Here is a 57,671-nt window from a genome sequence, read left to right on the forward strand (position 1 = left end):
GCTGGCTAAGAAACCGACTTCGCTACTGCATTTGGCACCATTGGAAGAAACCCGAGCGAAAGAGAAAAAATCTTATACGATTGGGTGTCGACCAAGACCATGCCTACGCATGGAGCAGAACTCGAAATGCTCTGCATTCACGAACACCAAAAAAACAATAATAAAGCGTGAGTAAAAGGGGGTTGGGCAATTGCACAAAGTCCTATTCTAGGCACAACCATTACTTTGCAACGCTTGAAGAAAAGAGGTTATGTTTCCTTAACCGAATTACACATCCAACTCAACCCATCTCTTTGCGAACCGCCGTATACGAGACCCGTACGTACGGTGGTGTGAGAGGCGCACTCCGTCAGTTTCTGGCGGAGCCGTCTACTCGATTAGCAGTAGTAACTTTTATTATTCCGGATTATATTCATCGTTGACACCATCTTTTTTATACATTCTTTCGATATTTAAAATTTTATCAAAACCTCCACTATAAAAATTATATGTACCTTTTTTGTCTTTATTGTAAATGCCAATTAAAGTGACATATCCCTGTGATGGCGGAAGATTATATCTTTTCATATCTTCGTTTGATATGTATATAAATATGGCATTTTTGTATATCATATTTTGAAAATCACTTTTAGAAAAATAAATTGCAGTTCCTTTTGTTTCATTTGTGAAATAACCTTGAACCTGAATATGTTTTTTATGAAATCTTTTAGGATTTGCAATTACTTCTATCATTGATACATCTTGAAGTCTTTGCTCTTCTGCTGATTTACACCCTAAAATTATAAAGCTAATAATAATTATTATATTTCCTTTCATAAGTAGATGTGTCTGGTTATTACTGCTAACTTGTATATACCCGCTACAAAGTAGCGCATATACACCCAAAACAGGGTGGATAGGCGCTATTGAATAGCGTATTTGTTTCAAAAATAGAAATAAAAGTTGTATCACAAATCATCAAAAGGGCTTTTAAATTGATAAATATTTTTCGTACTAACATGAGTATAAATTTCAGTTGTTTTACTACTACTATGACCTAGCAACTCTGAAATATACCTTAAATCTGTACCCCTCTCAAGTAAACACCTCTAACCACCATCCACTCACTACCGTCAAAGGCGCACTCCGTCAGTTTCTGGCGGAGCCGTCTACTCGATTAGCAAACGTATTATTTGATTAGTTGCTTATTTTTTCAAGTTGTCCAATTTTTTTCCAATTTGGGTCAATTTCAAGAGCAACTGCAACATATACTTCTCCTTTTTTATAATTAAAAGCTGTTCCTTTATTCATTTCTGCATTAATTTCTTTCGGTGTTAGATTGTACATAGCACCAGTAATTGGGTCAATTATAATTCCTATTAAACCACCAATTAAAATATTTCCAACAAACCAACCATTAAATTTTTTTGTTAGAGTGGTTTGGTAAGTTTGGTAGCCTTCTAATTTAATCATAACTTCGTGTTCACTTTTTCTTGCAAGTTTCATTTCAAAAGGTGTTTTTCCAACTTCAACTTCATCTATATAAATAGTTGCAGAACTTGGATTACTAGCAAATTTTACATTTTGTTTTGAACCTGACATTATTGTTGCACAACTTGATAATAATGTTAATGCTAATAAGCAAGAAATAATTGTTTTTCTCATTTTAAAAAGAATTTAGTTTAGGTAATAATTTAATTAATTTGTAATTGATATTGTTCTAATTTGGTTACATCTCCAGAATAATAATAAAATTCAACCGTAATTCTGTAGCAAGTACTCCACAAATCGGGTGTCGATTTTTTTATTACTTTGACTATATTTGCTCCATTTGCACGAGCAAGTTTTCTTGCACTAATTAAATTAGTGTTGAAATCACAATCTATTGAAAAACCACTATCTCCAAATCTTGCATTGCCAATTTTTTTTGAATTTTCTGGTACTTGATGTTTTAAGTCAAGAAAGGCTACTTTATCCTCAATTGTTAATGGTTTTAATTGTTCGCTAAAACTGGATTTAACGTGTGCTCCGCAACTTACTAATAATAAGGTAATTGCAATAATCAAAGTTTTCTTCATAGTTTTAAATTAAGCTTTTTGTTTCTGTTCGTTGTTCAAATATGTTTGCTAACGTCAGACTGTGAAAAAACCTCCACAATCTCTTTTTCAAATATACTAAAATACCTGTAAGAAAAGTAAAAAACCTATTTTTTAACCTCACTTAAAGTCATAACACTTCCCAATAAACAAGCTCAATTTTTAAAATTATTTTAATCCCGAAACTTCGGGATAGTTTTTTGGAGGGTGGTGCAACAGTTACCGCTGTTATCAGTGGTTTTTAAATTACAAATTTATACTTGAGCAACTTTTTCTCATAGCCAATATTTTTATCACCTTCTAAAGCTTCAAATGTCATAAAAATATATCTTAATTTTTCATTTTCTATTTCAATTACATATAAAGCTCTACCTCTAATTTGTAAAGTATATTTGTTATCCAATTTAGTCCATTCATCCCACAGAAACAATCTTGTGTTTTCATTTTTGACAGTTGTAAAAAAAAATTCCATCTTCTGTTGCAGTTATACTTTTCATTAAAACATTTCGAGGTTGTAATTCCCAATATGTTTCATTATACAAGTACGTTTCGCTAATAGGTAATTCTTGTTGACCAACACAAGAAATTCCAATGAGTAGAAATAATAAATATAGTTTTTTCATAAGTATTTTAATTCTTAGCAGTCTTTAATAAATTGCACACAACGTCAAACTGTGAAAAAACCTCCACAATCTCTTTTTCAAATATACTAAAATACTTGTAAGAAAAACAGCCTGTAAGCTTGCATAATTTTTATTTTTTTATTTAAAACCATGTAAAGAGATTAGCGCGGAAGCGGGGACATATAACCCTTATTCAAAGTTGTTAATAACTTTATGATGCTTTACATAGGAACCGCTGTTGGCAGATGCCTTTATATTTTTTCACTTATTCTTTTATGAATTTTTTATATACTTTTTGGTTTTCTGAATTAATTTCTATTAAGTATATTCCTTTGGAAAGATTTTCTACATTAATTTCATTATTATTTTCAGTTTGTGTTAAAACTTCTTTTCCTAAATAATCAAATATTTTTATTTTTTTTATTTCGGTGATATTTTTTATGTTTATAATATTTTTTGTTGGGTTAGGGAAAATTTGCAAATTATCAGTGTCAGAATTTGGGATAAAATTTTCATTAGATAAAGTTAAAAACCAATTATAAGCTGTTATTGAACAACCTGAAGTACTTGCACCAGTCCAATTACTAACATCTGTTGATGAACAAACTGAACGAACAAAAAACGCATAGCATACGAATGATGGTGGAATTCCAGTAATTGTAAACGGATTACTTGAAGCCACAATCCATCCGTTGGTTGGTATTGTCGAACCAACGTTAAAATCAGGAACTATTGCAATTTCCCAACTTGTTGCATTTCCGTTTTCAGTCCAACTCAATTCTGCGGTATTTGAAAATATAATATTATTAATTAGATTAACATTCGAAGGAGCTAAACATTGTGAGTTACCTACAAAATTGATTAGTAAGACAGTAAAGGTTATTAAATTTTTCATATTGTTTCTCATTCAGTTTTTCTAAGGTTTCTGCCAACTTGCATATAGTCGCTATGAAGTAGCGACTATACACTCATATTAGGGTAGATTGTCGCTACTAAATAGCGTATTTACTTCAAAAATATAATTTCTTTTTATTATAAATCATCAAAAAGACTTTTTATTTGTTGAATACTTTTCGTACTAACATGAGTATAAATTTCAGTTGTTTTACTACTACTATGACCTAGCAACTCTAAAATGTACCTCAAATCTGTACCCCTCTCAAGTAAACACCTCTAACCACCTTCCGCTCAGTACCCTCAGACGCGCACTCCGTCAGTTTCTGGCGGAGCCGTCTACTCGATTAGCTGCTGTCCTTCTATCTGTCGTTTTCATTCCTTTGTTTTCTAAAGTTAAAGATTGTCGGACTAATGAGTTTTAAAATTATGTAGTCCATTAATAAAGCTGTTAGCAAATATAACCACTTATAGTCTTTATCAATTATTGCGTCTGAAACAGGATTAAAGTTTTCAGTTATTGTCAAGAGAGGAAAAATTCCTTTTTCGTATAAAAACATATACATCCAAGCGAAACTTCCTTGTCCTGCAACATTTGGGTCGGGCTTGTCAAGCAAAAGAATAAGTATCGTGAAGTATGCTATTTCAACTATTAGTAATGTTAGCAGAGATTTTCTTGTCTGTCTCAGACCTAAAAAATTATTTTCTGGGTGTTTGAACCCAAAAACAATCCAAGGAATTAAAAGAAGAGTTGAAACAAACATTGTCAGCTACATTTTGTCAAGAAGTTAATAAAGCCCCAACTATAGAAAAGTAAAATTGCCCCACTAAAAATCAAGAGTGTTATTTTAAGTTTCTGTCTTGTTGTTGTAATGGTGATACGAGCAAGAATAAGTTGAACAATTCCTAAAACAAGTCCAAGCAAAATGAGAACAGGTCCGCAAACCCAATTTGATTTATGTTGGTCAAGAATTGCTGTCGTAATCACCAGTCCGATGAGTAAAATTGTCAATAAGATTGTTACGATTTTGTAGTTCATTTCTTGTCGTCAGTTTCGAGTTTATTGTGTCGTCTTAGGGTTGCCGCTAACTTCTATACACCCGCCACAAAGTAGCAACTATACACCCATATTCGGGTAGATTGTCGCTACGCAGTAGCGTATATACTCCAAATATATAATTATTTCCTACAAATCATCAAACATACTTCTTATTTATTGAATACTTTTTGTACTAACAGGTGTATAAATTTCGGTAGTTTTGCTACTAGTATGTCCAAGCAATTCTTGTATAAACCTCAAACCCGCTGGCGCAGCTTTGCAACCTCTCAGTACCATCAAAAGCGCACTCCGTCAGTTTCTGGCGAAGCCGTCTACTCGATTGTGCGTTCTTTTTTTTATTTATTTACACATTGTATTAAAGTAAAAACTTAAACTTTGTCCACTTTTTTTCCAACTATCCATTGATTTTTCTCTGAAAAAGCTTGTTTCTGTCGCTGACATTGCCGTTGATATTCCAAAATATTTGCTTTTTTCGTTTGCTTTTTTGCTTTCAACCCATTGAATTGTAATTGCAATATCTTCTGTTTCCTTATCCAAATAAATATCATATGGTTTTAAGTCTAAATAAAACCAACCTTTAAATTCATCTTTGATTTCAAAAACAATATCTTTTTCGACAATAAGTTCTGTTGGAAATCCATTTTCTATTTTATAAAAATTCAACCTAAATTTTAGAGAACTAAATTCATTAGAAGTTATGTTGAAATTTAAATCATTTATTTTGCAATCTTTTTTTAGTTTGAATTTCATTCCGATTTCTTTACTCAATCGGTCGTCAACATCTTTTTCGTAATAAGTATAAAAATTAGTGTGCATAAGTCCAAAACCTTTTGAATTTCTTCCAAGTATTTTTGGTTTTGGTTTTACAAATTTCACTACAACTTCATTTAATTGGTTCTTTTCTGGTTCTAATTCAATTACGTTATTTAAAAGATTAAGTTTAGAAATTGCGATTGTTTTAGTTTGATAACCAACATAAGAAAATGTTACCAAATCATTTTCATTAATACTTTCATTAAGTTTTAATGAAAACTTCCCGTTAGAATTTGATACAGTTCCTGTATTTTTATTTGAAATTCCGATATTTGCATATTGTAAGTAAGTTTTGTTTTCTGCATCTTTTATTTCTCCGTTTATTGTTTTGTCTTGGGAAAAAGAATTAATTGATATTGCTAATAAAAGAATAATATATAATTTCATAATTTGTTGATTTTCTGTTTCGTTCGGCTAAAATGACGCACAACTTGCATATATCCAAAACTAATTTCGCTTTTACCATCTAAAAAGGAGTGATAGGCAAATCTTTTTGGATTTTTTTGTTCTTCAAATTTAAAAATTATTTCCTACAAATCATCAAACATACTTCTTATTTATTGAATACTTTTTGTACTAACAGGTGTATAAATTTCGGTAGTTTTGCTACTAGTATGTCCAAGCAATTCTTGTATGCACCTCAAACCCGCTGGCGCAGCTTTGCAACCGCTCAGTACCATCAAAAGCGCACTCCGTTAGTTTCTGGCGGAGCTGTCTACTCGATTAGCAGATGCCGCTTTTCCTTTCCAATTTGGCTTTTAATAAAGTTGATAATTTTTTTATTACAAATGCCAAAATTAATCCGGTAACTAAACCACTAATCAGACCGAGACTTAAACCGATTGTTATTGCTTTTGTTTCGCTCCACCAATGAAGTAATTTATTTAAAAACCAAAATGAACCAATTCCAATTATCCCAAATGCAAAAGTTGAGAAGACGGTTACGAATGTCTTAAATCCTGAAGTAAATGATTTTTTATTTATACCAACAAGTATTGAAGTAGAAATAGCGCCAACTAAAATAAAACCGAAAATAGCAAATAGGCATAATATTGCTATTAAAAGTGCAATTAGTACGCTGATACAAATAAATATAATTCCCAGAATAAGTATGGCAAACAAAAATAGATTGAATTCTTCTTCTATTGGCGCTGTGTTTTGCAAAGAAATATATAGCGAATAAAGCAAAGGATTAATTATTTAAATTTTAAAAATGTTCCATGTTTACAGGTTTTCTTGCGGTTTCTGCCAACGTCAGACCATGAAAAAACCTCCACACCCGAGCAATAGCGAACAGACTAAGTAATCTCATTTTCAAATATACTAAAATACCTGTAAGAAAACCAGCCTGTAAGTTTGCACAATTTTTATTTTTTCATTTAAAACTACCCGAAGTGATTTGGGTGGTAGCGGTTGGTACTCCGTCAGTTTCTGGCGGAGCCGTCTACTTGATTAGTGGCTGTGGTTTTCTTGTCTGCCAATGTAGTCATTTATCTTTTCTGCTTCTCTTTGGTCTGCAATAAATTCTTGTCCAAAAGTAAGTTTTTTAGATAATGTAGAATTGGGTTCTACAACTCTCCAAAAGGGTGTGATTTCTTCTAAACTTTTTCCTTGCTGTAATTTTTCAAAATTTGCTTCCGCTACTATTCGTAAAAATATACCTGTTGTTACAGGACAAGTGTAGTCAGCATTATGCTCCAAAGCAAGGTCATTTCGCATAGCTTTACTATCAATTCGTTTTCCATAACCTATGTGTTGAATATATTCATCAATCAATTTTGGTGATGGTATAAACAAGCGGCTTCCTGCTGGTATACCCGCAAATGCTTTTTCTAATTTTACGATATGCGGTTGCTTTGTCTCTTTAAGTTTATCCAACCACGTTTTTTTCTTTGCCATATTATTCGCCTAATTTTTGTTTTAAATTTTGAAGATATAAGTCCATCGTCTTATCAAAATCTACAAATAAATAAGATAGTGTCCTGAAAAATGGATTTGAAATTGTAATGACTTCTTTAAATTCAATGGCTGTTTGATTTACCTTAGTTTGTTTAAAAGTGCCTATCCAATATCCGTTGAAGTTTTTTGGTTCAATGATTACAATTTCAAAAATTTCGTTTTCTACTTTCTGCTTTACTTTAAAAGTAATAGCTGTTCCTTTTTTGGGGACTTCTGTCCAAGTATTATTGTCAATTACTATAATTTCTTTAACATCATTTCTCCAAGAGGTTTGATTTTTAAAATCAGTGACGATGTTGAATACTTTCGTTACGTCTGAATTAAGCACAGCCGTTTTTGTAAATGTTCTCTCCTTGGGCAGAAACAGCCCAAATATCAATACGATTGCAATGATTGCAACAATAGAAATAAGCAAATAAGTCATCATTTTTTTCATTTTAAAGATTATTTATTCTGCAAATTTCTATTTTATTTTCAAAAGTTGTTTGACGTTTTTTGCTATTTTATTGGAACATAAAAATCAGTTACAAAATTTTCAGGCTTATTAAACGGTGGCGATTTAATATACCATTCAAGAGCAGGCTTGTCGGCTAAATCAAACTTGTTGTCAAACAAGCAAACATTATAAATATAGTCGTAAACAGGATAAAATCCATCATATGCTCCTTTGTAAGTGAAGACCGCAAACTTACCGCCTTCAATTCTTTTATAGCCAATTTCTCCGTTTGGTTTTATTTCTTTGGAAAGCAAGACACAAGCGTCAAAACGAATGTGTTGTTCTGCTGTTAGGTCGGGATTGTCGTGAACAATGCCAATAGTTACTGGCTTTAATTTTAAAACCAAATGAGTTGCAGCCCAAAACATAAGTTTCTGAAAGGAACTGCCCACTTTGTCATATGAACCTGTGTGTCTAATATAAGCAAGATGCAAATCGGGAATTGTCTTGATAACTGGACCTTGAACATTGAGAGCATTTAAGTCAATATTTGCTTTTCCGTATTCATTTTGTTTGTTTGTCGTAAGTTCTGCTATTGAATTTCGATATTCTAATGGTGTCAGTCCAAAATAGTCTTTAAATGCTCTTGTAAATGTTTCGTGATTTTGATAGCCACAATCAAAAGCAATTTGTCCAATATCGTTTTGTGAATGTTTTAATTTTAAAGCTGCTTTTTCAAGTCGAAGCCTTGTTAAAAAGTCTTTTGTAGTGTCCCCAGTTAGCGATTTGAAAACCCGATGAAAATGATATTGCGAAAGATTTGCCTGTGTAGCAATGTCTTTGAGTTGGATGTCAGTTGTCGAATTACTTTCTATGAATGCAATTGCCTTATTTATACTTTCAAGATATGAATTTTTGGTGTCTGTTCTCATTCTGTAAAAATACCATTGTCATTTGATTGTTTTTTGATGTTTCTTGCTCGTTTCGGGGTCGTCCTACCATTGCCACTAACGTCAGACTGTGAAAAAACCTTCACATCCGAGCGATAGCTAACAGTCGAGGTAATCTCTTTTTCAAATATACTAAAAAACTTGTTAGAAAACCAGCCTGTAAGTTTGCACAATTTTTATTTTTTCATTTAAAACTACCCGAAGGGATTTGGGTGGTAGCGGGGCTGGCAGGCACGGATTGCAAATCCGCGCGAGCGGGGTGCGACGGCTATTCACTTTTATCAAGACTTTCCAAGCTTAGCCCATGCTAAAAAAATATCCGATCATATTCCGATAGCCGTTGAAATAGTGCTTAAATAATAAATGAATTTTAATTTTCTGATTGATTTGCAACCGTGCGACCCTCCAAGAAGTTCAGGGTGACAATATAGCCGTCAGTTGCGTTTTTTTATCCCGATAAGGATTTATTGTGGGAAGTATATAGGTAGCCGTTTTTTTAAGTGCGGTAGGTACGATATGGTTTTGGTAGTTGTTTTAAGTTTTTAGTTTGAAGTCCAACTCTGGGCTGTAATCTGCTGCTGGTTCCTTGATTAAAAATAGTGCCAATTCTTTCTTGGTGTTGAAGCCTTGAACTTTTTCTTGATATAATTTGGCAATGGCTGTATCTTCAATTTCTAGTTTTCTGTTTTTCAAGTAGTTTTAATTACAAATAAAAAATATCTTCTAATTTACTGAAAATGATCATATTATGTTTGTTTAATCAAAATATTGATCCAATATTTGCAACAAATAAATAGTATGAATACTTCTTTTGAACGTTGCGAGAATACCAAAGTAGAATGGTTGTCACCGCCTGAATTGGTTGCCTGTTTGGGTGAGTTTGATTTGGACCCATGCAGTCCCATCAATGCTCCGTTTGTGCATGCAAAACATAATTTTACTACTCTAGATGATGGATTGGCTAAAGAATGGTTTGGGAGAGTATATCTAAATCCGCCCTATGGCAGAGGAATGGAATTGTGGATGGAGAAATTAAAGTTTCACGGCAACGGTATTGCTTTGATTTTTGCAAGAACGGAAACGAAATGTTTTTTTGAGCATATTTGGAATGATGCTGATGCTATTCTGTTTGTTAAAGGAAGAATTCGATTTTATCATGTTTCTGGGGTTCAGGGTGGAACGCCTGGCGCTCCAAGTGTCTTTATAGCTTATGGAAAGGAGAATGCCAAAGTGCTAAAAGATTGTGGTATTGAAGGGCGATTTTTGGCATTGAAATAATCCCGTTAGGGATTTAATATGGGTAGGAATGTATTTTAATGCATCCATAAAATAATGCATGCAGCATAATAAATCCCATTAGGGATGTTATAGTTTATATTGGGTCTTTGAAAATGTATTTTTCATCATGTTCAACCTCAAACATTTTTAAAAAATGTAGATATTCTTCTCTAAATGTTTTACTAGCATGTTGTTGTTCCTGATTTTTAATATAATTTATAACTGAATCAACATGGGATTTTGAATAGGAGAATGCTCCATAACCTTCTTGCCATTCAAATTTTACTTTCAGAAATTTCTTTTCGTTGATCCATTTGGATGAACTTGCTTTAATATCCTGCATTAAATCGGAGATGGTTTGCGTGGGTCGCATTCCAATCAATAGGTGTATATGGTCAGACATGCCATTGATGGCAATTAATTTATGATTGTTGTTTTTTGTTATTCCAGTGATGTATTGGTATAATTCGTTTTTGAATGAGGAATGGATTAATCCGTCACGGTATTTGACCGCGAAAACAAATTGGATGTGGATTTGTGTGTAGGTGTTTGCCATTTTTATATCATCCCTACGGGATTTTTGAATTTTGTTATTTTTATCTAATGGGTTGAAACCCTCCGACAGGGTTGAAACCCTGCGCTACCCGTATTTAATCCCTACGGGATTTGTTTTGTTTGATTATATTTCCATGGGTCGAAACCCGTTGCAACCGATATTTAATCCCTACGGGATTATTTTATTTCATAACAAATGAATTCAGCAATATTGAATTGGGCATCAATGATCCATTCATTTTCAATTAGAAGTTTTTTTAATGCTTCATCTTGATTGATGACATCTTCAACAATACCTATAACTTGCATATTTTCAATATCATCTCCATTGGGTGAGGTTGTATTGCCTTCGGGTGTGATGAATATGTATTTTTTCATATTTCAATTTTTCTATAATTACCTCTGCCGTTAAATTCTATTAATCCTTTATCTCTTAAAAACTGTAATTGTTGCCGGATTTTATCTTTGATATGGTTATTGTTTGGATATTTTATTTTTAATTTATTTTCAAAAGCATATAATTCGTCTAATGTAAATGATTGCTTTTTAATTTCTTCAACACAATTTAAAATATCCAATATCCAACCTCTCGCTTCTAAACTTTTAGATTTTAAAAAATCAGTGCTTTTTAATTTAATATGTACTTTTTCTTGTTCAATTATTTTTGAATTTTCAACTATGAAAATCCTTCCACTTTCTGGTACTTTTGAAATATCAATATTGCAACCAATCTAACCAGCTCGTTTAGCTGTTATAGATAATGGTTTTCGTTTAATAATTATTTCTGGGATGAAAAATTGTTTTGGAATTACTAAAAAATTATCCACTTTATTATTGTCATAAGTCAAAAACAAGAAATTAGGATTTGTATCCGAAGTAATCCTCTTAATCATAGTTTCATATGCACCATCATTGATTATAGAACTTAATTTTCCGTTTTTACTTTTTAGTTCAAATTCTTCATCACAACCTAAACAATAGAAATCTGCAACAGGCATATTATTTTCAAAATCGTTTAATGGTAATTGACCACAGTTTGGACAATATGAATTTTCTTTAACCCAATTTTCAGTTAAAACTCTTGCAATCTGTGAATTGCTTTTGTATCCTCCAGCTAAATCAATATTAAAATTTAAGTTCATTCTTATTGTCTAACATAAAGTTGTTCCTCCAGCCCATTTCAAAAATGGTTTTGCTTGCATAGTTTTTTAAATCTTTTGCTAATATAACAATAGTTGTTTTAAAAGTATAGGGGTAAGAATAAATTAATGAATGGTCTACTTTAGTTAGCTAAGATGCATTCTTTGACGGTATGACAAATTAATGGACATCATTTTTACTTCCTCTGCATTAAAAAAAAAACGCCACTCCAAAGAGCAGCGTTCCAACTAAAAAATGGGAATAATTTAGTCTCGGTTATAAACCGTTAAAGCGTCTTTTAAAATAGCAACAGAACGAATTAAATCGGCTTTTTTTAATACATAAGCAATTCTAACTTCGTCCAACCCCACATTGGGTGTCGAATAAAAACCTGCTGCTGGTGCTACCATTACAGTTTCGCCGTCATTATCATAGGTTTCTAGTAGCCATTGCGCAAAGTCGTCAGCATTCTTTACAGGCAATTTGGCAATGCAGTAAAACGCTCCTTTGGGCACCGCTACTTGTACGCCTTCAATTTTTTGTAACTCGCTTACCAGTGTGTCGCGGCGTTCTTTATACTCGGCAATCACGTCGTCAAAATAGCTTTGTGGCGTTTCTAGTGCGGCTTCACTAGCGATTTGAGCATAAGTAGGCGGACTTAATCGCGCTTGTGCAAACTTCATCGCGGTAGCCATTACTGCTTTGTTTTTAGAGACAAGACAGCCAATACGCGCACCACACATGCTGTAGCGTTTAGACACCGAGTCAATCATGATAGCATGTTCTTCTAATCCGGGAACATTCATCACTGAATGGTGTTTGTCGTTTTCATCATAAATAAACTCTCGGTAAACTTCGTCGGCTATTAAAAACAAATCGTGTTTTTTCACTAGTGCGGCCAATTGCCCAATTTCTTCCTGAGAATACAAATAACCTGTTGGGTTTCCCGGATTACAAATTAAGATGGCTTTAGTTTTTGGGGTGATTAATTTTTCAAACGCCGCGATAGGAGGCAAGGCAAACCCTTCATCAAGAGTAGAAATAACTGGAACTACAGTGACACCCGATGCGGTGGAAAACCCGTTATAATTGGCATAGAACGGTTCGGGAATGATGATTTCATCGCCCGTATCCATGGTACTTCCCATAGCAAAGAGCAAAGCTTCTGAACCACCTGTTGTAATGATAATATCGGCAGTATCAATAGGCAAACCGTGTGCTTTATAATAGGCAGATAATTTAGTTCTATAACTTTCAAAACCAGCGGAGTGACTGTATTCTAACACCTTAATATCGGCATTTTTAACCGCATTCAAAGCCACTTCTGGGGTTTTAATATCGGGTTGACCAATGTTTAAGTGATAGACTTTATGACCTTTCTTTTTGGCAATCTCAGCATAGGGCACCAATTTCCTGATGGGTGACTCGGGCATGTGTTGCCCTTTAAGTGATATCTTAGGCATAGTATTTTTTTTTAATGTGCAAATTTCGACAATTTTAGTTTGTCAACCATCGAATATTTGCTTTAAATAGTGTTAAAATATGATTTCTGATTTTTCTTTTACTTAATTTTATGCCAAATCCATGCTAATGAAATGTTTCTTGGGGTTGTGCCTGTGCTTGCTGATTTTTGTGTCGGGTCATGGCCAATCTAATTTTCAATTTAAGAAGAATAAAAAGTCGGTCTCCATTCCGTTTCAGCTTATTAATAATTTGATTTTTATTCCGGTTACGCTCAATGGCGAAACACTTACTTTTCTGCTAGATACGGGCGTGGAGCAAACGCTCCTTTTCAGTTTAGACGATAAAGAAAAGGTGAGCTTGTTTTATCTAGAAAAAATCAATATCGGTGGTTTAGGAAGTAACAAAGCTATTGAAGCTTATAAATCGTCACAAAACAAAATGGAGTGTAACGGTTATATCGATGAAAGTCACGAGCTGTATTTGGTGTTGGATCAAGATTTTAATTTCTCTTCTCAAGTGGGCATCCCTGTAAATGGAATTATTGGCTATAATTTTTTTAAAGATTATCCCGTTGAAATTAATTATGAGAAGAAAAAAGTGATTGTTCATTCTTCATTAAATAAAAAACTTAAAAAGAAATTAGAACGGAATTTTACTAAAGATACTATCGCTATTGAAGATCATAAGCCTTATTATGTTTCTAATGTTGTAACTAATGGCACCGCTGTCTATCCTTCAAAACTGTTACTTGATACGGGCAACAGCGATGCAATTTGGTTGTTTAAAAACAAGTTTAGTCCCGCGTCATTACCTCAGAAAACGATTGACGATTTTTTGGGGAGAGGATTTAGCGGTAATGTTTATGGACAACGAGGACGCATTTCGAGTTTTGTATTTGGGGCAAAGACGTTCGAGAATCCTATTGGTACTTTTCCCGACTCGACTTCAGTAAACACCGCTACATTTGTTTTTAATAGGTCGGGTTCTTTAGGTGGCGAGGTTTTTACGCGATTTACAGTTGTTTTTGACTATCCCAACGGCAAGTTATATACAAAGCCTAATGCTACTGTTACTGCTCCTTTTAATTTTAACATGAGTGGGATAGAAGTCCAACATGATGGATTGGAGTGGGTTAAAGAAACTTATGACGATACTGTCAACAAAGGCAAGACATTTTATAACGGGTATACTCCAGAGGCGCGTTTGCAAGACAATCTAAAAATAAAGTTTGTACTCAAACCCGTTTTTAGAATCTATACTATTCGAATTGGCTCACCAGCAGCACTGTCGGGATTAAAAAGTAATGATAAAATCATAGCCATTAACAGACAGAAAACTAATAATTTGTCTATCGAAAAAATTAATGAGCTGTTAAAATCGGAAGATGGTAAAACTATTGAAATAGAGGTCGAGCGAAATACCAAGGTTTTTCGGTATACATTTCAGCTGAAAAAAATTATATAAAAAAAAGTCCCAAAAAATAATTGGGACTTTCTGTTTATTGCATCATCGGACTTTTGATCTTTTTTTCCAGTAGGTTTTCTACCGGTTTCACGACTACTTCGCCTTTAATTTTTAATACTACACGACCTTGTTCTGCGTTGACTGCGTTGGTTTCCACCGTGATTGTTTTTCTAATGGGTCCAGGGTTCATATTGTATTTCACATCAATTTTTCCCGTTTGTCCTGGCGCAATAGGTTCTGTAGGTTTGGAAGGCACAGTACATCCACAAGTAGATTGCACATTGGTAATAATTAATGGTTCATCGCCTGTGTTAGTGAATTCAAAAGTGCGCACACCGTTGTCATCCTCTTTATTTACCTTACCATAATCGATGGTATTTTCTTTGTCCTTAAACTCAATTTTCGGTCCCACTTGGGCAAAAACGGCAACGTTTATAAGGACAGCCACAATAAGTACTATTTTTTTCATAGGTTACAATTTTAGTTTTGGTTTAGTAAAAATACAGTGTTTAAATTAATAGACAAATATTTACTTCTTAATTTTTTCTAAAGTCTTTATTAATTACTTTTGCCATTGAGTTTACAAAAGGTGTGCCAATGGCAAATTCAATGGCAATGACAAGTGTAATTACAATGTCAATAGCAATATCAAAATCAATATCAATCGCAATTACAATATCAAATTCAAAAATCTGATATTTAATATCAAAAATCTTATATCCAATATTATATGATTCCCGCTCAATTTAATGCTGCTGCCGTAGAGAAAAAATGGTATGACTACTGGATGAAAAACAACTATTTTCATTCTAAACCCGACCATAGAAAGCCATACACTATTACTATTCCACCACCTAATGTGACTGGAGTGTTACACATGGGACACATGCTGAACAACACTATTCAAGATGTATTGATTCGACGTGCACGATTAAAAGGGTTTAACGCGTGTTGGGTTCCAGGCACTGACCATGCGTCGATTGCTACCGAAGCTAAAGTGGTGGCAAAACTGAAGAGCGAAGGTATCAACAAAAACGATTTGACTCGTGAGGAATTCCTCAAGCACGCTTGGGATTGGACCAACAAATATGGTGGTACTATTTTAGAGCAGTTAAAGCAGCTAGGTTGTTCCTGTGATTGGGATAGAACCAAGTTCACAATGGATGCCGACATGTCAGCTTCAGTTATCAAATCGTTTGTGGATTTATATAACAAAGGACAAATCTACCGTGGCTACCGAATGGTCAATTGGGATCCAGAAGCCAAAACTACCTTGTCTGATGAAGAAGTGATTTATGAAGAACGTCAAGGGAAATTATACCATTTGAAATACCGAATTGAAGGCAGTAGTGAGTTTGTTACCATTGCCACGACACGTCCAGAAACCATCTTGGGCGATACCGCTATTTGCATTCATCCTGATGATGAACGCTACCAGCATTTGAGAGGCAAACAAGCAATTGTTCCTATCTGTAACCGACTTATCCCAATCATTTTTGATGAGTATGTGGATATGGAATTTGGTACTGGCTGTTTGAAAGTAACTCCCGCACACGATATTAATGACAAAGCATTAGGCGAAAAGCACAATCTCGAAATTATCGATATCTTTAATGATGACGCTACGCTGAATAGTTTTGGGTTGCACTATCAAGGAAAAGACCGTTTTGTGGTGAGAGAAGAAATTGCAGGTGAACTAGAAGATATAAATGCGTTAGAAAAAGTAGAAAACCACCTCAATAAAGTAGGTACTTCCGAGAGAACCAAAGCGGTGATAGAGCCACGCTTGTCTGACCAATGGTTCTTGCGCATGGAAGATTTGGTAAAACCAGCCATCAAAGCGGTATTGGAAACCAAAGAGATTAAACTGTATCCGTCTCGTTTTGACAATACCTATCGTCATTGGTTGGAAAACATCCGCGATTGGAACATTTCACGTCAATTGTGGTGGGGACAACAAATTCCGGCCTATTATTTTGGTCCCGAAGGTTCGGGAGGTAAAGAAGATTTTGTTGTAGCCGAAAACATTGAAGAAGCTGTTAAATTAGCTAGAGTCAAAACTGCCAACTTAAATCTGAACACTGAACACTTACGTCAGGACTCTGACGCTCTTGACACCTGGTTTTCCTCTTGGTTGTGGCCAATTGCTGTTTTTGGAGGAATTATGGAACCCGAAAATGAAGATTTTAAATACTATTATCCAACCAATGATTTAGTTACGGGTCCCGATATTTTATTCTTTTGGGTAGCTCGTATGATTATTGCAGGCTATGAATACACTGGCGAAAAGCCATTTAGCAATGTGTATCTGACAGGATTAGTGCGGGATAAACAGCGTCGTAAAATGTCGAAATCGTTAGGGAATTCTCCTGAACCGTTGGAACTGATTGAAAAATTTGGCGCCGATGGCGTTAGAGTAGGGTTGCTGTTGAGCGCTTCTGCGGGTAATGACATTATGTTTGATGAAGAATTGTGTAACAACGGTAAAGCCTTTGCCAATAAAATATGGAATGCCTTCCGATTAATCAAAGGATGGGAAGTAGCCGATATTCCGCAACCCGAAAGTTCCAAAGTCGCTATTGCCTGGTATGAAGCCAAGTTGCAACAAACGTTATTAGAAATTGAAGACCACTTTGAGAAATACCGTTTGTCTGATGCGCTGATGAGTATTTATAAATTGGTTTGGGATGATTTCTGTTCATGGTTCTTAGAAATCATTAAACCGGGATACCAACAGCCCATTGATAATGTTACTTTTAACAAAGCGATTGAGATGCTCGAGGCCAACTTGAAACTGTTACATCCGTTCATGCCGTTCTTAACTGAGGAAATTTGGCAACACATTGCCACGCGTACTCCAGAGCAGGCGTTGATTATTGCAACATATCCAACGATGACTTCTTTTGATATAAAACTTATTACCGATTTTGATTTTGCTGCCGAAGTAATTGCCGGAGTAAGAACCATCCGCAAAGACAAAAACATCGCCATGAAAGAGGCTATCGATTTGAAAGTGGTGAATAACGAAAAAGTTTCTTCCTATTTTGATTGTGTAATTCTGAAGCTAGGCAACATCACTTCTTTGGAATACATTACTGATAAGATTGACGGCGCGTTGACCTATAGAGTGAATGCTAATGAGTATTTTATTCCTGTTTCGGGGAACATTGATATTGCTGCCGAGATAGCGAAACTTACCGAAGAACTGAAATATACCCAAGGTTTCCTTCGCAGTGTACAAGGCAAACTAGCCAACGAGAAATTCGTGGCTGGTGCACCACCACAAGTGATAGACAACGAACGTAAAAAAGAGTCGGATGCTTTGGCGAAGATTGCTACTATTGAGCAAAGTTTAAAGAGTTTACAATAAAAATAATCCTGCTTTCTTCAAAACAGGATTTCATCTTTTATGAGTAAAAATTAAAACTTAAACCCAAAGCTGAAATAGATCGAATTAAGCTGTTCAACTTTTCGTTCTACGCCGTCTTTTTTCATTTTACTCAGGTCACCCTGGCTTTCAAATCCAATTCCGATGCTCGTTTTATCTGAAATTAAAAATTTAACCCCGGTATTAAAAACTATACCATAATTCCAACCTAAGTTTTTTGTAGTAGTACTTGCAGTAATGGTTTGAAGTTCTGATTTTAGCAATGTGCTAGCATAAAATCCAGCACCTACATTTAAAAATATTTTTGAATTTGATTGATCCATGTTAAACATAACATAATCACCTCCTATTTTTAGTGGAATTTGCAAATAGGAATTTTGTAGACTTGCCGTAGCTCCATTTTGAGTAAGGTTAGTATTTAGTTCCATAAAACTAACCCCAGAGGATAACCCCCAATTTTTACCCAATTTATAGGATAATAACAAATCGCCAGCATTAGAATTGGCATTTAAAGTCACAAAACCAGATTGATTTATTTTAGCCCATCCCAGTTTTCCGGTGGCTACGAACTCTAATTTACTTTCATTTGCTTCTTTTGTGTTTTGGGCGAAGGATACAACAGTAATTAAAAGTAACGATGTGGTAAGCAATAATTTTTTCATAAGAAATTTGTTGATTTTTAAATTAAAATAGTAATAGACGTATAATTCATACAAAATAAATAAAAAAATCCCATTGAAACAAATGATTGAGATTTGATAAAAAATGTATTAAGAGTTTGTGGAGTTGGGTTACTCGGTCATCTTTTCGAATGTTACTTTAGCATTAGCTTTTCCTTTTGAATTGGTGTCTAAATACAATTCATATCCTACAAGCAGTTTTACTTTTTTGGTTTCGCCGTTTTTAAGGGGTATAATCTCTATAATTTTTCCATTTTGTTGTGTTCTAATAGAAAATTCCCTTTTACCAATATTTTCAACTATCGCAAAGCAATTTTGTCCGTCATAAGGGTTTTTTGTTGCATCTTGTCCTGGTCCTTTTCCAGTTATAGACATACTTTGGGAAGGGTTCAATTCAAATTCAGCTTGAGCGGACAGGTCATATTGGGTGAAGAATACAGCACAGAGTAGTATAATCAGTTTTTTCATTTTATGATGTTTAGTTATTATTTATTTTTTTTTGGTTTTGATTTATTTTATTAACAAAAGACCCGCACTAATTCCTTACTGAAACTAGGAGTAATTTGCTTCTTTTTTATTGCTAATAGTCGAGAGCCATTGAGCAACTACTTAGTATCAAAGTTAAAAGATTTTATATTTGTTGGTTTTATTTTAACTTTTTGTTGGGTTGTTGCCTTAAAGTTGGGATAGTTTGTGGAGTTGGAGGATTGTTTGTAGGCACAAGTAAGATGATCGCGTTAGTGGTTAGACATGAATTTTCGCCTGCACGAGAATGGTAAAGAGTGGAAAAAAAATCCCATTCAACCTAATGAACGGGATTTGATAAAATATATAATTAACAAGTTAAACACTGCTAACTTCCGACACTTCGGGACTGAATACTGAACACTTTTTACTAAAACTGCTCTCTACCAGCAAAATGAAAAGCACTTTCGATAGCGGCATTCTCATCAGAATCAGAACCGTGAACTGCATTCTCTCCAATAGAAGTAGCATATTTTTTACGGATTGTTCCTTCTGCAGCATCAGCAGGATTGGTAGCACCAATTAAGGTTCTAAAATCTTCTACTGCATTTTCTTTTTCAAGAATAGCTGCTACAATTGGACCTCGTGTCATAAATTCAACTAACTCACCAAAGAATGGGCGCGCCGCGTGCACTGCATAAAATTTTTGAGCATCAGTGACGGTTAGTTGAGTCAATTTCATTGCTACAATTCTGAAACCGCCTTCTGTAATCATATTCAATATGCCACCGATGTGTCCGTTTTCAACTGCATCAGGCTTAATCATGGTAAAAGTTCTATTTGTTGCCATTTTTTTATTTGTTTTTTAAAATTTGGTGCAAAACTAATGCTTTTAACCGAGTATTGAAAGTAGAACGAAGGTCAATTTTTAATAATTTTTTGTATAGTAAAATTTAAACCAATCATGATTTTCATAAAATAAACTCCGCTGCTTAGTCCATTTCCATCAAGGCTATATAGGTTGCTGTTAACAGCATGGCTTTGTATTAATTTACCAAAAATATCATAGACTTCAATACTATCGATACTTGTACCACTGCTGACATTCCAACTATTGTTCGACGGATTGGGATAAATTTTGGCTTTTTCACGAGTTGAAGTTGCTGTTGCCAGCGTATTGGAAAAAATATAATTACCCGAAGTAATTTCAAATTCAATCGTGTAGGTACCAGCAGTAACTGGAATATTGGGACCGTTTTGGGTTCCTGTTCCTGCAGGAAAATCAGTGGCACCCCAATTGGTGGTCCAAAGGTTGTCTTTTCTAAATTTGACTTCACCATCCGTAAGTGTTAAATTTGAAATGGTATAAATAAAACCGTTATCGGTTGTTAAATCGGTATCGGGACTTGTAAAGCCATTTAGCGCTGTGCCTAAAATTCCGACGCTAGGATAATTGAAACTGTACTCACCTGTAATTCGGTTAAAAGTAACAAACCATTCACCACCAGGAATGAATAGCGTTGGACCATTTAAAACAGCAGTTCCAGCAGGAAAAACGGGATTACCCCAAACAAAATTAGTGGCGTTATCTTGCCGAAAATATGCATTACCTGAGCTAAAATTAAAACCAGAAAGGGTGTAAACAATTCCATCGCTAGTTGCCATATCAACATCGGGCGCGGCGAAACCTTGTTGTGAGTTTACAGCTGGTCCCCAAATTCCAATACTAGGAAAAGCGGATGTCCCGATAAAGGTATAAGTGCCATTACTTCTGTTGAATGTCACATCATAAGTTCCGGCTGTGGTTGGAATATTGGGACCATCTTGAGTGCCTTGTCCGTTGGGGAAAGTATTGCCTCCCCAATTGGTAGTCCACGAATTATCTTGTCTAAATTTTACAAAACCTGTCGTTACTGTCAAATTAGGAATTGTATAAGTAATATTATCGGTAGTAGAAAGTGTGATTTCTGGTCCATTTAAGTTAGGTGGCCAACCGTTAACGCCATCACCAACTATTGAAATTGTTTGGGCATGACTGGCAATAATTACCAAAAATAAGGTGGTCAAGGAGAGTAATTTTCTTTTCATGTATAAAGTTTTACTTTTCATTATAAATATAATGATTGTTTTTGTGTCAAGACTAAAAAAAAATACCGCAAACCTTTTCGTGTTGAAAACTTATTGATTTATAGGGTAATAATCGTGAAATTTTGCTCAAGTGGTTTTAATTGCGACTCTATTTTTTGAAGTAAAATAGGACCATATTCTTCATAAAATTCTGCAAAATTAGTATGGCGTTCTTGTAAACCTTGGTTGGGGAATAATTCGTTTTGAAGTACGATGATGCGATCGAGTTGGTTGGCATACTTTTTTCTCTCCGCTTTGAGTAGTCGTTTTTCAAGATTTTCTAAACCTTTTATTTGTTTGATTTCTTGCGCTTTAACGGCACCCGAAAAGGATTTATCGGTTTGAGTAGCTATGGTATTTAGTTTTTCGAATTGTTTTCGAATCGTTTCTTTTTGCTCCGAAAAGTCAAGTGTAAATTGTGATAGTTCTTGCGTTTTTTTATTGAATAGGGTTTGTTGGTTCTTGAACAAATCTAACCAAGTAAGTGCCAGTTTATCTGCTTTTTGGATTTGTTTTTCGGTGGCTAAGAGTACTGAATTTCGCACTAATAGTATGGGAAAAGTAATATTATTGGCTTCAAAATTTGATTTAAGTTGTAACCAATAAGCAATTTCACCACCACCACCGATGTAACACAAATTAGGGAGAATAACCTCTTCATATAAAGGTCGCAGGATGACATTGGGACTAAATTTTTCTGGATTTTGATCTAGTACTGTGAGCAGTTCTTCTTTTGTAAATGCTAAATTAGTGTTGTTTATTTTATAGCTATTGTCCTCAAAAATTATCCGTTCTCGCAACTCATCTTCAATATAAAAAAGATTGATTTCTCTGGGATTTACTTGAATACCGTAGCCATTTAGATTGGCGTTGGTTTTATTGACAGTTTCAAAGGAAGTTTTGTTTACTATTTCTTCTTTGACATAAGGAACAAAAAGTTTTTTTAAGCACACATCATCACCATCGAGAATTACTAACCCTTTTTTGCCAAAAAGTTCGTTTGCTAAATAACGGGTTGCTGCAGCCAAGTTGTCGTGTTGCAAATACGATTTTTCAAATAGGTTTTTCAAATAGGTCGCATTATCACTAATGCCTAATTCAGAACTGAAAGTATCCAATACAGTTTCTAATCCATTAGTAGCAAGTCTTCCAACTGGACCAGCACTGTTTGTGTGCCAATTGATTTTTACGTTTTTATAATTAAAATAATTAATCTCTTCAAAATCGTGGTCTTCTGTAGCCATCCAGTAAACAGGCACAAAGTTATACTCAGGATACGTTTTTTCTAACTCTTGACAAAGATTGAGGGTAGAAACAATTTTATATAAAAAATAGAGCGGACCCGTAAATAGATTTAATTGATGTCCGGTAGTTACTGTAAATGTTTTTGTATCCGCGAGTAGTTTAATGTTCTCTTTGGTTGCATTTGAAATTTCAAACCCTTGATATTGTTTTTCTAGGGCATCCACAAGAATAGTTCTGTTCGCGATGGGATAGTTTTTTTCTTTTTCGTGTATTTGATTTTTAAAATTGGTAATCGTTGGAAAGCGATTGTACAAAGTTTTTAACGCTGGTTTTTCATCTAAATAATCGACAATTAATTTTGAAAAATATCCTGAATTTTGGTAGCTTATACAATCGGTTGGCATTTGAAATTTAGATTAGGGATTGGTTATTAAGCTACCGTACAAATACTCATCGCCTAGATAAAAATCACTAAGTCCTTTTTTCAAAGTTACTTTTTTGAGAAGAATGGTATGTATAAAGCTATTTCCAGATTGTGTCGTAGTCACTTCTATTATGCCACTAACTCCAGCCACACCATTAATTGCATTCCATTCTTGGTTCACTACAGGTAGTACTGGTGTTGGCGTTGTACAGAAGTACGAAGTACTAATAGTATTAGAAAAAAGTTTGTATGTTAACTTGTTGTCGTTACTAATTAGTGCTGTTCTTGGTGTTGTGGTTGCCACATTTTCAAAAAGTGAGCCGAAGTCGTCAATATCTAAAATAAATGCCTCGCCGCCGTTAAAGTCAAAGATGCGATTATCACAAGTACTCTTTTCCAATTCTTCATCGAAACCAAAAGCCAAAGCACTTACTGGGATGGTATAGTCTCCAAAAACAAATTCGCTTTCTACTTGTAGACCACTCGGTTTTTGCCAAGTGATGTTTCTAAAAACGATATTGTGTTTATAACCTGTAATTCTGGTGGCATTAGTGGTAGTGTTGACGTTTTTTACAGCAGTGGTGGTAATTTCTATAGTTCCCGATGTGGCAGTCCATTCTTCCGTTACGATTGGAGTTGCAAGAGGTACTTCAAGACAAATGTTGTTGGAGCTAACCGTTCCGTTGTATTGTCGGTAAGTAACTTTAATAGTTTCACTTAATGGCACTAGTGTTGGTTCATCCTCTGGTGTGATATCACTTTCAAATTCTGAGGATGGTATCTCCAACAGCAGCATTTCAGTATCTTTTAATTTTAATATGATCTCTTTTTGGGGGCATTTTTGGGCATTCACTTCAGAAAAGTCTATAGTTTCTACAGTTAAATCGCCATCGTCACAAGCAGCGGTAATAAAAAACAGCAATAGCATTAAAAAAATTGGTTTCATCTGTTCATTTTTAAGCAAAAATAACTTTTTTACGCTATAAAATTTATCTTTTATCATTTAATTAGGATTGTACTTTTATATTTGCATTATGCAAAAAGTATATCTCGATAATGCCGCTACAACAGCCATTCGTCAGGAAGTTATTGACGAGATGGTTCAAATTATGCAACAAGATTATGGAAATCCCTCGTCCACACACAGCGTTGGTAGAAGTGCCAAAGCGGTTATTGAAACAGGACGAAAAACAATTGCAAAATGCTTGAATTGTAAATCGCAGGAAATACTATTCACCTGTAGCGCAACTGAGGCTACCAATTGGATATTGCGAAGTGCTGTGAAAGACTATGGTGTAAAAAGAATTATTACTTCCAAAGTAGAACATCATGCTACTTTGTATACGGTATTGGCTTTACAAGAAGAATTTGGTATTCAAGTGGACTATGTTGGTGTTTTACCAAATGGAACTCTGGATTATGCCCAATTAGACTTATTACTGGTTGCTGAGGTTATTACCTTAGTTTCGTTGATGCACGTGAATAACGAAACGGGCGTTGTAAATGACATCAACCGAATAGGAGCGATGTGTCATCAGAACAAGGCGTTGTTTCATTGCGATACAGTTCAGTCTGTTGGAAAAACAGAAATCGATTTACAAGAAATCCCTATTGACTTTATAGTGGCTAGCGCTCATAAATTTCACGGACCTAAAGGCGTTGGTTTTGCTTTTGTGCGGAAAAGTTTGGTGTTGCAACCTATGTTATTTGGAGGCGAACAAGAGAAAGGTTGGCGCGCCGGAACTGAAGCCGTCCATCAAATTGCTGGAATGGCTAAAGCTTTGGAATTGTCCTATGAAAATATAAATGAAGAAAGGGATTATATTGCTGATTTGAAAAGTTATTGTTTGCAACAGCTTCAAGCTGCTTTCCCTGAAGCCAGAGAAAACGCTTCGACTACTTTTTATAATATATTGAATGTGTTGTTGCCTTTTTCGGAGGATAAAACGACCATGATATTATTCAATCTTGATATGAAAGGCATTGCGGTTTCTAGAGGAAGTGCTTGCCAAAGCGGTAGTTTAAAACCATCACATGTGTTAGCCGAAATGCTTTCGGAAGATGATTTGAAAAAACCAAGTTTGCGTATTTCGTTTTGTCATTATAATACCAAAGCGGATATTGATTACTTGGTGGAAGTGTTGAAAGAGATTTAAAAACTATGGTTTTACCACGAATTATGTGGGTAAAACCAAATAGATTATTTTAAGAAACATTGAACACAAATTTTTAAACCATTAAGCGAATTAAGCAAATTAAGACTTAATGAAACTAAAATTACTTAATGGTTTATAATGTGAAATATAATGTTGTAGCAATCAACCCAACCGACTCGTGGTAGAACAAAAACTATTATTTCTTAGCGGCTTTCTTTTTTTCTTTTTCTTGTTTTTTGAAATATCCTCTGAACAAAAAGTTATGTTTCAATGCTTCCATGTTTTCATTTAATTTTTTACTGGCTTCCTTGATGTTGGTCATTGTTGAGTCTATTTGTTTTACCAGTTTTGGGTCATTGGACAAATAATTGATAGCGCCTTTTCCCTCTTTAACGTTTACAATCGTTGCGTTTAGATTGGTTACCATTTTGTTGATTTCTTTACTAGATTGGTCGAGATTGGCTACTACATTTTTTATTTTATTGGCGATTGCGGTGTCTTTTAAAACGCCAATAACATTGTCTTTATTATTGAGAGCGGTAATTTGATTGTTTAGATTATCGAAGGTTTGAGTTGATATTTGTGTAGTGGTTTTTAAATTGTTTATGGTCTCTTTTAAATCGTTTGCCATGGCTTCGTCTCTTAGTAAAACCCCAAAGGTTCCTTTACCCGTATTGATGTCGTTGGTTATTTTGAGTAAGTCAGCGGTGAGCTTTGCGGCGTTTTGATTTGTGATATTTAAGGTGCTCAACATGTCATCGGTTCGCACTCTTTTTGCCGCAGTAATGACATCGCCAGCTTGAACTTGTGGTTGATTTCCTTTTCCTGGCATAATATTGATAATTACACTTCCCACTAAACCATCAGAACCAATAGACGCAACAGCATCTTTTTTGATGTATGGAAAATAGGATTGGTCAATCTGCATTTCTACGTTTATGGTAGTGTCATTTATTATTTCGATACCTCGAACTGTACCCACGTTTATTCCTGAAAACCGCACATTGTTGCCCAATTGCAGTCCGCCAACGTTATTGAAAACAGCGATTAAATGTTCTGTTTTTCCAAACATTTGTTGTTTGCTTCCAATAAAATAGACCGCAATCACAAAGAATGACAATCCAATTATGACAAATAATCCCAAACGAATTTTTTCTGATGCTGTTTTTTCCATTAGTAGTATTTATTTAAAAAAGGCCTTAATTTTTGGATCTTCAGAAGTTGATAGTTCTCCGAAAGTTCCTTCGGCATAGTTAATAGTATCGATTAATAAAATCATTCTGTTTGAAATTACTCGGGCACAATCAACGTCGTGAGTAATGATGATAGAGGATGTGTTGTACTTTTTTTGCACAGACATCATGAGTAAAATAATCTCTTTGGAAGTAATTGGATCCAATCCTGTTGTGGGTTCGTCGTAGAGAATGATTTTGGGTTGCAAAATTAATGTTCTGGCCAAAGCTATTCTTCTTTTCATTCCGCCGGAGAGTTCGCTTGGCATTAAATCAATTGCGTGAGCCAAACCCACACTTTCGAGTACTTCCATCACCATTGGCGTTGTGTCTTTTATAATCCCAAACTTTTTGGTGTGACGACGTAGTGGGAATTCTAAATTTTCTCTCACCGACATTGAGTCGTATAATGCGCTTCCTTGGAAGAGAAAACCAATTTCTGTTCTCAGTTCGTCTAGTTCTTCATGTTCTAATGTGTTAATGTTTTTGCCCATCACGATTATCGTTCCGCTATCAGGTTCTTCCAATCCGATGAGACATTTTATCATGACTGATTTACCAGAACCAGATTTGCCCATAATTACCAGATTTTCTCCTTCATACAATTCCATGTTAAATCCGCCCAGTACACGATTATCGCCAAAGCTTTTTTTCAAGTCTTTGATTTCAATAATGGGATTAGATTTATTATAATTTTTACTCATACAATCATCCGTAAAAAATATTGGTAACAAAAACAGCGATAAAATCGATTATAAAAAGCAGCATTGAGGTATAAACGACGGCGGAATTAGCGGCTAAACCCACGCCTGCAGTTCCTTTTTTGCAGTTATAACCTTTGTAACAACCTACTAAACCAATAGCAAAACCAAAGAAAAATGTTTTTATAGTTGTAGGGATTAAGTCGCTAAAAACTAAGGCGTCAAAAACTTGGTTGAAATAGAGTAAAAACGAAACATTCCCTTTAATATTTTCTACTATAGCTGATCCAAATATAGCGACAGCATCACCAAAAAAAACTAAAATGGGAAGCATAAAAGTGGTGGCTAAAATTCTTGTAACTATTAAGTATTTAAAAGGATTAGTTCCTGAAACTTCCATGGCATCAATTTGCTCTGTAACTCGCATTGAACCCAATTCAGCACCTATTCCAGAGCCAATTCTACCGGCACAAATCAAGGCGGTTATTATGGGTCCCATTTCTCTGATTATAGTAATACTCACCATGGATGGCATCCAAGAAACAGCACCAAACTTAAGAAGCGTAGGTCTTGATTGTAAGGTGAAAACTAGTCCGATTATAAACCCAGTAACACTAACCAGCAATAAAGACTTATTGCCCATGTTGTAACATTGCTTCAGAAATTCTTTACCCTCAAACGGTGGTTTTACAACTTCTTTAAAAAATCGTGCGGTAAAATAGGCAATGTCTCCTGTCTCTTCTAAAAAAGTTTTGAAAGATTGTATGATCGCGGAATTGGTATACATAAGGAAATATTTAACTACTGTCCTTACCAAATATAAGTAATTTTACCGAGAAAAGCTATCTTTATTACCAAAAAAAAGCCGAAACACAAGTTTCGGCTTAAATAATTTTCTTGATAACTCTCAATCGGTGTGTATGTCGATTTTGCTCTGCATTATAAATTCCTAAATGGTCCAATCTATCAATTCTAACTTTTCCGCTGGCATGAATGATATGATTGTTTTCCATAATGATACCCACATGAATAATTTTACCTTCCTCGTTGTCAAAGAAAGCCAAATCACCTGGCTCACTTTCTTCAATGAAACTCAACGCTTCTCCTTGTGTGGATTGTTGCGAGGCATCGCGGAGCAAATGGTATCCGTTTAATTTATACACCATTTGGGTCAATCCCGAACAATCAATGCCAAAAGGTGTCTTTCCACCCCAAAGATAGGGTGCGTTTAAATACATGAAAGCGGTGGAAATCAAACTGGATTTTGGTTTGACACCACTGGTTTTCATCCCTTCAAATTCAAAATTATCGACATTAACTTCACTGTGATTTAAAAAGGATAGTGATGCGCCTAGTGTAATTGGGATTAGGATATTATCAGAATTCGTTATATGTTCTACTAAATCATTATTTAAAATTATGGCGTCTTTAGATAACTCAGTAAAGTTTTTTTCAGAGATAATTTGATACTGTTTTGAATCTACCCAACCTTCATAATCGTCGTATTGTAATTTGATTTTTGACCATTGCTTCTGTGTTTCTAAAATTTCAAAGTGTTCGCCAAACAATACTTGCGAAACGATTTCGCTTCGGTCCGTTGGCTCTGCTCGCAAAGGAATTATGGCTAGATTACAAATGGCAAACATTCAATATTAGATTTCAAATATTAGATTTCAGATAATAGATTTCAGATAATAGATTTCAGATTTATATTTTTTAATCTTACATCTTATTTCTAAAATCATACTTCATTAGATTCTTTCAATAACAATTGCAGAAGCGCCACCACCACCATTGCAGATAGCCGCAGCACCAATTTTTGCGTTATTTTGCTCTAAAACGTTAATCAGAGTAACTACAATTCTTGCTCCAGAACAGCCTAACGGATGTCCTAAAGAAACGGCGCCACCATTCACATTAACCTTATTATTATCTAGCCCAAGAATTTTAGCGTTGGCTAACCCAACTACTGAAAAAGCTTCGTTGAATTCAAAATAGTCAACATCGGATAATGCTATTCCTGCTTTGTCAAGCGCTTTAGGTAATGCTTTTGCTGGTGCAGTAGTAAACCATTTTGGCTCTTGAGCAGCATCTGCGTAGGATTTGATATACGCTAATGGCTTTAATCCTAAAGAAATAGCTTTCTCTTCACTCATTAATACTAGTGCAGCCGCACCATCATTTATAGTAGATGCGTTGGCCGCTGTTACCGTTCCGTCTTTGGTAAAAACCGCATTTAATGTGGGGATTTTATCTAATTTAACATTGGTGAATTCTTCATCTTTCGCAAAAATTATCGGTTCACCACGTCTTTGAGGAATAGTTACAGGAACGACTTCATTGTTGAATTTCCCTTCGTTCCAAGCTTTTGCTGAACGTTCATAGGATTGAATGGCAAATGCATCTTGTTCTTCGCGAGATATTTTATATTCAGTAGCGCACAAATCAGCACAAACTCCCATTGCGGTATTATCATAAGCATCTAGTAAACCATCTTTTTGCATTCCGTCAACGAGAGAAGTGGGTCCAAATTTTACACCGTTTCTCAAGTGGACATAATGAGGAATTAAACTCATGTTTTCCATGCCACCAGCAACAACGATTTGGGCATCACCAGACATAATAGCTTGTGCACCCTGCATAATGGCTTTCATACCAGAAGCGCAAACTTTGTTAACAGTGGTTGTAGGGACTGTACTGGGCAATCCTGCAAAAATTGCGGCTTGTGTGGCTGGTGCTTGACCTACGCCTGCTTGTACAACATTACCCATCAAAACTTCATCAACCAAGTTAGGGTCAAGATTAATTTTGTCAAGCGCTCCTTTTATAGCTATGGCTCCCAGATGAGGAGCTGTAATTGTTGATAAACTACCCATAAAACTTCCGATAGGCGTTCTCACAGCGGCCACTATCACAACTTTTGTATTCATTTGCGTAAATTGTTTGTTTGTACTGCAAAGCTAAACTTTTTATCTTAAAATGATTTATTGCGATAGATATAATTCAATGATTGTGATGCTATCCTATGGGTGCTATTTTTCTAGTTTGTTGAAAATTAAGTTATTCACAGTTTATTTCCCCATTTAATTAAAAAAAGAAATGAAATAGTTGTAAATTATAGAATGTTAAATTACATTTGCAACCGCTTTAAGAAAATGTTCTTTTTGTTTATTGAAATTGTAGGAGAGGTGCCGGAGTGGTAACGGAGCAGATTGCTAATCTGTCGACGGGTAACCGTCGCCAGGGTTCGAGTCCCTGTCTCTCCGCTGATAGGTTGAATTGTAGCCTAGCTATTGCGTCCCGATTGAAAGTCGGGAAGGTCGCAATTGATAAGTACATTGGGTAGCACGGAGCCCAGTTATGTTGTCCTGATGAGAAGTCGGTAAGGGCACAAGTAACGAAATACGGGGTGTAGCGTAGCCCGGTTATCGCGCCTGCTTTGGGAGCAGGAGGCCGCAGGTTCGAATCCTGCCACCCCGACATTTAATAGTTTTTAATTAAAACTTTTTTGGTTCCATAGCTCAGCTGGATAGAGCATCCCGATTGAAAATCGGGAAGGTCGAAGGTTAAGTTTTAAGGAATTTTAATGTTAACGGCGAAGAATAGTAGCTTAATTTGCGAAAAGAAAATGGTTCCATAGCTCAGCCGGATAGAGCATCCCGATTGAAAATCGGGAAGGTCGAAGGTTAAGTTTTAAGGAATTTTAATGTTAACGGCGAAGAATAGTAGCTTAATTTGCTAAAAGAAAATGGTTCCATAGCTCAGCCGGATAGAGCATCCCGATTGAAAATCGGGAAGGTCGAAGGTTAAGTTTTAAGGAATTTTAATGTTAACGGTGAAGAATAGTAGCTTAATTTGCTAATAGAAAATGGTTCCATAGCTCAGCTGGATAGAGCAACTGCCTTCTAAGCAGTAGGTCGAAGGTTCGAATCCTTCTGGGATCACAGAATAGAGTCGCTATGTTTAGCGGCTTTTTTTGTTTCTAGGGGTTTTGGTAGCTTTGATTTAATAGTTTATTTCGTCACTTTCGTACCTGTATCATGGATTGTAAATTTGTTATGAGTCTTGGTTTGTATAGTCTCACTGTCGATTAAATCAGTACTCGTTCAGACCATGAAAAACATTCACACCGGGGCGGTAATCCCTCTATCAAATATACTAAAATAGTGTTAGAAAACCAGCCTGTAAGTTTGCTTTGTTGTTATTTGAAATTATATCCGCGTGAAGTGATTAGTGCGTTATGGTCGCAAAGATGAAAGTGTTCAAAAACCTAAGGATTTTCAGTTATTGGAATACAAATAAAATTCTTTTATTCTGTAAATTCTTTTGCACCCGTTCTTCAAAGAAGATATTTTTCAATAATGCATTTTAGTACTACAGTTTTTTACTAAGCTTTACATCATGTTACTTTAGTGCTGTAACATTATATTCAATATCCTTCAAATTAAATTTCCCGTAAACAAATTTTCCATCAGGGTAATGCCAGATAGCTTCGCCATACGTCATTATGTTTAGACCATTTTTATTTTTATAATTACGCACAGGTGTTGAAAATGGATAATTATTTACGTCTCTATCTTTGGAAATGAAATCAATTAATTGCCCTTCATCATTGAAGTATAAAATGGCCGTTATTTTGTTACTCTGATTTGTAAAAGTGGCTTTCGCCGAATTACTGTCAATAGCTTGCCACGTAATTCGTTTGTCAATTAAGGTAGCAGGTGCCATCAAACACATATCATTAAAAAGGGTCACAGTTTCCGCTTGGTTCATCTCTTTTCCTGCTTTTTTTACAATAGGGAAGAATCCAAAAAGTCTTATATCCATCAAAGCGGAGGCATTATTGTATTTGTGATAACCGGGCACAGTAAAGCCCTTAATTTTTGCTTTCATAAAAAACAAACGGGTAGGTTCGTCAAAAGAATTATACTGTTCGCAAGTAAACGGAAAAAAATCTTTTCCTTTTTCTCTCATTTGTCCTTCAAATACAATCCGCATGTTATGAGGTTTTGGCTTGTTTACCACACCCGAATACTTTATATAGCGCTGCACCGGTTCAGGCAAGGGAAGTAAATCTTGTTCAGTAAGTAATTCTGTTGGCAACTTCGAAGTGCGCTGCAGATTTTCTTTTACGTCTTTTTGATAGCTTTTTTCAAAACTATAGCTTCCATAGTTTAATAATAGCGCACAAAAAATAATTAGGTTGGCTAGGGTTCCAAATTTCGCATCGTTCCAAACAGTGAAAATTAGTATTTGCGAAATGATAACTGCTGTTGTCCCAACTATCCACCATTCTTCTTTTTTCAGAAAAAATAAAATGGCTGCTGTTAGAAATAGTATAAAGGCTGTCAGCCAAAAAACACCCATCGGTTTAGAAATTTCTTTGGATAGTTGCGTAAAAGTACCCAGGTCAAAAGCTTTTGTAAAACCCATCAAGTGAATAAATCCGTGCAGAACGAGTAGTATTAGAAGAAATATTCGCATAGTTATTTAGTTTTAACTTTTGCAGGGAGTGTCATTTATAGTTACCATTTATCTCAGACCATGAAAAAATATCCACACCCGAGCGATAGCGAACTGACGAAGAAATCCTTCTATCAAATATACTAAAAATACTCGCAGGAAAAACAGCCTATAAGTTTGTTTTGTTGTTATTTTTTTTTTGAAACCACGCGAAGGGATTTGGGTGGTAGTGGGGAGTCTTTGTGGAGCTGGCTTTGGTTGGCTGCATTAAAATACATCCTTACCGGTATATCATCCCTGACGGGATTGTTATATTGATTGGTTTTGTATAAAGTTGGAAGATTTTTGAAGTTGGTGAAGTACCACGTGAAGGGATTTGTTTGGGATTTGCTTTTTTGTTGCCACGAAGTTGGGAGACTTTGTAAAGCTCGGAGTGATGAGCCGGACGTCGGAAGTGATGAGTCTGTAGTCGGAAGTGATGGGTCGAGCGTCGGGAACAATCTGTCTTGTATTGGAACTGTAACAGCCTCAAAAACAGTACAAGCTAACTAAAGGCGATAATAATTAATTAACAAATCCACAAACTTATTGTAACTATCAATCCCATCTTCCTGCTGGTTGGACTTCAAATACTGATTATAAAAAGCATGAAAGGCTTTGTCGATAACGGTGTCATACTGTTTCCAAAAAGCTTCACTTTCTCGGTAGTTTTTAATAATTCCGGGATTTACTTTTAACTTTAATCGCTCAAACAAGGTTTTCTCTTTTGCAGCCACAGTCCCTAAACAATACCGCAAAGCTGTTGCATAAGCCGAATATTGAAAGTACAAGTCATCATTTGAAACTCCGGCTAAAAAGCCAATAAAATTGCACTCGCTTTCACTACCAAAACCAATTTGATGGGCCATTTCGTGACAAACCACATTCGGGAAACTATACATCGGCAACCGGTCATTTACCTGAGCTTCGTTAGTAAACGGGTTTAAATAGCCGCCAAATCCCATATAAGTCAAAGGCAAACTAAGTAGGGATTTTTTTTGACTGGGAATACTATAACTAAAATAGGGATGTTGCTTTGCCAGGAGGTCATAACCGCGTTGTGTCATCATAAAAACCTCGTTTTGCGAATAGGGAACAGTGACTTTTTTGTTTTTGTCTTTGGTAATCTTAAAATGAATGGCATTAGTAGTCACAATCAGTTTTTCAGTGAATTGCAGCAAGTCTTCTTCATTATAGTCACGACGGATTTGCATTTTTTCAAAAAGTGGTACACGATAATAATTAAACGCCCACAGAAAATGAAACGCAAAATAAAGCACCGAGAGAAAACTCAAAATGCTTAAAGTCAGGTTTTTCCAGCCGCTTTTTCTGTTTTTAACAAGCCAATAAACAGCATAAACAATCGCTGCGGAATAAATTAAATCCCCAACAGAAAAAGGAACTTTACCCAAAACCGTTCGGCTGATTTTAGCAATATAAACATATAATCCATTGCTGTACCATTGCTCAACAAAGGCAGGGATAAAGGCTAAAACCTTTAGAAAAACAATCTGAAAAACTAAAAATAAGGGAAGAATGTATTTTTTTTTCAAAGTCGATTTTTAAAATGTAAATATAAAGACAATATCGATTTAGAAATAAATTTATTAAGATGAGTTCCCGATACAATTTTTATTTCATAAAAATCTCCCGAACTGATGGGTCAACTTTGTAACTTTGTGCCTCGATAATTAAAAAAAACAACACTATAATGAGCCAAGAAATTAGAAACCTAGAGCCAAAAGCGCTCTGGAATAAGTTTGCCGATTTGAATGCGGTGCCACGTCCGTCAAAAAAAGAAGAACGTATAATCGAATTCATGAAAAACTTTGGAAACAGTTTGGGATTGGAAACTTTTGAAGACGAAATCAGAAATGTAATCATAAGAAAACCAGCCACTCCGGGAATGGAAAACCGAAAAACCATTGTCCTACAAGGCCATTTAGACATGGTGCACCAAAAAAATAACGATACCAATTTTGATTTCCTTACCCAAGGAATCGAGATGTATGTAGATGGCGACTGGGTTAGAGCAAAAGGAACAACATTGGGTGCTGACAATGGGCTTGGAGTGGCTGCTATCATGGCTATTTTAGAAAGCAAAGACATTCCACATCCAGCCATAGATGCCTTGTTTACCATTGATGAAGAAACTGGAATGACAGGAGCGTTAAATTTAAAAGGGGGAATTTTAAAAGGCGAAATCCTCTTAAATTTAGATACCGAAGAAGACGACGAAATCGACATTGGTTGTGCTGGAGGAATAGACGTCACCGCCAATAGAAGTTACAACGAAGAAGAAACTCCCGAAGATTCAGTAGGTTACACCATTACCGTAAAAGGGCTAAACGGCGGACATTCGGGCATGGATATCAATAAAGGTTTGGGAAATGCCAATAAGATTATGAACCGTTTATTATTTGATGGTTTTGAAAACTTCGGTCTTCAAATTGCTGAAATCAACGGTGGAAGTTTGCGCAATGCCATTCCAAGAGAAAGTGTTGCTAAAGTAATCGTGGCCGGAATGTATGATGAAGCGTTTGTGTTTGACATGCAAGAAATCATCAACGATATTAAAACGGAATTCAAAACGATGGAACCTAATTTGACTATTGAAATAGTGAAAAGCGATGTCCCATCAAAAGTCATGGATTTGGGCGTTCAGGAAGGTTTATTGCGTTCGATTTATGCGGCACACAATGGCGTTTACAGAATGAGTGCTGACATGGCAGATTTAGTAGAAACCTCTAATAACATTGCTCGTGTGATTGTTAAAGACGGCGAAATAACTATCCAAAACTTAACTCGTTCATCAGTTGAAACATCTAAAATGGATTTAGCCAACGGTTTGCGTTCGGCTTATGAATTGTTTGGTTGCGAAGTGACTTTTGGCGGAAGTTATCCAGGCTGGACACCCAATGTAAACTCTGAAATATTGGACGTTTTAGTTAGTATCTACGAAAAGCAAAACAACGAAAAACCAAGAGTTGTTGCCTGTCACGCAGGTTTAGAATGCGGCATTCTGGGAACCAATTATCCCGGAATGGATATGATTTCTTTTGGGCCAACCATTCACGGCGCGCACAGTCCTGATGAAAGAGCTTCGATAACATCGTCTCAGAAGTTTTGGAAGTTTTTCTTGGAGATTTTGGCGAATATTCCGGTGAAGTAGTTTTCAGTCGCAGTTTTCAGTTGTCACGCTGAGCGCAGTCGAAGTGCTTTTCTACAAACCTCGTTTAGAAATAAGCGAGGTTTTTTTATTGTAAATAATTCCAAAATAAAATATACTTTTAATACTAACAATTCGTTATAACTAAAATTCTTAAAATGAAAAAAATACTACTTCTTGGGTTGCTTTCACAGTTCTTTTTTTCTTGTCAAAAAGAGAATAAAATAGAAAATGTTGAGCGTGCTTTTTACTATTGGAAGTCAAATCAATATCAAATGTCACAAGAGTTAGATACGCTAAGAAGAAATAGTGAAGTCAATAAACTTTATGTGAAATTCTTTGAGGTAGATTATAGTGATGCTTTAGGTTTTTTCCCAATTTCTAAAACCCAATTGTATTTTTATAATAGACAAGATAGTATTTCTATTATCCCAACAGTTTTTTTGAAAAATGCTGTTTTTCTAAAAGCTTCCAAAGGTGCTATTGATACCTTGGCTGACAATATAAATTTCCTTATAAATAAATACAGTAAAGAGCGATTTGAGCAAGCCAAAAAGCCCATTGAGTTTCAAATGGATTGCGATTGGACCATGAAAACCAAAGACAATTATTTTTATTTTCTCAAGAAACTAAAAGAAATTTCTAAAAAAGAAATCAGTTGCACCTTGCGATTGTATCCTTATAAATATCCAGATAAAATGGGCGTTCCACCAGTAGATAAAGTGATGCTCATGTGTTATAATTTAATCAATCCGCTAGAAAATGAAAATAAAAATTCGATTTTAGACTTAGCTGAATTAGAAAGCTATTTAAAATCGGTTCCTAAATATCCCAAACATATTGACATCGCTTTGCCTATTTATTCTTGGATGCAAGTATATCAAAATAAACGTTTTTCAAATGTGATTTATGCTAATAACAAAGGCATGAAAAAGATATTAAAACAAGACAAACCACTGTGGTATTCTGTAACAAAAGACACTGTGGTTAATGATATATATCTTAGAATTGGCGACAAAATAAAGTTTGAAGAAATCAACGCAGAAAAAATAAAAAGTGCAATCAAATTATTGAAGAGCAATATAGATTTCGATGACAACACAACCATTTCATTATTTCACCTAGATGAAGAACAATTAAAAAATTACTCCAATGAAGAAATCACTAGTTTTTTTACTGATTTTAGTAAATAACGGATTATTGGCTTGCGGATTTTATCCGAGAGGTGAAGATTTACGTTTTTCATTTTTAAATAGCAAAGCTTTTGGCTACTATTTGTTTGAGGAATTTAATTATTCGGCTAATTATTTCTATCCCGGTATTCAATATCCAGCGGGTTATGTTTTTCCAAATGAAAAACTGTGGTTGGATTACTGTAAAGGAAAAGTAAAATTGACCGATATTTCTATAGTATTAAATTCACTTCCAGCTAATGAAATTAATGCTAATTCTACTAACTCGATGATTAAGTACTTGTTTCAAGTCAAAGATTTAGAAGCCATCAATTATTTAAAATTTGCAAAAAATTCAGAGTTTGGAAATTCATGGGAAGAAGATCCGTGGGAGAGAAATAAATCGTTTGTTACTGTTAAACGTAGTAATCAAATTAAACGAGCCATTCGATTAGCTGAAACTTCTAAAACAGAAGCTATCAAGTTTCGCTATTTGTTTTTAGCCATGCGCCTTTCCTACTATAATAGTGATGTTAAAACCATCAATGCTTTATTTGAAGAAAATATAAAAAAGTCCAATAAAAAAGATATCATCTATTATTGGAGTTTGTATTTTCAATCTCTTGCAGAAGTAGATTCGGCTTTGTGTAATTTTTATGCAGCTCAAGTTTTTGCCAATGCACCCGACAAGCGCTTCATGATTTCACAGCAATACAATTCTCAAATTCCAATTGAAAAAGTGTTAGCCTTTGCCAAAAATGATAAAGAAAAAGCCAATGTGTATCTTTTGAAAGGAATTCTAACTGTAGATAAATCATTAGAATACATTCAAAAATTACATCAATTAGCGCCTAATTCAGAAGGTTTTAGTTTTCTTTTGTTGCGCGAAATGAATAAAATGGAAGATTGGGTTTTTACACCCTATTATTCTTTGTTTGAGCCTGCTACCAGAAGAAATTCTTGGCAAGAAGAAAACAATAATTCAATAATGCAAATTTCCAAAAGGATAGAAGAGGACAGGCAATATGCTTCAAAGGTGTTGGCCTTTAGTGAAACGGTTAATAGTAAAAATACAGATAATCCTTTGTTATGGAATTTGAGTAAGGTATATCTACAATTTATGAGTAAAGACTATCAAAAATGTATAGATAATATTGCCGTTTTAGAAAAGGATAATAGTACTGTTGAAATCAAAAATCAAATAAATATCCTTAAAGCATTAGCCTTAACTGCCAATCAAGAATTTGGAAAAGCGATTATTTTGGATGACATAAAACCGATTTTACTTAAAAACAAAAAGCATCAAAAATTTCTTTTTGCCATAGGAAGAGAATTAGAGTACAAAGACAATACCACTGATGCTGCCTTGTTGTATTCGTTGATGAACGAAGTTCATTGGGATGAAGAAACTACTACCTATTACAACGCTTTTTGGAAATCAAAGAAAAGTAAAGGCGATAATTATGCTGATTTCTACGATAATTATTTTGATTACATCAATATCATGTATACACCAGAACAAGTGCAAGCCTTGATAAATAATGTTATTGTAAACAGAACTAGTAATGATGAATTTGCAATTTATAAATACAGCGTTTTGAAAAGAGAAATCTCAAGAATGTATGATTTGTTAGGTACAAAATATATCAGACAAAATAAATTACAAAGCGCACTTGTGGCATTTAAAAAGGTTAGCAATAAGCAATGGAATGATAGATATTCTGCTTGGGAACGAAGTGGTAATAGTTGGGATTCTGGAAGTAATGTTTTTGATCAAAACCCATTTTATGAACTTAAATATACACCCGAATTTATTCCGTTAAAAGATACTATTCGATTGAATAAGTTCACCGTAACTAAATTATTAATCAAATATTTAAACAAAGCTAACGGTACAAAAACTAAAGATCGAGATTACTATTATTTCCTTGTGGCAAATGGTTATTATAATATGTCACAACATGGAAACTCTTGGATGATGAGACGCTATTATTGGTCGAGTTTGGCTGGTGGAAGTACTTCTCTTGAAGATGATAAAGAATTTTTCCAATGTAATTTGGCGAAGAATTATTATAAATTGGCTTTAAAAAATGCAAAGACTGATAAATTTAAAGCGTTATGTTTAAAAATGATAGCAAAGTGTGAGTCGTATAAAATTGAAAATGAAACACCCTATGAATATGATGGCAAATATGATGATTATAAAAAATCAGTATTCAATAGAAATAAATATTATCAAGATTTGAAAACAAATTATCCTGATTATTACCAAGATTTAGCGTCAGATTGTACTTTCTTTCAAGATTATTTTAAAGCTAGAAGATAAGAATTGATTATTTCTTTCTCATCGGATAACTTTCTTGCGTTTGTTTTCCTTGCTGTTTTCCAGAAATAGTGGCGATTAAACTGGTTTCATTTACTTTTTTGTACACAATCTTTTGAGGATAATCATGTTTCAAATTTTCAAAACTAAAAGCGTTATCAGTATCGGAATTTAATTTAAAATCAACGGGTTCGTCATTATTTTGTCCTTTGACCGTGGCGCTATAAACCAAAACCTCTTGTTGCACCTTTAATTCAATCTGTTCAGAGTGAACAGTGTCTTTATTGTTGATAATAAAATAACTTTTACCGATGAAAGTACTGTCGTTTTCTTGAGTCCATGTTTCAGTTAGTAATCCTTCGGGCATTAAACGTTCCCAACTTCCAATAAGCCAATTCATTTTTTCTAATTGTTCAAAGTTTTTCTTTTCTTTATTTTGACAAGAAAGCAAAAAGGCAAGCAGAATAATCCCAAAGAATGGTTTCATTTTTTATTTTTTTTAGTTGTTACAATACTATAAAATTTCTGCCAACTGAACACCGCGAACTGAACACTTTTTTTGTATTTTTGCACTCCTAATAAAGACAATACCATGTTAGAAAGATTGCAATATGTAAAACAGCGTTTCGATGAAATTTCGGATTTGATTATTCAACCCGATGTGATTTCTGAGCAAAAGCGTTACGTACAGTTAAATCAAGAATATAAAGGGCTGAAAGCACTGATGGAAAAGCGCGATGAATATGTGACGCTTGATGCCAATATTAAAGAAGCCAACGAAATTTTAGCAGACGGTTCCGATGCTGAAATGGTAGAAATGGCCAAAATGCAATTAGACGAAGCGAAAGAACGATTACCCGAACTAGAAGAGGAAATCAAGTTTATGTTGATTCCTAAAGATCCAGAAGATGCCAAGAACGTTATGGTTGAAATTCGTGCCGGAACTGGTGGCGATGAAGCATCTATTTTTGCAGGTGATTTATTCCGTATGTATACCAAGTATTGCGAAGCTCGTGGTTGGAGAACGTCAGTTGTGGATATGAACGAAGGAACATCTGGTGGATTTAAAGAAGTTATTTTTGAAGTTACGGGTGAAGATGTATACGGAACATTAAAGTTTGAAGCTGGTGTTCACCGAGTGCAACGTGTTCCACAAACCGAAACACAAGGAAGAGTTCATACTTCGGCAGCAACCGTAATGGTATTACCCGAAGCCGAAGAGTTTGATGTACAAATCGATATGAACGATGTTCGTGTAGATTTTTTCTGTTCCTCTGGTCCAGGAGGTCAATCGGTGAATACCACTAAATCGGCTGTGCGTTTAACGCATATCCCAACGGGTTTGGTGGCACAATGTCAAGATCAAAAATCACAACATAAAAATAAGGATAAAGCCTTAGAAGTATTGCGTTCCCGATTATACGAACAAGAATTAGCCAAGAAGCAAGCGGAAGACGCTACCAAACGTACTTCTCAAGTAAGTTCAGGTGACCGTTCTGCGAAAATCCGAACGTATAACTATGCTCAAGGTCGTGTAACCGATCACAGAATTGGGTTAGATGTTTTTGATATGGATGGCGTAATGAATGGTAAAATCCAAAAATTTGTTGACGAACTTCAGTTGGTTAACAATATGGAGAAACTCAAAGAAAGCGAAGTTTTTTAGTACCAAAAAAAAAGACAGCGAGACTAAATCTCGCTGCCTTCCACCTAATTTAAAACCAAACTTTTTATTCTTTAGCTTCTGAATTTTCTTCAGATTTAGCGCCCATTCTGTTCACCATAAACATAGGTCCAAATTTAAATTTTAATGTGGCTATTTTATTATTGTCAGCAGCTGTTAGTCCTTGTTTTTCAACAGTATTTTTTCTGTTATCTAATGCTTCATATAACATTTTTAATTGATCCCATTCTTGTCGTGAATAGCTATCTTTATTTTGTGTTACAGTAGTAGTAAATTTTTCATAAACACTTAGAATATTGTTTTTATTTACCCAGGTAAAAGTTAAATCATCCGCTACATAATCGTTCCCAAATAATGCTTTTCTCATTGTAATGGCTTTGTTTTCTGAATCATATTTAGATTTTAATTCCATTAATCGTAGTTGGCATTTTTCATATTTGATTGTTGCAGAGTCAATTTTTGCATTCAATTGGGTTTTATCTTCCAATTTATCTACTTCGATGTTGAGTTCAGCAGTTTTATTTTCGTTCATTTTTTGAATAGCATCCCAATTTTCGATAGCTTGTTCCTGGTCGATATTGGCAACCGAGTCGACAAATTTTACGTAATTATTGGCCAGCTCTTCTGTCTTTTTCTCTTGTGGATTTTGACAAGAAATTATAGAAAGAAGTACAGTTAATGTTGTAAAAGTTTTTAATATAGTTTTCATAATAAAGTATTTAAGTGTTAAAGTTTAAATCCATAAGCTAAACGCAATGCTATAAGTCCTAAGCCTTCTCCGATGATGTTATTGCTGTTTTCTATTGGAAAATCGTTAAAATGCTCATATCGTAAACTGATGTCAAATTTATCAGTGGCATATCCTATGGATGGACTGAGTAATAATGAAGTTTTATCATAACCATTGGTTACAGCAAAAGCAGCACCAACTTCACCCATTAGATACAACTGATCTTTTAATATAAATGCTTTGAAACCCACTTTGGCAGGAATATAACCTAAATCGTTGTCATCACCTGATACGAACATATTGCTAAAACCTGTTGTCAAGGTCAACGAATATCTTTTTGTTAAATCGTATTGAATTCTGGCATCGGCACCGAGATTTAAATCATAAGGGTCATTTGTTGGTAATCCTGCATTGATTCCAAATCCTAGTCGGAAACCTTGGTCATAATTTTTTGTTTGTTCTTGAGCGTTTACTATTGAGGTTGCACAAACTATAGCAACAATGGTGAAAATCGATTTTAATGTAATTTTTGTATTCATATTTGTTTTTAATTTACTTGTTTTGATATTAATTTGGTTACCGCCATTTGAAGCACATAACCACTTATTTTCTTTAAAGTACTAGTTGAATTATCAGCTACTACTATTTTTCTGGAAACATATCCTGCTACTATGCCTGTAATTGGACCTAGTATACTTTTTTTGGCATTAGGTATTGTACTAAAATCTTTTAATGTGTTTTTAATAATATTGATAGGTTTTGTAGTTTCAATTACACTATCAAATTGACATCGGATTTCTTGCCATTGATTAGATTGTCTTGCTTCTAAAATAGCTATAGCACTTTCAAGTTTTTCTGTAGGCGTTAATGGTCTCATTTTTAGTTTTGTTACTTACTGGTATTTAACACATCGTCTAAGTCAACTTTTTTTAAGAGCTTTGTGATGACCATATTGCTAATGGGCATTTTTAAAAATCTATTTCTAAAGAGGTAAACGATCATGGCTAATACCAAGTAAAACGTTGACACTATGAAAAAGCCTAAATAGTATTCGTTTAGTAATTTACCAATGTACATACTAACACCAATATTGATAAACAATGTAAACATTGCAACAATCGAAAGGAGAACAATTCGATGAGCTAATGATGATACTACATCGGCTGATTTTTCTACTGCATTAAGCTTCAATAAATCGATGCTGGTGTTAGCATAATTTTCAACTTTTTCGAAAAGTTTATCTTTAGATGTTGCAAATGATTCCATTACTTACTTACTTACGATAGGGTTTTTGACTTGTTCATCTCTTTCAAATTGTCAAAATTTACTTTTTCTTCATCAATGATGTCTTTTGCATCTGCAATAATTTCATTGGCTTCGTCTTTTAATCCGTTAATGGTTTGAGCGATTTTTTCAGAAAAATTTTCCAAAGACTCTTTTATGCTGTCTTTAAAATCCACACTCGTGTTGGCTATTTTTTTTCTGGTTTCGCTACCTTTTGCTGGGGCAAATAAGACGCCTAAAACGGCTCCAACTGCAACTCCACCAAGAATACCTAATAATACATCATTGTTTTTCATAATTTCTAAACTGTTTTTGATTTAATTACTCTTAGTAAAACCGCAATTACTGCAATTACTAAAAGAATGTGAATAATATTTCCAACGCTGTAGACTAAGAAACCAAGTGCCCATAGCATCACCATGATTACCGCTACTGTGTATAATAAATTTTGCATAATTATTTTTTTTAAAGTGAGATTGTAGCAAAAATGCTTAGAACGCTGTTTTTACTATCAGGGAATGTATAGGATTGGCCTAAGAATGTTCGTTCTTTACCTACTGTTGTTAAACCATAATTATAACGAGCTCCAATTCCAAAACCGTCGAAGTTAATACCAATTCCGGCAGCTAATCCAAAGTCTAATTTGTTTAAATCATCTTCATTTACAGCTTCTTCAAAGTTGATGTTTCCGTTGGCGTCTTCATTAGTGATTTTTGAATCAATTAAATATGCTACGTATGGTCCAAAATGAACATCAAAACTTTTAGTCACATTAAATTTTAGTAATAAAGGAACTTCAATGTAGTTTAATCTAAATTTTCCTGTTCCTTGCGCAAAGGCATTATCATATTTTAATTCGGCACCTTTTGTTGTGTAAAGTAATTCGGGTTGTATAGACACTCTCGATGTGATAGGCACTTCTACAAATACACCCAAATTAAACCCAAGAAGTACATTTTGATCGTCTACATCTTCAGTATATAGATTCGACATATTTAATCCACCTTTAACCCCAAATTTAGTACTTCCTGGACCTTGTGCAGTTGTAGTGGCGACTGTTCCTATCGTTAGTAAAGCTAATAGAGCAATTTTTTTTAGATTTTTCATAATTATCAGTTTTATTATTTTTTGTTGTAAAATCGGAATTGTTTTTTTGTACCTTTTATTACAGTACAAATTTGCAACCTTATCGTTTACTTCTATTTACATACTTTTCTACAATAATTACATAGTTACCATCTGATAGGTACAAAAAAAAGCGCTCCTAGTTTTGGAGCGCTTGCTGTTGCTGTTTTTTAATAAAAAGAGTTCCGAAATTAAGCTACAGGAAGGTAAATCGTAATTTTGGTTCCTACTTGAGGTTTACCAGTGGCAAAAATGTAGCCTCGATGATTTTCAACAATTTTTTTGCAAATGGCAAGTCCAATTCCTGTTCCAGAGTATTCGTTTTTATTGTGAAGCCGGTTAAATAGGATAAAAATCTTATCGGCATATTCTTGATTAAAACCAATTCCGTTGTCTTCTATGGCTATTTTATAAAATTTATCATGGCTGTCTGGCAGTCGCTTCTCGTTTTTTGAATGTACCAATGCACTAGTAATCTTTATTATTGGCGGAACATTTTCCTTACTGTATTTCAATGAATTTCCTATGATATTTGTAAACAATTGCTGAATTTGAAACGGAATTACACTCATTTCGGGCAATTTGTTAGTTACAATTTTAGCATTTTTTTCGTCAATCGCTTGTGTTAGTTCTTGCTTGGCATTGTCAAAGAGAACATTCAAATCAGAGAGTTCATAAATTTTTTCACTTTTGTTGGTTCGAGAAAATTGAAGTAAGTCGTCAATAAGAATTCGCATTCTACTGGTAGAAGACTTTATTTTATTCAAGTATTGTTGCCCCGATTCAGACAAACTTGTGGAGTCTTTATCGATTAATCTTGATATAAATGTTTCAATTTTTCGCAAAGGTTCTTGCAAATCATGACTAGCGATATAGTTGAAAGCCGTTAATTCTTTGTTGTTAAGTTCTAGTTCTCTATTGCGCTCTTCCAGTAATTTATTAGCTAAAATTTCGTCGGTTACATCGCTGGTTGTTCCCACAAATGTTTTATTACCAGATAAATTTTCAACAATTCTTCCCATTCCTCTAAAATATCGTATTTCGCCATCTTTTCGGATTATTCTATAAGTGTAAGAAGGAAGATCTTTATTGGCAAACATGACGTTGGTTGTTTTTATCACATAATCTAAATCTTCTGGATGCACAAACTCGAGTCGTTTTTCTAAGCTGGCTTTAAACGATTGTGGATCACAACCTAAAAGACGGTATTCATTATCAGAAAAATGATATTCGTTTGTTTCTAAATTTAGCTGCCAACTCCCAAATTCACCTACAATTTCTGCCAAACTACTGGCTTGATTAGTGACTGTTAGTTTGTTATTGGCTTTTTTGAGTACAATTAAATCCTCATTCATTTTAACAAAAGCTATTGTTAAAAGAACTAGCGAAATTATTGAAGTTAGATAAATAAAAAGCGGTGTATAATTTATAGTATTGTGATAATCATCTTGTCTTATTTTTAGGAGATTTTTTTCTACAATTAACATTTCTTCCACTTTTTTCCTGATGGTGTCCATGGTTTTTTTACCTTCATTTAAATTCTCTTGCAAAACAATATCAGTGATTTTATTTTGTTTAATAAGATACAGCGCTTGGGAAAGGTGATTTTGTCTTTTATTGATTAGACCTAGTAACTTTTTTAAATTATCTTGTTGCGTTCTGCTATTTCTGCATAACTCTGATACTTTGTCGAAAGAGGCTTTCATCAATTGTTTGGAGTTGTAATAAGGTTTTAAAAAACTTTTATCTCTTGTAACAGCATAACCCATTTGCCCTGTCTCGGCATCTTTCAAATAGGAAATAAGTTTTTCTAATTCGATGTTTACTTCATAACTGTTGACCATCCATGTGGAAGACTTTTTTAAAACCGTAATGTGTTTAAAGGTGACTCCCGCAATAAAAAAAATAATAGCTGCTGATAGTACAAAAATTATTCTTAAAAATAGCGGTGAATTATGCAGTTGAATTCTTTTCATTTTACATTCGGAGTAAAAAGTTGTCCTTGTTTAACCCAGATGTGTGATATTGCCAATTGAGTGCCACTACATCGGCCAATATTTTTTTTAAGGTTTGAAAGTCATTTGGTTTTTTAATATAAATATTTGCGCCATTTATAAAAGTTTCTTCAACGTGTTCCTCTGATGACGAGGTCGAATAAATGGCAATGGCAATATCGTTGAAACGCTCATTTTTTTTAATTTCTAATAAACATTCTACACCATTTTTTTTTGGCATATTGATATCAAGAAACAAAATATTAGGTAAAATGGAATTTATATCATTCAGATAATCCATCAATTCCACACCATCATTATAGGTGCTAACTCTCGTATTAATCTTTAATTCGTCAAAAGCATCAGTAAAAAATAATCTATCGTCTTCATCATCATCGGCAAGAATTATGGTTATAAAATCTTTGGTCATCATATTTTATTTATTGTTATTGTATTTTTCTTTTCGTTTTAAAATAATGCGCTGAAATGCAGAGGGCGTAATTCCCGTTGTGTTTTTGAATTGAGTGCTCAAATGCGCCACGCTAGAATAATTTAATCGAAAAGCAATTTCAGTTAAATTCATATCGCCAGCATTAATTAGTTCCTTCGCCAGTTCTATTTTTTGGATGATTATAAAATTTTCTATGGAAGAATAGGTGATTTCAGAAAATAAATTGGATAAATAACCATAACTATGATTAAGTTTTTCTGACAAATAAATGGAACTTTTAACGCTTATTGGTTCTTCACTTTTAACCATTTCAACGATTAAATCTTTTATTTTTTGAACTAAAACACTTTTTTGATTTTCAACAATTTCAATACCGTTTGCCTGCAATGTAGCACTAATTGCTGCCATTTTCTCTTCGGAAAGCGACTCCAACAACTCAATTTCCCCAAAAGTGACTGTCTTATATTTTATATAATTTTGAGCAAGAAGTTGTTCGATGTGAATTTTAACAATAGTGTTAAAATCAAATTTTAAGAAGAGTTTCATAATATGGGTAAAGTTAGTTATTCTTTTCACAAATTGCCTTTTAAGTAAGACTATTTGAACGACGACTGCTCTTAATTTTTTTTAATAGAAAGTAGGGCTATTACTGATTTTTTTTTAGTGTGACCTTTTCCCTGACCTATTGCTTTATGTTTTCCATTATTTTGTGGATGGTAATATTTACTCTTATGTTTTTTGTGGTATTTGAAAGGTGTATTTCCGCGATAATCGGTGATGTATACTATTTTGCCCTTTTTTAAATTATAATTGTTATATCGCGTAGGCAAAGTGTTTGAACGAACCCAAGCATTATTTGATTGGTAAATATATTTTCGCTGCGAAACATCATAATAAGCATCTATTTCGGGCAAATAATAATACTGTTTATCAAAGCGTTGTGCTGGTGACCATGTTGCTGTTTTTTCTAATTTAATGTTTGCGTTGGTTTGCGCTTTTATTTTGGCAACTGGCAGTAAGTTAATGCAAATCAATAGTAGTAGAAGATTTTTCATCTGTTGAGAGTTTTTAATCTGTACAAAACTATTCGGTCTAAAAATTTTTGAGTTACATGATTTATGAAATTTATTATATGATTTGGGCTCGTTTTTAATGCAGCAAAGATTTTTTAAGTTTGTTTCGTTTACGTTCAAAATGTTTATTAATTTATACTTTTTTTCGTCGATGTTTGTATCTTTGAAAAACAATTGCAATGACTACTCAACAGCTAATCCAACAAATTCGACATAAAAAATCCTTTCTTTGCATTGGACTTGACGTTGATTTAACCAAAATCCCAAAGCATTTACTCGAACTCGAAGACCCAATTTTTGAATTCAACAAAGCTATAATTGATGCTACTCATGATTTATGCGTTTCCTATAAGCCCAATACGGCTTTTTATGAAGCTTATGGATTGAAAGGTTGGCAATCATTAGAGAAAACAATCAGTTACATCAACAAGAAATATCCTGAAATTTTTACTATTGCTGATGCAAAACGTGGCGATATTGGTAATACTTCGACCATGTATGCCAAGGCTTTTCTGGAAGATTTAAATTTTGATAGTGTCACTGTTGCGCCCTATATGGGAAAAGATTCTGTGGAACCTTTCTTGGCTTTTGAAAACAAACATACGATACTATTAGCATTAACATCCAACGAAGGCGCTTTTGATTTTCAGACAAAAATTAATCCCGAAGTTTCGGGAGGTCAAGAACTCTATAAAACGGTTGTCAAAACAGCTAAAACTTGGGAAAACAGTCAAAACTTGATGTATGTTGTTGGTGCAACAAAAGCAGAATATTTTACAGAAATTCGGAAAATAGTGCCAGATAGTTTTCTTTTGGTACCAGGAGTCGGAGCGCAAGGCGGAAGTTTGTATGATGTTTGTTCCTATGGAATGAATGATGACATTGGTTTACTAATAAATTCTTCAAGAGCGATTATTTACGCTTCAACTGGTACCAATTTTGCCGAAAAGGCTAGAGAAGAAGCATTGAAATTGCAACAAGAAATGGAAATGATTTTGAAACAAAATAATTTAGTATAAACTATTTTGAAGACTTTTATAGACCAACTTGGAACTTCCCATTTTTTTGAAACTTCACCAAAACGGATTGTTTCTCTTGTGCCTTCGATAACTGAATTACTTTATGATTTGGGTTTGGAAGAAGAGCTAGTTGGAATTACCAAATTTTGTGTGCATCCGTTTCATTTTAAATCAACAAAGAAGATAGTTGGTGGTACAAAGAAAGTGCATTTTGAAAAAATCCGTTTGTTACAACCCGATATTATCGTCGCTAATAAAGAAGAAAACACCAAAGAAATAGTAGCCGAACTTTCTAAAATTTGTCCGGTTTGGGTGACAGATATTGTCACTTTAGAAGATAATTTGAAAATGATAACAGACTTTGGTCAACTCTTTAATAAAAGAACCGAAGCACAAAAATGGATAGATAAAATCAACTTTGCACATGGCGATTTTCTCGATTTTATAAAAGATAAACCAGTTCAAAAAGTGGCTTATTTCATTTGGGCAAATCCTTATATGGTTGCCGGAAATAATACATTCATTCATGAAATGTTGAAAATCAATAACTTTCAAAATATTTATGACACTAGAGAAGAACGCTATCCTGAAGTAATTATTCAAAAAATGCGCATTCAAGGCGATCCGGATTTAGTTTTACTTTCTTCTGAACCATTTCCATTTTCTGATGAACATGCCTTTGAACTTGGTCGTTTTACTCATCACGCTAAAACCATTTTCGTTGATGGTGAACTATTCTCTTGGTATGGAAGCAGATTAGTGAAAGCATTCAATTATTTCAAATTACTGCACTAAAAAGCCAATTTTAAATTTTGTTTTTCTACAAAATACTATATTTACAACTTAATAAATGATTTGCTTGTGATTAATTACACCATTTACTCCAACACAAAAAGCGCACAATGGGTAACCTTTGTTCATGGCGCTGGCGGAAGTTCGGCTATTTGGTTCAAGCAAATTAGAGAATTTCAGAAAGAGTATAACGTTTTGTTATTGGATTTGAGAGGTCATGGCAATTCTAATCAGCAGATAAAAAATGCCTTCAAACAGAAATATACATTTACCGCATTGGCGGAAGATATTATTGAAGTTTTAGATTTTTTAAAAATTCAAAAATCACACTTTGTAGGCATTTCTTTAGGAACAATTCTTATCCGTCAGTTAGCAGAAATGCATCCGCATAGAGTGCAAAGTATGATTCTAGGTGGCGCGATTTTGAAAATGAATTTTCGTTCTCAAATTTTAATGCGACTGGGAAATATTTTTAAGTATGTTTTGCCTTATTTGGTTTTATACAAATTTTTTGCCTTTGTCATAATGCCTAATAAAAACCACAAACAGTCGCGACTACTATTTATTAACGAAGCTAAAAAATTGTACCAAAAAGAATTTATAAGATGGTTTAAACTCACTGCAGAAATAAATCCAGTACTAAAACTTTTTCGACAAGTAGAAATGAATATTCCAACGCTATATATCATGGGTGAAGAAGATTACATGTTTTTACCTTCTGTTAGAAAAGTAGCAGAAAGTCATTATAAATCTTCGAGTTTGGTAGTAATTCCTAATTGCGGACATGTAGTCAATGTGGAGCAACCACAAACATTTAACAGTTCAGTCATAGGTTTTTTGAGGTCTCAAAACTAAAAAACTGCCAATTCTTCCCAGACTTGACAGTTTCTAAACTAACCTAAACCATTATAATAAAAAACCAAATTTATTACTTTACAAATATAGGACGTCTTACAATCCTACAATGTTAAGGTTATGTTATACTTATGTTATTGATTTCTAAAAATTTAAATTATTTTTTATCCTGCATAGCAAATACCTGTTGTAATAATGGAGATGTTCTTGCTTTCATATCCATTCTAATGGTCTTTTCTTCTATAGCTATCATTTTAAAAACACCTTCTAAAGCTTCATTGGTAGTATAATCGGTTAAATCGGGGTTCACTTTATTTACTAATGGAATAGAATTGTATTTTTTTATAATACTTTCCCATACTTTATCGGCACCAACTTTAGCAAAAGAATTTTGAATAACAGGGTTAAATTTTTCATATAAAGCACTTGCAGTATTGGTTTGCAAATAAGAAGTAGCTTGGTTTTCATTACCCATCAGAATATTTTTTGCATCGTCAAAACTTATGTTTTTAACCGCATTTACAAAAATGGGCGTAGACTCCTTTACTGCATCTTCTGCTGCACGATTTAACATTAGTAATCCTTCGTCGGCAAGCGAACTGAGTCCCATTTTTCGCAAGGTTTTATCTACTTTCTGTAACTCTTCTGGCAACAAAATTTTTACCAATTCGTTTTTATAGAAACCGTCTTCCATAGTAAGCTTAGATACTTGTTTCTCAATGCCTTTATTTAACGCTTCTTTCAATCCTTTTGCGATATCAGTTGCACTTAACGCAGATTTACTAGTTGGAATTTTCTTTGGAATTGATTTTTTTATTTGGTCAGATAATTTTATTTGACTGAAACCTAAAACTGGAAGTAGTAAAAGAAGTATAAATTTCGATTTCATATATTATTTTTTTTAAAAGAATATCAAAAATGAAGCCAATTAATTTAATCAGGTAATGAATGTCTTTTTTTGCATAAAAAAGCACAGGAGATAGTATAAAATCATTACCAGTTATAAATTTTATGTTTTCTACGAAATCGTTGTAACAATTTTTATTTATTACGTAAATTGCGCACTCAAAATTATCACATCCGCAAAATGGAATCACAAATGCCTTATATCCCAAAAAATAAAGTTAGAATTGTTACTGCTGCCTCTCTTTTTGATGGCCACGATGCTGCTATAAATATTATGCGTCGAATTATTCAAGCCACTGGTGTTGAAGTCATTCACCTTGGTCATGATAGAAGTGTAGAAGAAGTAGTGAATACTGCTATACAAGAAGATGCCAATGCTATTGCGATGACTTCCTATCAAGGCGGCCACAATGAGTATTTCAAATACATGTACGATTTATTGAAAGAAAAAGGCGCAGGACACATCAAGATTTTTGGTGGTGGTGGTGGTGTAATTTTGCCCAGTGAAATTTCAGAATTGCATGAGTACGGAATTACAAGAATATATTCTCCAGATGATGGTCGTGCCATGGGATTGCAAGGCATGATAAATGATTTGGTAAAAAAATCGGATTATCCTGTAGGTGATGTTTTAAATGGTGAAATCAATCATTTGGAAGAAAAAAATCCAACGGCAATTGCTCGTGTGATTTCCTCGGCAGAAAATTTTCCTGAGGTAGCCAAAGATACGTTAGACAAAATCCACAAGAAAAATGAAACCTCACACATTCCTGTTTTGGGAATTACAGGTACTGGTGGTGCAGGAAAATCGTCTTTGGTAGATGAATTGGTGCGCCGCTTTTTAATCGATTTTCCAGAAAAAACCATAGGATTAATTTCTGTTGATCCATCAAAACGCAAAACCGGTGGTGCTTTGCTAGGTGATAGAATTCGTATGAATGCCATCAACAATCCAAGAGTTTATATGCGTTCCTTGGCAACACGTCAATCCAATTTAGCTTTATCTAAATATGTTAATGAAGCAATTCAAGTTTTGAAAGCAGCAAAATATGACCTAATCATTTTAGAAACTTCTGGAATTGGACAAAGTGATACAGAAATTATTGAGCATTCTGATGTATCGCTATATGTAATGACACCCGAATTTGGTGCGGCTACACAATTAGAAAAAATTGATATGTTAGACTTTGCTGATTTAGTAGCTTTAAACAAATTTGACAAACGTGGCGCACTTGATGCCCTGCGCGATGTAAAAAAACAATACCAGCGCAATCATAACCTTTGGGATACCAATCCAGATGAAATGCCAGTTTTCGGTACGATTGCTTCGCAGTTCAATGATCCAGGAATGAACACGCTTTATAAGAAAATCATGGATAAAGTAGTGGAGAAAACAGGAGCCAATTTACAGTCTACTTTTGAAATCACGCGTGAAATGAGCGAGAAGATATTTGTCATACCACCACATAGAACGCGTTATTTATCTGAAATTGCAGAAAATAATCGCAAATATGATGAAACGGTTTTGACACAAGTTGAGGTAGCGCAAAAGTTGTATGGAATTTATAAAACCGTTGAATCAGTTGCAAATAAAGTTCCGGTTTTAGATAAGTTTGGACTAACTCTGACAGGGTTTGAAACCCTGTCAGAGTTTGAATTCATAAATCTGTTACTGAAAGAATTTGACCGCGTAAAAATGAACCTCGACCCATTCAATTGGGAAATAATTCTTACTTGGAAAGAAAAAGTTTCTAAATACAAAAATCCTATTTACAGTTTCAAGGTACGTGACAAGGAAATTAAAATTGCTACACACACCGAAAGTTTATCGCACACTCAAATTCCAAAAGTAGCACTACCCAAGTATGAAGCCTGGGGCGATATTTTAAAATGGAACCTACAAGAAAACGTTCCTGGAGAATTTCCTTTCACAGCAGGGTTGTATCCGTTTAAACGCGAAGGCGAAGACCCAAGCCGAATGTTTGCGGGCGAAGGCGGACCAGAAAGAACCAACAAACGTTTCCATTATGTGAGTGCCGGATTGCCTGCCAAAAGATTGTCTACCGCTTTTGATAGTGTTACTTTATATGGAAACGACCCCGATTTGCGTCCTGATATTTATGGAAAAATTGGTAATGCCGGCGTTTCCATTTGTTGTCTAGACGATGCTAAGAAGTTGTATTCTGGTTTTGATTTAAGTCACCCATTGACTTCGGTTTCTATGACCATTAATGGTCCAGCACCAATGCTGTTAGGCTTTTTTATGAATGCCGCTATCGATCAAAGTTGCGAAAAATATATTGTGGAGAACAACCTGCAAGTTGAGGTTGAAGAAAAAATCAACGAAATTTATAAGAAAAAAGGTTTACCTCGGCCAAAATATAATGGCGAATTACCAGAAGGGAATAATGGTTTAGGTTTACTACTTCTTGGTGTAACTGGCGACCAAGTTTTGCCACTAGAAATCTATCAAGATATAAAATATAAAACGCTATCCCAAGTTCGGGGCACAGTACAAGCGGATATTTTGAAAGAAGACCAAGCGCAAAACACCTGTATTTTTTCAACGGAGTTTGCCTTACGATTGATGGGTGATGTACAAGAATATTTTATTCAAAAGAATGTGCGCAACTTTTATTCGGTTTCAATTTCAGGTTATCACATTGCCGAAGCTGGCGCTAATCCGATTACTCAGTTAGCCTTTACGCTGTCCAACGGTTTTACTTATGTTGAGTATTATTTAAGCCGTGGTATGAATATTAATGATTTTGGACCCAATTTATCCTTCTTCTTTTCGAATGGAATTGACCCAGAGTATTCTGTGATTGGAAGAGTAGCACGTAAAATTTGGGCGAAAGCCATGAAAAATAAATATGGTGCCAACGAAAGAGCGCAGATGTTAAAATATCATATTCAAACTTCGGGTCGATCGTTACACGCGCAAGAAATTGATTTTAACGATATTCGAACTACGTTGCAAGCTTTATATGCTATTTATGACAATTGTAATTCGCTACATACCAATGCCTATGACGAGGCAATCACGACACCAACCGAGGAAAGTGTTCGTCGTGCCATGGCTATTCAGCTGATTATCAATAAAGAATTGGGCTTAGCCAAAAACGAAAACCCAATTCAAGGTTCGTTTATTATCGAGGAGTTAACGGATTTGGTAGAAGATGCCGTGTTAAAAGAATTTGACAAAATTACGGAACGCGGCGGTGTTTTGGGCGCGATGGAAACCATGTACCAACGCAATCAAATTCAAGAAGAAAGTATGTATTATGAAATGCTGAAGCATACGGGTGAGTTTCCAATTATTGGGGTAAATACCTTTTTGAGTTCCAAAGGTTCGCCAACCGTTTTACCAGCTGAGGTGATTAGAGCTACCGAAGAGGAAAAACAAGAGCAAATCAAAACCTTGGCAAACTTACATAAAACCTATCAAGATACAGAACAAGAGCAAATCAAGGCCTTGCAAAATGCTGCCATCAACAACGAAAATATTTTTGAAGTCTTGATGAATGCTACTAAGTATTGTTCATTGGGTCAAATAACAACTGGCTTATTTGAAGTTGGTGGGCAGTATAGGAGGAATATGTAAATTAGATTTTTTATAGAAATTAACCTCACAAAGATGTGAGGTTTTTTTTATAAGTTTACTTTTTTATTTCTAGGATATTTTACTTGATATCCCAATTGCTTTTTTGCCGTTTGTTTTGGATTTAAAGAAATGTTCCAAAAGAGAATTCCAGTTTTTTCATCATATTGAGCACTATCAATTATCTGTGTGTCAACTTTTATTTCTTTGTTTTGAGATACAGGAATTCTGTCATAAACTTTTACTAATACATCAGTGGTTTTGTTATTACGCAAAGTAATTTCATAATTACGATTAACTATTTTAGTAGTTCCAAACAGCGATTTGTCTTTTAAGTTGTTGAGCTGTTTTCTCTCAATAACTAAATTAGCATCAATACCCATAGAAACGATTAATTCTTCATCGGTTTGATATGGGTTTATATATGTTGTACCTGCATAAGTACCTTCTAAATAAATACTGGCATCACCTGGAAGTAAATCATATTTATTCCAATCTTTTACTTTGGCAGTTAGGAAAACATTTTCATTCAGTAATGGTGCTGCAAAATATTCAAATTCAGCAGGAATTGTGAATTTGTCAATTTCAATCATAGATGGAGTATCTAGTGATGGAATACTATAGTTTTTTGAGATTTTAAAAACTACAGTGTTTAATACAACTTCTTTTTCATCTCCTGAGCCTGTAACCTGAATGTCTTCTTCTACAGCTGTTATATCTGCTTTTTCGACTTTTGAATTTGCTCTATATCCTTGTACAACAACTTCTTCCAACATTGCACCGCTCTTCAAATTGACATTCATAACTGTGCTATAGACAGGTAGAGTACTATCTTCCATGCCTACAAAAGAATAGACTAGTTCTTTTCCATTTTCAACTTTTATGGTGTAACGTCCGTCAAAATCGGTTTGTGTAGCGCGATTTGTTCCTTTAACTACAATGTTTGCGCCCGGTAATGGCATTCCATTTTCGGTAACAACACCCGAAACAACTTTTACCATTGGGTTGTATGTGTAAATTTTATTTGTCTCTCGGTTGTTTACATAATTATTTGAATAAATAAAATTAAGGTATTGGCTTTCAACTTTGGGCTTATCATTATTTTCGGTCGGGTTTCCAGTAGATAATGTTATTTTAATATCCTCCCAGTTTTCTCCAGTTTTTTGATACACTTGGGCTTTGTAAATAAATTGTAATGCATCTTTAGTATTATTGGCTTTTATCTCATAAGATGGAACCCAGCCAGCTCCAGAAACATTGTATTTAAGTGTCATATTTAGTTTTACAGACTCTCTTGGATTATTAAGTTTAACAATTATTTCTCCTTTTTGTTCCTCAGAATCGCCTGTCATTTTTTGCATTTCTAGTTGCATTATTTTAACCTCGCTGTCCAAAATACTAATTTTTTTGCTGGTATCATAGATTTCCATTTTAATAATTGGTACTCTTTCTCGGTAATGTTTTGAATGAAGTAGTATTTTTTCCAATGTAACTGCTTGCTGGTTACTTCCTAAACTTTTATTTATTGAAAGAAGCGATTCCTCCTCTTCTAATCCTTTTATATAGCTCTGCAAAACGCTTATTTCTCTTTGTTTGAATAAAATCTCTGCTTGCATTGTCTTTATTTTATCGGACATGATTTTTTTTGGATAAAAAATATTTTCAAAACCAATTGATAGTATCGAAATATCTTTTAAACCACTTATCTGAATAGTATTTTGATTTACAAAAGGAGAAAGATCAATAATTCTCAGTGTAGTTGTTCCTGCAGGAATAGTTGCACTTACATCTGATGTTATCTGTGCTCCACTAGTATAAACAGTTACCTCTCTTGGCGTTGCTTTTGTTTTAATTTCAGTTGCAAACAGATTTATTGTAGAAAGTAAAACTAAAATAATTTTTTTCATGTATTGTTTTTGTAAATGTTAATAAACTATCATGTTCAAAGATATTCATTTTAAAAATCAAAATATGCAACATTTTTTTCTAGTGTAGCGCTTTTAATTATTTTCGAAATTCAAACTAAGTATTTTATTAATAATTTGGATAATCATTAAACGGCTTTGCTTCCAGTTTTAGAAGTTAAGACTTTAATTTATCCTCTAAAATTCAAAACTCTTAACTATTTCCAAACTACTTTTTACGTTTTGCAACCCACACATTATATTTATTAATTAAATCAATGATTTCCTTTTTTGCTGGCGTTGGTTTTGTATTGTATAAATCATGCAATTCTTTTGTGATTTCATCATTGCCGTATAGATAAACCGATAAAATGTCAAACACCTCTTTAGTCAATTTTAACTTAAAGTGATCACCAATGGGCTCTAATTTAGAGTCGTATATTGAAATGAAATACAAATCGTCACTAAAACTTAAGGGTGCCATCATGTGCGGACTTGCCGCAGACATCACCAACCCTTTTACACTAAAGCTAAATAGCTTTACTTTTCCTTGTGTTAATCGGTTTAAAAAGTAATAGTCATTTTTAAAATATACTTTTTTAATATACGCATCTGCCGATGGTGGCGATATCACTTTTTCAAAATGCTTATTGTCTTTGGCGGTGTAAAAACTTTTTAATTCCTGGTAGCTGTACTTTTTTGTACTATCATGAGTTGTTACTTTGATTTTATCCTCTTTCAAAACAATTTTATCTACATAAATCGTGTCATTAGTGGTTGTTACGATGAACGAATTCTTTTGCGAATATGCAGCAGAACAATGAATTATAATCAGTACGACTATATATTTTAAAACATTATTTTTCATGGTTTTGGTCAGCTTTGTAATGATTTAGTTTAAATTTAATAGTAATAATGCTAAAACAAATTGAATTATTTCATTTCTACACAATTTATT

The 57,671-nt window shown here is 34.3% G+C and carries 59 protein-coding genes, 3 tRNA genes and 4 pseudogenes; 16 read left to right on the forward strand and 50 right to left on the reverse strand.

Annotated elements, in window-relative coordinates; genetic code table 11:
- A pseudogene (locus WFZ85_RS10595) lies at positions 1-336 on the forward strand (hypothetical protein); the annotation flags it as partial.
- A 60-nt stretch (positions 337-396) separates the two neighbouring features.
- On the opposite strand, the gene WFZ85_RS10600 reads toward WFZ85_RS10595, so the two are convergent.
- The 16 genes and pseudogenes from WFZ85_RS10600 to WFZ85_RS10680 all read right to left on the reverse strand — a co-directional run bounded on the left by WFZ85_RS10600 (position 397) and on the right by WFZ85_RS10680 (position 9,503).
- A complete protein-coding gene (locus WFZ85_RS10600) occupies positions 397-816 on the reverse strand; it encodes a hypothetical protein (RefSeq protein ID WP_342696273.1) in 420 nt (139 codons plus the stop codon).
- 131 nt (positions 817-947) lie between these two features.
- A pseudogene (locus WFZ85_RS10605) lies at positions 948-1,070 on the reverse strand (integrase); the annotation flags it as partial.
- Positions 1,071-1,176: 106 nt separating this feature from the next.
- Positions 1,177-1,644, reverse strand: coding sequence for a PEGA domain-containing protein (locus WFZ85_RS10610; protein ID WP_342696274.1), 468 nt, complete (start codon positions 1,642-1,644; stop codon positions 1,177-1,179).
- 29 nt (positions 1,645-1,673) lie between these two features.
- Positions 1,674-2,057, reverse strand: a complete 384-nt coding sequence (locus WFZ85_RS10615) for a hypothetical protein (RefSeq protein ID WP_342696275.1) — start codon at positions 2,055-2,057, stop codon at positions 1,674-1,676.
- Positions 2,058-2,316: 259 nt separating this feature from the next.
- Positions 2,317-2,547 carry a hypothetical protein gene (locus WFZ85_RS10620; protein WP_342696276.1) on the reverse strand — a complete coding sequence of 77 codons (231 nt, stop codon included), beginning with the start codon at positions 2,545-2,547 and terminating at the stop codon, positions 2,317-2,319.
- A complete protein-coding gene (locus WFZ85_RS10625) occupies positions 2,516-2,698 on the reverse strand; it encodes a hypothetical protein (protein WP_342696277.1) in 183 nt (60 codons plus the stop codon). The genes WFZ85_RS10620 and WFZ85_RS10625 overlap by 32 nt, the downstream gene beginning before the upstream one ends.
- A 265-nt stretch (positions 2,699-2,963) precedes the next feature.
- Entirely contained in the window at positions 2,964-3,593 is a 630-nt protein-coding gene (locus WFZ85_RS10630) for a T9SS type A sorting domain-containing protein (protein ID WP_342696278.1), read from the reverse strand.
- Between the two features lie 137 nt (positions 3,594-3,730).
- Positions 3,731-3,865: pseudogene (locus tag WFZ85_RS10635) on the reverse strand (tyrosine-type recombinase/integrase); the annotation flags it as partial.
- 89 nt (positions 3,866-3,954) lie between these two features.
- Complete coding sequence (locus tag WFZ85_RS10640) at positions 3,955-4,356, reverse strand: hypothetical protein (RefSeq protein WP_342696279.1); 402 nt, start codon at positions 4,354-4,356, stop codon at positions 3,955-3,957.
- Positions 4,357-4,358: 2 nt separating this feature from the next.
- Positions 4,359-4,631 (reverse strand): hypothetical protein, encoded by a 273-nt coding sequence (locus WFZ85_RS10645; protein WP_342696280.1) that lies wholly within the window; start codon positions 4,629-4,631, stop codon positions 4,359-4,361.
- 360 nt (positions 4,632-4,991) lie between these two features.
- A complete protein-coding gene (locus WFZ85_RS10650; RefSeq protein ID WP_342696281.1) occupies positions 4,992-5,852 on the reverse strand; it encodes a carboxypeptidase-like regulatory domain-containing protein in 861 nt (286 codons plus the stop codon).
- 336 nt (positions 5,853-6,188) lie between these two features.
- The gene (locus WFZ85_RS10660; RefSeq protein WP_342696282.1) at positions 6,189-6,629 is read right to left on the reverse strand and encodes a hypothetical protein; all 441 of its coding nucleotides are present in this window, start codon (positions 6,627-6,629) and stop codon (positions 6,189-6,191) included.
- Positions 6,630-6,917: 288 nt separating this feature from the next.
- Positions 6,918-7,364 (reverse strand): hypothetical protein, encoded by a 447-nt coding sequence (locus WFZ85_RS10665; RefSeq protein WP_342696283.1) that lies wholly within the window; start codon positions 7,362-7,364, stop codon positions 6,918-6,920.
- A gap of 1 nt (position 7,365) precedes the next feature.
- The gene (locus tag WFZ85_RS10670; protein WP_342696284.1) at positions 7,366-7,860 is read right to left on the reverse strand and encodes a hypothetical protein; all 495 of its coding nucleotides are present in this window, start codon (positions 7,858-7,860) and stop codon (positions 7,366-7,368) included.
- Positions 7,861-7,922: 62 nt separating this feature from the next.
- The gene (locus WFZ85_RS10675; RefSeq protein WP_342696285.1) at positions 7,923-8,792 is read right to left on the reverse strand and encodes an AraC family transcriptional regulator; all 870 of its coding nucleotides are present in this window, start codon (positions 8,790-8,792) and stop codon (positions 7,923-7,925) included.
- 552 nt (positions 8,793-9,344) lie between these two features.
- The gene (locus tag WFZ85_RS10680; RefSeq protein WP_342696286.1) at positions 9,345-9,503 is read right to left on the reverse strand and encodes a hypothetical protein; all 159 of its coding nucleotides are present in this window, start codon (positions 9,501-9,503) and stop codon (positions 9,345-9,347) included.
- A gap of 105 nt (positions 9,504-9,608) precedes the next feature.
- Here WFZ85_RS10680 and WFZ85_RS10685 point away from each other — a divergent pair, with 105 nt between their 5' ends.
- Entirely contained in the window at positions 9,609-10,088 is a 480-nt protein-coding gene (locus WFZ85_RS10685; protein ID WP_342696287.1) for a DNA N-6-adenine-methyltransferase, read from the forward strand.
- A gap of 94 nt (positions 10,089-10,182) precedes the next feature.
- Here the strand turns inward: WFZ85_RS10685 and tnpA are convergent, their stop codons facing one another.
- The 5 genes and pseudogenes from tnpA to WFZ85_RS10710 all read right to left on the reverse strand — a co-directional run bounded on the left by tnpA (position 10,183) and on the right by WFZ85_RS10710 (position 13,246).
- Entirely contained in the window at positions 10,183-10,644 is a 462-nt protein-coding gene (tnpA, locus tag WFZ85_RS10690) for an IS200/IS605 family transposase (RefSeq protein WP_342696288.1), read from the reverse strand.
- 176 nt (positions 10,645-10,820) lie between these two features.
- A complete protein-coding gene (locus WFZ85_RS10695) occupies positions 10,821-11,021 on the reverse strand; it encodes a hypothetical protein (protein ID WP_342696289.1) in 201 nt (66 codons plus the stop codon).
- The gene (locus WFZ85_RS10700; RefSeq protein WP_342696356.1) at positions 11,018-11,281 is read right to left on the reverse strand and encodes a hypothetical protein; all 264 of its coding nucleotides are present in this window, start codon (positions 11,279-11,281) and stop codon (positions 11,018-11,020) included. The genes WFZ85_RS10695 and WFZ85_RS10700 overlap by 4 nt, the downstream gene beginning before the upstream one ends.
- Positions 11,261-11,785: pseudogene (locus WFZ85_RS10705) on the reverse strand (DpnI domain-containing protein); the annotation flags it as partial. The pseudogene WFZ85_RS10705 and the gene WFZ85_RS10700, both read right to left, overlap by 21 nt.
- 264 nt (positions 11,786-12,049) lie before the next feature.
- Positions 12,050-13,246, reverse strand: coding sequence for a pyridoxal phosphate-dependent aminotransferase (locus WFZ85_RS10710; RefSeq protein WP_342696290.1), 1,197 nt, complete (start codon positions 13,244-13,246; stop codon positions 12,050-12,052).
- Positions 13,247-13,373: 127 nt separating this feature from the next.
- On the opposite strand from WFZ85_RS10710, the gene WFZ85_RS10715 reads away from it, so the two are divergent.
- Positions 13,374-14,711, forward strand: coding sequence for an aspartyl protease family protein (locus WFZ85_RS10715; RefSeq protein WP_342696291.1), 1,338 nt, complete (start codon positions 13,374-13,376; stop codon positions 14,709-14,711).
- 34 nt (positions 14,712-14,745) lie between these two features.
- On the opposite strand, the gene WFZ85_RS10720 is transcribed toward WFZ85_RS10715, so the two are convergent.
- Positions 14,746-15,180, reverse strand: a complete 435-nt coding sequence (locus WFZ85_RS10720; protein ID WP_342696292.1) for a DUF1573 domain-containing protein — start codon at positions 15,178-15,180, stop codon at positions 14,746-14,748.
- A 261-nt stretch (positions 15,181-15,441) separates the two neighbouring features.
- On the opposite strand from WFZ85_RS10720, the gene WFZ85_RS10725 reads away from it, so the two are divergent.
- The gene (locus WFZ85_RS10725; RefSeq protein ID WP_342696293.1) at positions 15,442-18,081 is read left to right on the forward strand and encodes a valine--tRNA ligase; all 2,640 of its coding nucleotides are present in this window, start codon (positions 15,442-15,444) and stop codon (positions 18,079-18,081) included.
- Between the two features lie 50 nt (positions 18,082-18,131).
- Here WFZ85_RS10725 and WFZ85_RS10730 read toward each other — a convergent pair whose 3' ends face one another.
- The 6 genes from WFZ85_RS10730 to WFZ85_RS10755 form a co-directional block, all read right to left on the reverse strand.
- Positions 18,132-18,761 carry an outer membrane beta-barrel protein gene (locus tag WFZ85_RS10730; protein ID WP_342696294.1) on the reverse strand — a complete coding sequence of 210 codons (630 nt, stop codon included), beginning with the start codon at positions 18,759-18,761 and terminating at the stop codon, positions 18,132-18,134.
- Positions 18,762-18,890: 129 nt separating this feature from the next.
- Entirely contained in the window at positions 18,891-19,247 is a 357-nt protein-coding gene (locus WFZ85_RS10735; protein WP_342696295.1) for a hypothetical protein, read from the reverse strand.
- A 427-nt stretch (positions 19,248-19,674) separates the two neighbouring features.
- Complete coding sequence (locus tag WFZ85_RS10740; protein ID WP_342696296.1) at positions 19,675-20,094, reverse strand: nucleoside-diphosphate kinase; 420 nt, start codon at positions 20,092-20,094, stop codon at positions 19,675-19,677.
- A 71-nt stretch (positions 20,095-20,165) separates the two neighbouring features.
- On the reverse strand, positions 20,166-21,332 hold the full coding sequence (locus tag WFZ85_RS10745; RefSeq protein ID WP_342696297.1) for a T9SS type A sorting domain-containing protein: 1,167 nt from the start codon (positions 21,330-21,332) through the stop codon (positions 20,166-20,168).
- Positions 21,333-21,430: 98 nt separating this feature from the next.
- A complete protein-coding gene (bshC, locus tag WFZ85_RS10750; protein WP_342696298.1) occupies positions 21,431-23,020 on the reverse strand; it encodes a bacillithiol biosynthesis cysteine-adding enzyme BshC in 1,590 nt (529 codons plus the stop codon).
- 12 nt (positions 23,021-23,032) lie between these two features.
- Positions 23,033-23,986 (reverse strand): hypothetical protein, encoded by a 954-nt coding sequence (locus tag WFZ85_RS10755; RefSeq protein ID WP_342696299.1) that lies wholly within the window; start codon positions 23,984-23,986, stop codon positions 23,033-23,035.
- A gap of 88 nt (positions 23,987-24,074) precedes the next feature.
- Between WFZ85_RS10755 and WFZ85_RS10760 the strand changes: the two genes are divergently transcribed.
- Positions 24,075-25,196, forward strand: a complete 1,122-nt coding sequence (locus WFZ85_RS10760; protein ID WP_342696300.1) for a cysteine desulfurase family protein — start codon at positions 24,075-24,077, stop codon at positions 25,194-25,196.
- A gap of 196 nt (positions 25,197-25,392) precedes the next feature.
- Here the strand turns inward: WFZ85_RS10760 and WFZ85_RS10765 are convergent, their stop codons facing one another.
- The 5 genes from WFZ85_RS10765 to WFZ85_RS10785 form a co-directional block, all read right to left on the reverse strand.
- Complete coding sequence (locus tag WFZ85_RS10765) at positions 25,393-26,370, reverse strand: MlaD family protein (RefSeq protein ID WP_342696301.1); 978 nt, start codon at positions 26,368-26,370, stop codon at positions 25,393-25,395.
- 9 nt (positions 26,371-26,379) lie between these two features.
- Positions 26,380-27,132 carry an ABC transporter ATP-binding protein gene (locus WFZ85_RS10770; protein WP_342696302.1) on the reverse strand — a complete coding sequence of 251 codons (753 nt, stop codon included), beginning with the start codon at positions 27,130-27,132 and terminating at the stop codon, positions 26,380-26,382.
- Between the two features lie 4 nt (positions 27,133-27,136).
- Positions 27,137-27,916: an MlaE family ABC transporter permease gene (locus WFZ85_RS10775; RefSeq protein WP_342696303.1), complete on the reverse strand. Its 780-nt coding sequence runs from the start codon at positions 27,914-27,916 to the stop codon at positions 27,137-27,139.
- 97 nt (positions 27,917-28,013) lie between these two features.
- Entirely contained in the window at positions 28,014-28,775 is a 762-nt protein-coding gene (locus WFZ85_RS10780) for a C40 family peptidase (RefSeq protein WP_342696304.1), read from the reverse strand.
- 105 nt (positions 28,776-28,880) lie between these two features.
- The gene (locus WFZ85_RS10785; RefSeq protein ID WP_342696305.1) at positions 28,881-30,059 is read right to left on the reverse strand and encodes an acetyl-CoA C-acyltransferase; all 1,179 of its coding nucleotides are present in this window, start codon (positions 30,057-30,059) and stop codon (positions 28,881-28,883) included.
- 252 nt (positions 30,060-30,311) lie between these two features.
- On the opposite strand from WFZ85_RS10785, the gene WFZ85_RS10790 reads away from it, so the two are divergent.
- The 3 genes from WFZ85_RS10790 to WFZ85_RS10800 all read left to right on the forward strand — a co-directional run bounded on the left by WFZ85_RS10790 (position 30,312) and on the right by WFZ85_RS10800 (position 31,073).
- Positions 30,312-30,395, forward strand: a tRNA-Ser gene (locus tag WFZ85_RS10790).
- A 139-nt stretch (positions 30,396-30,534) separates the two neighbouring features.
- Positions 30,535-30,609 (forward strand) — tRNA-Pro (locus WFZ85_RS10795).
- Between the two features lie 390 nt (positions 30,610-30,999).
- Positions 31,000-31,073: transfer RNA gene (locus WFZ85_RS10800), tRNA-Arg, on the forward strand.
- A 460-nt stretch (positions 31,074-31,533) separates the two neighbouring features.
- Here WFZ85_RS10800 and WFZ85_RS10805 read toward each other — a convergent pair.
- Positions 31,534-32,613, reverse strand: coding sequence for a DUF6544 family protein (locus WFZ85_RS10805; RefSeq protein ID WP_342696306.1), 1,080 nt, complete (start codon positions 32,611-32,613; stop codon positions 31,534-31,536).
- Positions 32,614-33,140: 527 nt separating this feature from the next.
- Positions 33,141-34,184: a DUF3810 domain-containing protein gene (locus WFZ85_RS10810; RefSeq protein ID WP_342696307.1), complete on the reverse strand. Its 1,044-nt coding sequence runs from the start codon at positions 34,182-34,184 to the stop codon at positions 33,141-33,143.
- A 158-nt stretch (positions 34,185-34,342) separates the two neighbouring features.
- On the opposite strand from WFZ85_RS10810, the gene WFZ85_RS10815 reads away from it, so the two are divergent.
- The 3 genes from WFZ85_RS10815 (at position 34,343) to WFZ85_RS10825 (ending at position 39,298) form a co-directional block, all read left to right on the forward strand.
- Positions 34,343-35,803 carry an aminoacyl-histidine dipeptidase gene (locus tag WFZ85_RS10815; RefSeq protein WP_342696308.1) on the forward strand — a complete coding sequence of 487 codons (1,461 nt, stop codon included), beginning with the start codon at positions 34,343-34,345 and terminating at the stop codon, positions 35,801-35,803.
- Between the two features lie 155 nt (positions 35,804-35,958).
- A complete protein-coding gene (locus WFZ85_RS10820) occupies positions 35,959-36,993 on the forward strand; it encodes a hypothetical protein (protein ID WP_342696309.1) in 1,035 nt (344 codons plus the stop codon).
- The gene (locus WFZ85_RS10825; RefSeq protein WP_342696310.1) at positions 36,953-39,298 is read left to right on the forward strand and encodes a hypothetical protein; all 2,346 of its coding nucleotides are present in this window, start codon (positions 36,953-36,955) and stop codon (positions 39,296-39,298) included. The genes WFZ85_RS10820 and WFZ85_RS10825 overlap by 41 nt, the downstream gene beginning before the upstream one ends.
- Positions 39,299-39,305: 7 nt before the next feature.
- Here WFZ85_RS10825 and WFZ85_RS10830 read toward each other — a convergent pair whose 3' ends face one another.
- The gene (locus WFZ85_RS10830) at positions 39,306-39,782 is read right to left on the reverse strand and encodes a DUF6265 family protein (RefSeq protein ID WP_342696311.1); all 477 of its coding nucleotides are present in this window, start codon (positions 39,780-39,782) and stop codon (positions 39,306-39,308) included.
- Positions 39,783-39,887: 105 nt separating this feature from the next.
- Between WFZ85_RS10830 and prfA the strand changes: the two genes are divergently transcribed.
- The gene (prfA, locus tag WFZ85_RS10835) at positions 39,888-40,961 is read left to right on the forward strand and encodes a peptide chain release factor 1 (RefSeq protein WP_342696312.1); all 1,074 of its coding nucleotides are present in this window, start codon (positions 39,888-39,890) and stop codon (positions 40,959-40,961) included.
- 64 nt (positions 40,962-41,025) lie between these two features.
- Here prfA and WFZ85_RS10840 read toward each other — a convergent pair whose 3' ends face one another.
- From WFZ85_RS10840 to WFZ85_RS10890, 11 genes are all read right to left on the reverse strand, one after another.
- Positions 41,026-41,688 (reverse strand): hypothetical protein, encoded by a 663-nt coding sequence (locus WFZ85_RS10840; RefSeq protein WP_342696313.1) that lies wholly within the window; start codon positions 41,686-41,688, stop codon positions 41,026-41,028.
- A gap of 17 nt (positions 41,689-41,705) precedes the next feature.
- Entirely contained in the window at positions 41,706-42,248 is a 543-nt protein-coding gene (locus WFZ85_RS10845) for a hypothetical protein (RefSeq protein WP_342696314.1), read from the reverse strand.
- Positions 42,249-42,256: 8 nt separating this feature from the next.
- A complete protein-coding gene (locus tag WFZ85_RS10850; protein ID WP_342696315.1) occupies positions 42,257-42,586 on the reverse strand; it encodes a hypothetical protein in 330 nt (109 codons plus the stop codon).
- Positions 42,587-42,597: 11 nt separating this feature from the next.
- Positions 42,598-42,975 carry a hypothetical protein gene (locus WFZ85_RS10855; RefSeq protein WP_342696316.1) on the reverse strand — a complete coding sequence of 126 codons (378 nt, stop codon included), beginning with the start codon at positions 42,973-42,975 and terminating at the stop codon, positions 42,598-42,600.
- An 11-nt stretch (positions 42,976-42,986) separates the two neighbouring features.
- Positions 42,987-43,289, reverse strand: a complete 303-nt coding sequence (locus WFZ85_RS10860; RefSeq protein WP_342696317.1) for a YtxH domain-containing protein — start codon at positions 43,287-43,289, stop codon at positions 42,987-42,989.
- 5 nt (positions 43,290-43,294) lie between these two features.
- Positions 43,295-43,447, reverse strand: a complete 153-nt coding sequence (locus WFZ85_RS10865) for a lmo0937 family membrane protein (protein ID WP_342696318.1) — start codon at positions 43,445-43,447, stop codon at positions 43,295-43,297.
- An 11-nt stretch (positions 43,448-43,458) separates the two neighbouring features.
- A complete protein-coding gene (locus tag WFZ85_RS10870) occupies positions 43,459-44,100 on the reverse strand; it encodes a porin family protein (RefSeq protein ID WP_342696319.1) in 642 nt (213 codons plus the stop codon).
- A 209-nt stretch (positions 44,101-44,309) separates the two neighbouring features.
- On the reverse strand, positions 44,310-46,094 hold the full coding sequence (locus WFZ85_RS10875) for a CHASE3 domain-containing protein (RefSeq protein WP_342696320.1): 1,785 nt from the start codon (positions 46,092-46,094) through the stop codon (positions 44,310-44,312).
- A 1-nt stretch (position 46,095) separates the two neighbouring features.
- Positions 46,096-46,542 (reverse strand): response regulator, encoded by a 447-nt coding sequence (locus WFZ85_RS10880; RefSeq protein WP_342696357.1) that lies wholly within the window; start codon positions 46,540-46,542, stop codon positions 46,096-46,098.
- A 6-nt stretch (positions 46,543-46,548) separates the two neighbouring features.
- The gene (locus WFZ85_RS10885) at positions 46,549-47,109 is read right to left on the reverse strand and encodes a helix-turn-helix domain-containing protein (protein WP_342696358.1); all 561 of its coding nucleotides are present in this window, start codon (positions 47,107-47,109) and stop codon (positions 46,549-46,551) included.
- 71 nt (positions 47,110-47,180) lie between these two features.
- Positions 47,181-47,618: a hypothetical protein gene (locus WFZ85_RS10890; RefSeq protein WP_342696321.1), complete on the reverse strand. Its 438-nt coding sequence runs from the start codon at positions 47,616-47,618 to the stop codon at positions 47,181-47,183.
- Positions 47,619-47,815: 197 nt separating this feature from the next.
- On the opposite strand from WFZ85_RS10890, the gene pyrF reads away from it, so the two are divergent.
- From pyrF to WFZ85_RS10905, 3 genes are all read left to right on the forward strand, one after another.
- Positions 47,816-48,655, forward strand: coding sequence for an orotidine-5'-phosphate decarboxylase (pyrF, locus tag WFZ85_RS10895; protein WP_342696322.1), 840 nt, complete (start codon positions 47,816-47,818; stop codon positions 48,653-48,655).
- A 6-nt stretch (positions 48,656-48,661) separates the two neighbouring features.
- On the forward strand, positions 48,662-49,450 hold the full coding sequence (locus WFZ85_RS10900; RefSeq protein ID WP_342696323.1) for an ABC transporter substrate-binding protein: 789 nt from the start codon (positions 48,662-48,664) through the stop codon (positions 49,448-49,450).
- A gap of 66 nt (positions 49,451-49,516) precedes the next feature.
- Entirely contained in the window at positions 49,517-50,302 is a 786-nt protein-coding gene (locus WFZ85_RS10905) for an alpha/beta fold hydrolase (protein WP_342696324.1), read from the forward strand.
- Between the two features lie 157 nt (positions 50,303-50,459).
- On the opposite strand, the gene WFZ85_RS10910 is transcribed toward WFZ85_RS10905, so the two are convergent.
- Complete coding sequence (locus tag WFZ85_RS10910) at positions 50,460-51,191, reverse strand: DUF4197 domain-containing protein (RefSeq protein WP_342696325.1); 732 nt, start codon at positions 51,189-51,191, stop codon at positions 50,460-50,462.
- A gap of 198 nt (positions 51,192-51,389) precedes the next feature.
- Here WFZ85_RS10910 and WFZ85_RS10915 point away from each other — a divergent pair, with 198 nt between their 5' ends.
- A complete protein-coding gene (locus WFZ85_RS10915) occupies positions 51,390-54,812 on the forward strand; it encodes a methylmalonyl-CoA mutase family protein (protein WP_342696326.1) in 3,423 nt (1,140 codons plus the stop codon).
- A 47-nt stretch (positions 54,813-54,859) separates the two neighbouring features.
- Here WFZ85_RS10915 and WFZ85_RS10920 read toward each other — a convergent pair whose 3' ends face one another.
- Both WFZ85_RS10920 and WFZ85_RS10925 read right to left on the reverse strand, forming a co-directional pair.
- Positions 54,860-56,716 (reverse strand): mucoidy inhibitor MuiA family protein, encoded by a 1,857-nt coding sequence (locus WFZ85_RS10920; RefSeq protein ID WP_342696327.1) that lies wholly within the window; start codon positions 56,714-56,716, stop codon positions 54,860-54,862.
- A gap of 226 nt (positions 56,717-56,942) precedes the next feature.
- Entirely contained in the window at positions 56,943-57,581 is a 639-nt protein-coding gene (locus tag WFZ85_RS10925) for a hypothetical protein (RefSeq protein ID WP_342696328.1), read from the reverse strand.
- Positions 57,582-57,671 lie beyond the last annotated feature (90 nt).

The organism is Flavobacterium aureirubrum (assembly GCF_038739835.1).
Taxonomy (GTDB): domain Bacteria; phylum Bacteroidota; class Bacteroidia; order Flavobacteriales; family Flavobacteriaceae; genus Flavobacterium; species Flavobacterium aureirubrum.

Coding starts and splice junctions, on each gene's coding strand:
- WFZ85_RS10650 (WP_342696281.1), bottom strand. CDS start 5,852: ATGAAATTATATATTATTCTTTTATTAGCAATATCAATTAATTCTTTT.
- WFZ85_RS10885 (WP_342696358.1), bottom strand. CDS start 47,109: ATGAAACTCTTCTTAAAATTTGATTTTAACACTATTGTTAAAATTCAC.
- WFZ85_RS10925 (WP_342696328.1), bottom strand. CDS start 57,581: ATGAAAAATAATGTTTTAAAATATATAGTCGTACTGATTATAATTCAT.
- WFZ85_RS10740 (WP_342696296.1), bottom strand. CDS start 20,094: ATGGCAACAAATAGAACTTTTACCATGATTAAGCCTGATGCAGTTGAA.
- WFZ85_RS10845 (WP_342696314.1), bottom strand. CDS start 42,248: ATGAATACAAAAATTACATTAAAATCGATTTTCACCATTGTTGCTATA.
- WFZ85_RS10670 (WP_342696284.1), bottom strand. CDS start 7,860: ATGAAAAAAATGATGACTTATTTGCTTATTTCTATTGTTGCAATCATT.
- WFZ85_RS10755 (WP_342696299.1), bottom strand. CDS start 23,986: ATGAAACCAATTTTTTTAATGCTATTGCTGTTTTTTATTACCGCTGCT.
- WFZ85_RS10865 (WP_342696318.1), bottom strand. CDS start 43,447: ATGCAAAATTTATTATACACAGTAGCGGTAATCATGGTGATGCTATGG.
- WFZ85_RS10915 (WP_342696326.1), top strand. CDS start 51,390: ATGGAATCACAAATGCCTTATATCCCAAAAAATAAAGTTAGAATTGTT.
- pyrF (WP_342696322.1), top strand. CDS start 47,816: ATGACTACTCAACAGCTAATCCAACAAATTCGACATAAAAAATCCTTT.
- WFZ85_RS10645 (WP_342696280.1), bottom strand. CDS start 4,631: ATGAACTACAAAATCGTAACAATCTTATTGACAATTTTACTCATCGGA.
- WFZ85_RS10785 (WP_342696305.1), bottom strand. CDS start 30,059: ATGAATACAAAAGTTGTGATAGTGGCCGCTGTGAGAACGCCTATCGGA.
- WFZ85_RS10685 (WP_342696287.1), top strand. CDS start 9,609: ATGAATACTTCTTTTGAACGTTGCGAGAATACCAAAGTAGAATGGTTG.
- WFZ85_RS10615 (WP_342696275.1), bottom strand. CDS start 2,057: ATGAAGAAAACTTTGATTATTGCAATTACCTTATTATTAGTAAGTTGC.
- WFZ85_RS10825 (WP_342696310.1), top strand. CDS start 36,953: ATGAAGAAATCACTAGTTTTTTTACTGATTTTAGTAAATAACGGATTA.
- WFZ85_RS10620 (WP_342696276.1), bottom strand. CDS start 2,547: ATGGAATTTTTTTTTACAACTGTCAAAAATGAAAACACAAGATTGTTT.
- tnpA (WP_342696288.1), bottom strand. CDS start 10,644: ATGGCAAACACCTACACACAAATCCACATCCAATTTGTTTTCGCGGTC.
- WFZ85_RS10715 (WP_342696291.1), top strand. CDS start 13,374: ATGAAATGTTTCTTGGGGTTGTGCCTGTGCTTGCTGATTTTTGTGTCG.
- WFZ85_RS10720 (WP_342696292.1), bottom strand. CDS start 15,180: ATGAAAAAAATAGTACTTATTGTGGCTGTCCTTATAAACGTTGCCGTT.
- WFZ85_RS10710 (WP_342696290.1), bottom strand. CDS start 13,246: ATGCCTAAGATATCACTTAAAGGGCAACACATGCCCGAGTCACCCATC.
- WFZ85_RS10625 (WP_342696277.1), bottom strand. CDS start 2,698: ATGAAAAAACTATATTTATTATTTCTACTCATTGGAATTTCTTGTGTT.
- WFZ85_RS10815 (WP_342696308.1), top strand. CDS start 34,343: ATGAGCCAAGAAATTAGAAACCTAGAGCCAAAAGCGCTCTGGAATAAG.
- WFZ85_RS10600 (WP_342696273.1), bottom strand. CDS start 816: ATGAAAGGAAATATAATAATTATTATTAGCTTTATAATTTTAGGGTGT.
- WFZ85_RS10780 (WP_342696304.1), bottom strand. CDS start 28,775: ATGTTTGCCATTTGTAATCTAGCCATAATTCCTTTGCGAGCAGAGCCA.
- WFZ85_RS10665 (WP_342696283.1), bottom strand. CDS start 7,364: ATGGCAAAGAAAAAAACGTGGTTGGATAAACTTAAAGAGACAAAGCAA.
- WFZ85_RS10760 (WP_342696300.1), top strand. CDS start 24,075: ATGCAAAAAGTATATCTCGATAATGCCGCTACAACAGCCATTCGTCAG.
- WFZ85_RS10695 (WP_342696289.1), bottom strand. CDS start 11,021: ATGAAAAAATACATATTCATCACACCCGAAGGCAATACAACCTCACCC.
- WFZ85_RS10850 (WP_342696315.1), bottom strand. CDS start 42,586: ATGAGACCATTAACGCCTACAGAAAAACTTGAAAGTGCTATAGCTATT.
- WFZ85_RS10735 (WP_342696295.1), bottom strand. CDS start 19,247: ATGAAAAAACTGATTATACTACTCTGTGCTGTATTCTTCACCCAATAT.
- WFZ85_RS10745 (WP_342696297.1), bottom strand. CDS start 21,332: ATGAAAAGAAAATTACTCTCCTTGACCACCTTATTTTTGGTAATTATT.
- WFZ85_RS10765 (WP_342696301.1), bottom strand. CDS start 26,370: ATGGAAAAAACAGCATCAGAAAAAATTCGTTTGGGATTATTTGTCATA.
- WFZ85_RS10855 (WP_342696316.1), bottom strand. CDS start 42,975: ATGGAATCATTTGCAACATCTAAAGATAAACTTTTCGAAAAAGTTGAA.
- WFZ85_RS10630 (WP_342696278.1), bottom strand. CDS start 3,593: ATGAAAAATTTAATAACCTTTACTGTCTTACTAATCAATTTTGTAGGT.
- WFZ85_RS10890 (WP_342696321.1), bottom strand. CDS start 47,618: ATGAAAAATCTTCTACTACTATTGATTTGCATTAACTTACTGCCAGTT.
- WFZ85_RS10830 (WP_342696311.1), bottom strand. CDS start 39,782: ATGAAACCATTCTTTGGGATTATTCTGCTTGCCTTTTTGCTTTCTTGT.
- WFZ85_RS10910 (WP_342696325.1), bottom strand. CDS start 51,191: ATGAAATCGAAATTTATACTTCTTTTACTACTTCCAGTTTTAGGTTTC.
- WFZ85_RS10725 (WP_342696293.1), top strand. CDS start 15,442: ATGATTCCCGCTCAATTTAATGCTGCTGCCGTAGAGAAAAAATGGTAT.
- bshC (WP_342696298.1), bottom strand. CDS start 23,020: ATGCCAACCGATTGTATAAGCTACCAAAATTCAGGATATTTTTCAAAA.
- WFZ85_RS10805 (WP_342696306.1), bottom strand. CDS start 32,613: ATGCGAATATTTCTTCTAATACTACTCGTTCTGCACGGATTTATTCAC.
- WFZ85_RS10775 (WP_342696303.1), bottom strand. CDS start 27,916: ATGTATACCAATTCCGCGATCATACAATCTTTCAAAACTTTTTTAGAA.
- prfA (WP_342696312.1), top strand. CDS start 39,888: ATGTTAGAAAGATTGCAATATGTAAAACAGCGTTTCGATGAAATTTCG.
- WFZ85_RS10640 (WP_342696279.1), bottom strand. CDS start 4,356: ATGTTTGTTTCAACTCTTCTTTTAATTCCTTGGATTGTTTTTGGGTTC.
- WFZ85_RS10610 (WP_342696274.1), bottom strand. CDS start 1,644: ATGAGAAAAACAATTATTTCTTGCTTATTAGCATTAACATTATTATCA.
- WFZ85_RS10840 (WP_342696313.1), bottom strand. CDS start 41,688: ATGAAAACTATATTAAAAACTTTTACAACATTAACTGTACTTCTTTCT.
- WFZ85_RS10675 (WP_342696285.1), bottom strand. CDS start 8,792: ATGAGAACAGACACCAAAAATTCATATCTTGAAAGTATAAATAAGGCA.
- WFZ85_RS10875 (WP_342696320.1), bottom strand. CDS start 46,094: ATGAAAAGAATTCAACTGCATAATTCACCGCTATTTTTAAGAATAATT.
- WFZ85_RS10880 (WP_342696357.1), bottom strand. CDS start 46,542: ATGACCAAAGATTTTATAACCATAATTCTTGCCGATGATGATGAAGAC.
- WFZ85_RS10860 (WP_342696317.1), bottom strand. CDS start 43,289: ATGAAAAACAATGATGTATTATTAGGTATTCTTGGTGGAGTTGCAGTT.
- WFZ85_RS10870 (WP_342696319.1), bottom strand. CDS start 44,100: ATGAAAAATCTAAAAAAAATTGCTCTATTAGCTTTACTAACGATAGGA.
- WFZ85_RS10820 (WP_342696309.1), top strand. CDS start 35,959: ATGAAAAAAATACTACTTCTTGGGTTGCTTTCACAGTTCTTTTTTTCT.
- WFZ85_RS10730 (WP_342696294.1), bottom strand. CDS start 18,761: ATGAAAAAATTATTGCTTACCACATCGTTACTTTTAATTACTGTTGTA.
- WFZ85_RS10920 (WP_342696327.1), bottom strand. CDS start 56,716: ATGAAAAAAATTATTTTAGTTTTACTTTCTACAATAAATCTGTTTGCA.
- WFZ85_RS10770 (WP_342696302.1), bottom strand. CDS start 27,132: ATGAGTAAAAATTATAATAAATCTAATCCCATTATTGAAATCAAAGAC.